Raw genomic sequence first — 57,671 nt, 5'->3', positions numbered from 1 at the left:
TCTTCACTCATCGCCTTAGCCTTTCCGCCCAGTAACGATATAATCGCTGGAGTGGTATTGCTGTGTCCAACTACTAACGCATTAACTCTTTCATGCTTAATTTGCTCAGCTAATTGTGCTAGCCCATTGGCCGGGTAGGTTTCTACCTCAATATCTAAACGTTCCGCTAACGGGGCTACACTTTGTTGAGTGCGTCGATATTGGGTGCTGTAGATTTTTTGTATACCTGCTTCTTCCAAAAATTTTATCAATTGCTTTGCACGCCACTGGCCTTTTGCAGTCAGTTCAGGATCGCGATGTTGCGACTGTTTTTCATAATGTCGTGTCAAGTACACATCATATGCCATAGCGCTAGCCCCTGTGCCCATGAATAAAGCCAAAATTAACACGCTGCGAAAAAATTTAAACATGATTATTCCTTTAAATGTAACCGAAACCCGGCGAAATTATTTCTCATCCTCTGATTCAATAAGACTAATAACTTTCCAGCCTGCTTTGGGTATCTTTTCCTGACCGTTCAAAAAAGTATGGAAATGTTTCGTTTCATCAATGGCGATAAGTGGCGTTAACCTACCCCCATAGGTTTCGATGTAATCGGTAAAAGTAAACTCGTCAGTGATCCGAGTAGTTTTTACTGCAGCACCTCGGGCTACAGCGGATGCAAGATAACTGTATGTTACGCCTTCGTCAAACAAGGTTAATTTTCTGGCGTAATGCTCGCTTACCTGATGGCTGGGTCTGGCCGCTTGCTCATTGTTTGAAAGCCCCCAGACCTGTACTTTACCTATAGTGTATTCGAAATGGTAAGCGATCATTGGATTAAGTTGCTTGTAGGGCGACATGATTAAAACAGTGCCGATGGTGTCCATTTGAAGGTTACGCGATGCATGGTCTGACATTGGATTACCAAAATAGACCGGAATATCCATCATTCTTGCTTCGCGGATCGCATCCCAGTTAGTGTCCGCGATACACACCCCCATATCTTGATTCATCATTTCTTTGGCAAGTAAACGACTGAATTTACTGCCCCCAAAAATTAAGAAACCGGTAGGAGGTGGAGCTTGAACTTTAAGCCATTTGGCAACATAGCCTGCTGATAAACTTTGTAGAATTACCGTTGTGATAATCACCATAAAGACCATTGGAACGATAATACTAGCGCCTTCATAGCCTATTTCTTCCAATTTAAGAGAAAACAACGCGCTTACGGCGGCGGCAACGATCCCGCGTGGCGCGATCCAGCTAAGCAGTGCCTGTTCACGCCAGTTAAGCCCGGTACCTATTGCTGACGCCATTACAGAAAGAGGCCTTGCAATAAACATTACCGCGATTAATACCAACACAATTCCCACGCCAACATCAGCTATTGCCTGTAAGTTGAGTCGCGTCGCTAATAAAATGAATAGGCCTGAGATAAGCAGCGTGCTAAGTGTTTCTTTAAACTCTAAAATGTCTTCCACATCGACATTTTTCATATTCGCCAGCACCATTCCGGCTACAGTTACAGCAAGTAGACCAGATTCATGCGCTACCACATTGGATGCAGCAAATACCCCCAGAATAATTGTCAGTACAGCCGTGTTTTGTAGATAGTGGGGGACCCAGCTTTTACGTAATGATAAGCCCAGAAAATACCCGCCGGCCCAGCCTAAAACTAACCCGATGCCGATAGTTTTTCCAAAAATTAGAAACGTATGAGAAATAGCAGAACCTTGAGCTGCGACGATAAACTCGAAAACCAAAACAGCCAGCAGTGCGCCTATGGGATCAATGATGATTCCTTCCCAGCGCAGTATATTTGATATATTGGATTGCGGCCGCACCGTTCTGATCATAGGGACGATAACGGTGGGCCCAGTAACAGTTACAATAGCGCCAAACAAAAAAGCTAACTGCCAGGACATTCCCAGACTATAGTGTGCAGCGACAGCCGCGACAATCAAGGTGACAACGACGCCAATCGAGCACAGATTTCTCACCATATTGCCGTGTCCCGCAATGTCTTTAAACTTTAACGTTAATGCTCCTTCGAATAAAATTATGGCCACCGACAGTGACACAACCGGAAAGAGTAAGTCGCCAAATAACCTGTCAGCATTTATTACATCAAGTACTGGGCCAACAATAATACCGATGATGAGTAGCGGCAAAATCGCAGGAAGCCTGACTTTATAGGCAAAGTACTGGCAGGCGATGGACAATATGCCCACGAGAACGAGTGAAATCATCGGATCAGACAAGGTGCGTTCCTATTTGTTTCTTGTTAATTGTTGAATAGGGCAAAGTGCTTAGAATACATACTTTTATAGTCTTAACTTGGATGACTGTCAGCTTAAAATGTTGCATTTATTTAAGCGTATTCATATCAACGGGGGCGTTTAAGTATCGAATGGGTGTACAGCCAGCGAGGGCAAAGCATTTTTCACAATGTTGACGATACCTGCTACTTAAATCCTTGTTAATCAACGCAGCTTTTTCTGATTTTCCGGGGCTTTCGTAGGGTTGAGCGATGCCGGAGAAAACAAGTGTTAACTCTGTCTATCGGTCCAAGTAAAATAAAATTATATGGTAACCAAGGTCATTCAGGCGCGCAGAAAGCGGAGTATCATGGCTGCTATTGTTAATAGAAGTACAAAAGGCGCTATTTATTTCGGGGCGGCTACAGCGAGCATATCCTCGGGACATAAACCAGTCTGGTTTCCGGCCGATAAGCAGTTAAGGTGGGAACCTTAATCTCATCTATGGCTTGTTCTATAGGGTAGAGGGTATGTATCGGTTTGATGGTCAGCCGCGATAAAATACTATGCTCAAAACGTTCCCTGTTCTTTGCTGTTCAACCTTTTTTTTCTGCAATATTTATTTAATTTAATAGACGCATCTAATTCATACGGATGACTTTTCATACCCTACTGTGGACATGTGTTGTATATAATTTGATCACTTTTTGCGGGTGTGCTCACGCCAAAGAAGTAAAAAGCAAGATAATTGAGCTGTAGGAGTTTAATGATGAATATTTTTGGTCGCACATGCTGCGTTGCTTCCCTGGCAATGGCGGGTTCATCATGTTTCGCTGCTGACTCTTTGTCTTCAGGTCTAGGTAACGCAATCACTAAGTATCTCAATAGCGGAGATGATTTTGCGGTTACTTTTACCAATAAGAAATTAAAATTTCATGGCACCAAGCTACGTGAATATGAACTCATGATGGCCCAGCAGCTATCATCACACGTAAGCGTTGAAGCATCCCTACATTATGAAAAGGGGCGGCTTGATTACGGGGTATTAAACCAACGCGTTTCATCGAAAGGTTATCAATTGGCGTCCTGGTATCAGATGGGGGCTTACTCTGTTGGGATCAGTAACAAAGTTATTTCAGAACACGAAATTAATATTCCTCTCGTAAACAAGATTGATTTACCTACCAGTAAATCGCTTGCGTTTAACATGCGCACAAAAGGGTTTCGTGAAACACATGAATTATCATTTTCCGCAGAACGAGAAACCTGGACTGCTGAAAACCCTCTTTTGGGTTTGTCCTGGGCTAAAGCGTATGACAACCAAGTGAAAATGAGTTATTCCATTATTTTCTAGATAATTGTCAATAAAGGGTGTTTCCCTATAAAAAAAACAGCCCCGAAGGGCTGTTTTTTTATAGCTTAAAACGATTAACCTGGGCGGATAATTCGTTAGCCAGGTCGTCTAACTTGTCACTTACAACCACTAACGAAGTTGCTGTATTGAGGGTGTCTTCGCTGGTTTCGCTAATATCATGGATATTTACATTAATATCATCAACAACAGCGGTCTGTTGTTGAGTCGCCGTGGCGACCTGAGTATTAATATCGTTGATTTGTTCTATTTCCTTCGCAATTTTCTTCAATATGACGTCTAACTTTTTGGCAGAATCAACGACGTGATCTGATTGGTCGCGACTTGACTTCATTTGGACTACTGCTTCACGGGAATCATCCTGAAACTTATCGATTTTAAGTTGAATTTCATCTGTTGCACTGGCTGCCCGTTGCGCCAGGGTGCGAACTTCATCGGCTACAACTGAAAAACCACGACCGTGCTCACCCGCTCTAGCTGATTCTATAGCAGCGTTTAGCGCCAACAGGTTGGTCTGCTCTGAAATACCTCTAATTGTATCTAAGATACTACCGATGGCAGAAGTATGTTCATCTAAAGACTGAATGACTTCCGCCACACCCTCTATTTGGGCAGAAAGATCATTGATAGCAGTAACGGCATCGCGTGTTAAAAGACGCCCTTGTTCTGAGGTGGCATTCGCTCGCGTGGCGTTTTCAGCCGCTGTAGAAGCCGATTGCGCTACGTCGGTAACGTTCGCACCCATTTGAGTTAGTGCGGTGGCTACCTGGATAGTATGGTCACGTTGAACCTTACTATTATCTTGGGTTTGATGAGATTTATGCGCAACTTCATGCGCCGATTCTCTTAGCTGCGTGCTGGTTCTTGCCACTGTACTGATAGTCGCATGCAAACTTTCAATGAAACTATTGAACCCTCCAACCAGTCTGGCAGTTTCCCTCTGCTTCGGTTCTTGCAATCGAGTGGTTAAATCACCTTCTCCACGTCCTAAAACGTGAAATGCATCGGCTAATTTTTCGATAGGGCGGGAAATACTTGCTGCTAGTAATCGTCCTATAAAAGCGAACACTATTGCGATTACAATTGCCCAAACGAAAACCATTACGTTTGCATTATTCAACTCGCTATATAATTCCGATTCAGGTACTTGCGCTATCACATACCAGTTCGCTGCTGGAATATAGGCACTTGCCATCAAACGACTTTCGCCGTCAATTAAAATATTGGCTAAATTAAAATCGCGCCGTGTTAGTAACGAAGCTTGAGTGACACTATTACTAACGTCAGCAAGCGTGCTGCTGCCCAATAAGCTGATATCCGGGTGAGCAATAATATTACCCTGTCCATCCACCAGATACATAAAACCTGACTTCGCTAATTTAGCTTTATTTATAATTGTCAGTAATTCATCAACTGCTTTTGCCACGCCTGACATCCCGCGACCATTAATTTGTTGGTAGTTGGCAAATAGTCTGTAACCTACTTGTGGTTCTTTATAAAGGCTCAGAGAAGTAGCTTTACCGCTGTCTTTATAGGCAAAAAACCATCCGTCAAATTCATCGTCTTTAAGTTTCCGTAAGAAACCATCTTGATTCCAGTAGTTATAAGTTTGACGGTCTACAAAGGAGGTGGCGGCTAACTCATTTTTATCAGCCAAAATTCTTAAATAATCAACGAGCTGTTGTTCTTCCTCTTTATTAGCACCCTCTTGCGACCATTCAATCATATAAGGGTTTGTTGCGATACTATGTGCCACGGTTAGCATTACACTAACTTCTTTATCTACGAGATTTACTATTTGGCTTACTTTAGCGGGTAATAATTCCTGCTCCACTTCTTTTTTTACCAAATCACGGGCGATCCACTGACTAATTACACTTACTAATAAGCAGGATGAAAGAACCGCAATAAGAAGAGTAAAAAGAAATTTTTGTTTTATGCTGAGTGATTTTAATACTTTGGTCACTGAGTATTCCTTAATATAGCGTCTCGATGGAAGCCTACATTTACTTCTGTAATATTCAAGCATGTTGAGCTAAAAAGTGAAGATTGTAAAATGGGAGTATTGATCCCTTTTGGGGTTAATAAGTACGAACCGAGATGTTCTAAAAAGAATATTTCAGAAATCTCTTTGCCAGCTCAGGTGGTTTAGTAGCCGGGTTATGGATACAACGAAAAAAACGTTACTCACTAATTTTAGACTTATATTGTTGTAGCTAATTTCACACATCAGAAATTTATTTATCGCTTAAAAACGTTTGAGATGCAGTGACGGCTGCCTATTAATTAACTTTTAGATGAACGAAGAAGACGCAGCTGGCGAGATGTGTACAGCTTAGGCTTTTTCCAATTGAACTTAAACAGTTTACTTTATCTTGGCCAATAGTCGGTAAATTATTTCGCTATGCCTTACAAATTAAAAATAACGAAAAGTGGCACTACATATTCCGCCAAATGCTGTCAGTTTAGCTTTTCGAACTTAACTATTTTTTGAAGTATTATATTTTGATATATCAAGGATAAGGCAATAGAAGAAAACAACACGATCTTAAAAAACATTTCGCCATCTTTATTTTGCAGATAAATAATAAACGAAGACACAATTAAAATACTATAAACAAATTTTGTTACTGCAATAATGCGCATGAATTTTCCATATTTTAAGGACGCGTATCATTTCGCGCTCGACGTTTAATAAATGAGTAACTAATTTATATAGTATCCTACCAACATCATCGCTCCGCCAATAGCCAGACCAAAAGCACCTGTAGCGGGTCCACCACTAATGCCAAGACCGATAACAGCCATTCCACCCGCCGTCCAGTCGTTCATCCCTGCATTGATTTCGTCTAATTCGCTAACACTTAGTTCTTGCATTTTAAATCCTTGTAAAAAAATTTTAAAATATATCGATTGTGATTCGATATTGCTATTTTAATCCTAACTTAACAAAAGACACCTGAATTGAAGGCGGGTTTTTCTAGGGGTAATCAGCAAAATGTTACCTAAGTTTAAACACGCAAATGATTCAGTAATTATTCTTATTTTCAGCAACTAAAATAAATAGTACGGGAGATATAAAGTTTAACAGGGAATGGATCGAACACATAAAAAAGGCCGCAGTTGCGGCCTTATAAAACGAAATAATTATTTATCGTCATCTTTAGGCACGGGGAAGCCGCGATCACGCATCAGCGCTTCAACATCAGCATCTCGACCACGGAATTTTTGATAAGCCTCCGCTGGATCCATTGCGTTACGAACTGAGAACAAATATTTGACCAATCTGTCGCCCACTTCTTTATCGTAAAAGCCGCCAGGTGCTTGTGCAAAAGCTTCAGAGGCATCAGCCGTTAATACTTCTGCCCACATATAACCATAATAGGCTGCTGCATAGCCTTCACCTGAGAAAACGTGACCGAAATGAGGGCTGCGGTGACGCATTACGATCTCTTCTGGCATGTTAAGCTTTTTCAACTCTTCACGCTCAAACGTATCAGGGTCAATATTAGCTGGATCAGTAGTGTGGTATTTTAAGTCCATAATAGCTGAAGCTAGATATTCGGTTGTTTTAAAGCCTTCATTAAACGTTGCGGCTTTCTTAATTTTATTTACCAGCTCATCGGGAATTGGCTCGCCCGTTTGATAATGGACCAGGTATTGGTTAATGACTTCGTCAGTGGTTAACCAACGCTCTAGAAGTTGCGACTGAAACTCAGTGTAATCACGTACACCAGAGTGAGATGTGGGGTACTTCACATCAGACGATAAAAAGTGCAGGGCGTGACCAAATTCATGGAAGTAGGTTTCTGCATCGTCCCAAGAGATCAGCGTAGGTTCACCTTCTGGGCCTTTTACAAAATTGGAGTTGTTCGATGATAGCACCGTTTCTTTACCATCAAATGTAGTGTAACTACGATAAGTTGTAGCCCACGCTCCAGAACGCTTGCCTTGACGTGCGAAGGGGTCAAGGTACCAAAGACCGATGTGTTCTTTACTGTCTTTGTCCAATACTTCCCATACTTTTACATCTTCATTCCAAACCGGCACTTCACCTTCAGGAACCGCTTTAAACTCAAAGTTAAACAGACGGCCCGCAACGTAGAACATAGCATCGCGTAGTTTATCTAACTGCAAATATTGTTTTACTTCGTTTGAATCAAGATCATACTTAGCCTGACGGACTTTTTCTGCGTAAAACCGGTAATCCCAAGGTTTGATAGTAATATCAGCACCTTCTTCATCTGCAATTTTTTGCATATCGGCTACTTCTTCTTCAACCCGAGCAATGGCTGCTGGCCAGACTTTCATCATGAGATCCATGGCATTTTCAGGATTTTTAGCCATACGATCTTCTAGACGCCACTCGGCGTAGTTGTCGTAACCTTGTAACTGAACGCGCTCATGGCGAAGTTTCAGGATTTGTTTGATGATGTCGTTGTTGTCTGACTCGTCTGCATTGTCTCCACGGTTATAATAAGTACGCCATACTTTTTCGCGTAACTCACGGTCAGTGGAGTAAGTAAGGAACGGATCCATTGATGAACGGGTGTTAGTAATAGCATATTTGCCTTTCTCACCACGGGATTCTGCCGCCGCTGCTGCAGCTTTTACAAACGAATCAGGTAACCCATCTAACTGATCTTCAGTTATATATGTTACATAACCTTCTTCGTCGGCCAGAATGTTGGTCGAAAACTGCGTGTAAAGTGATGCTAACTCTTTATTGATTTCTGCGTAGCGCTGTTTTTTCTCACCTTCTAAAGCTGCGCCATTATGCGCAAAATTATTGTAAGTTAACCAAGTGATGCGCTGCTCTTCCGTCCCCAGATTTTTATATTCCTCTCCTTCATAAACCGCTTTCACCCGTTCAAATAATTTCTCGTTTTGAGTGATCTCGGTGAAGAAAGAAGATAATACCGGCGACATTTCGGCCTGAATCTCACGAAATTCAGGGCTTGACATATTAGCGCTCCAGATACCGTAATAGGTGAAGACATTACCAAGTTCCTGGCCCGCTCGTTCCATCGCTACAATTGTATTCTCAAATGTAGGTGGTTCAGGGTTATTTGCGATTTCCGCTATTTCTTTACGCTGTAAGTCCATACCCTTTTCCAGGGCAGGCTTTAAATCTTCCAGCTTCATTTGATCGAATGCAGGCACCCCACCATAAGGGCCTTCATACTCATTTAATAGAATGTTGTCGTATGATTTGGATTGGTCAGTCATTGTATTGTCGATCGCTGCTGTTTGCTCATTTTGTTCTGCTTTTTGCTCCGAGCAAGCGCCTAAGGCTAATAAAACCGCTGCTGCGGTGAGAGTGGTTTTGAGTTTTCCCATGGTTTGATTCCATTGTTGTCGTTTTAAACGTTGCCATAGTAGAGGATGCTGTTAATAAGTTAAACGTCTTCTATCGCGTAGTTGTGCTGAATAGCTCACAAAAATAATATTTCGTATAAAACTAGGCAAATACCACTGTTTTATTCTGGTGGATAATTACCCTATCTTGCAGATGATAGCGAACACCGTGCGCTAACGCTGTCACTTCGCAGTCTTTTCCTTTTCGTACCATATCAGCAGGATTATCACTGTGACTAATGCGTTTCACACTTTGTTCAATGATAGGGCCTTCATCTAAGTCGGCGGTAACGTAGTGGCAGGTTGCACCAATGAGTTTGACCCCGCGGTCATAGGCTTGTTGGTAGGGACGCGCCCCCGCGAAAGAGGGTAAAAAGCTATGATGAATGTTAATGATTTTTCCGAAGAGCTTTGTGCACAAATGATTTGGAAGTATCTGCATAAAACGCGCAAGTATGGTTACGTCCACCTGAAGTTCATCTATGAGCCGTTCGATTTGGTCAAAAGCCACGCGTTTGTCTTGATGCTGGAAATCAAGGTGATAAAAGGGCACTTCATACCAGTCTGCAAACTTTTTCATTTGTTGATGGTTTGCAATTACGCAGGCGATCTCAGCGTGTAACTCACCGGTATGCCAACGATGCAGTAAATCGACCAAACAATGACTTTCCTTGCTCGCGAGCAAGGCAATACGTGGTTTATGCAGAGAATCTGACAGTTTCCATCGCATCTGGTACTGTTTTGCCATTTCATCGAAAGCTCGGCTAAAGGTTTGATGGTCAAGATTGACCGAATCCGCGCAAATCTCATGGCGCATAAAAAAACGCTGAGTGGCTACATCTGTATGATGGTTTGCTTCAACAATTGCCGCATTATGTTGTGCTAAAAATTGTGATACCGCTGCGACCAGACCTACCTGATCGGGGCAATCAATAAGTAATCTGTAAGTTTTTTGCATAGCGTTCCCTAAAAGCTTCGAAACTTACCCACTATTTACCTTGATAAGCCACTAAGAGTAAACCGGTAAAATCGACTATAGTATTTCAACTTTGCCACTACACCCTTGCGTTCATGTTTACTATTTAAGATAAGAAGATAGGCGACGATCAACGCATTTGTCCTAATGAGAAGTCAATCGGCCGGTGGAGCCGCGGCTACAGAAGCTAAGCGGGTGGTCACAGAGAATTGAGCGGACGTAAAAATTATACAAAAACAAGTCGGTTTGCCCTCATATACGAAAACTGAGCAACGCTAACTAAGTTACACGTCTTCATACCTTTCATCAACGTAGCGAAAGATTGGCTATTTGATGCGGGATCGTTACTCTCGCGCACTGACATAAGTACGGCAGACTACACATTAATTTTTTTACTAAGAAGAAGTCTGTAACATTCGGCGAATTCAGGCGGTGTATAAGGGAAACTAATAACGGTTCCTTAAATTGTGGTAAGCCTTTTTAGAGAAAACCTTTTCTCAACCGCTCTCTGGTGCTCATATTAGGGGTCAATTTCCAGCTGTGGCGAATAGGATAGCTGACACCATTGGGCGTAGAAACCGATTCAAATAAATGAAAAGCATCGAATTGACAATTAATCTCAGGCGCAAAAAGAGGCGGTGGTAAGGAGGGGGCAGCTTTTCTTACTAACGTGACATGGGGTTGGTAGTTTCGACTTTCTGTCTCAATCCCTGCCTCTCTGGCCCCCTTTCTCACCTGTGTATGTAATGAACTTAACGATTCTGGGACGTGGTCAGGGGCGACAAAAACGATTTTAGGTTTTTGCCAATAGCCACTCTGAGTAAGCTGTAACGTTACCGGATGTGCATGTATCTTATCCAGGTGCGTAATTAAAGACTCTAGTTGTTTTGAAGATATAGCGCCTAAAAATGCTAGTGTAATATGATAGTTTGCAACAGGTACCGCTACTGGAATCGCTGGCGCACTGCGTATTCTTTTCTTGTTTTGTTGGTTAACAGATGGTGTTTGCTGACGGCTGCGAATTTCTGGCAGCGCTTTCTGCTGCCAGCTTTGTAAGGCAAGCTTTTGCTGAGCACTTAATTCTAACCCGATAAAACATCGCATAGTTTTTTCCTGAAACGCATTTGCCACTTAGAATACCTAAGCGATTGCTACCCTTTCAATGTTTTCCGGATAAGTTATCTGCGTTATTACTAATTTATCTAAATGATGGCCTTACACCGTTTTTAGTGATTAAAGAACGGTACCGGGAACGGCTACAAAAAGTGGGTTGTTAAACGCATCAAATTGTACTTTTTAAGAGTTTAATTACGCCCATAATAAATGACCCAAACGCTGCTTCATAATAGAGAATCGATTGTGCTTTGCGCAGGTTCATTATCATTCCTTCTTATATTTGCGTAAGTAAGTTTTGCACTTATAAAGAAGAACAAAGTATTTTTTACAAGGAATTATAAATTATTATGGACGAGTAAAACGGGCTAAATGGGTTAAATCCTTTTCTATACAGGCAGTTGAGTTATCGGTACAAGTGTTGCTTTTTTATGACTTCCGAAGTTAGTTGTATAGACAAATTCATTGTATAAACAGTTATCATGAGGAAACAATTCTATGTCTCACGAGAAATTCAAAAGTTGTATTGAAGCCTGTTATAAATGTGCATCTGCCTGCGATCATTGTGCAACGGCCTGTTTGCAAGAACCTGATCCAGAAAAAATGGCAGAGTGTATTCGTACCGATCTTGACTGCGCAGATATCTGTAGGCTTGCCGCCGCGGCAATGGCGCGAGGAAGCGACTATGCAGAAAAAATTTGTCGCCTCTGCGCGGATATATGTGAATCCTGTGGAGAAACTTGTGCCCAACACGAACACGACCATTGTCAAGAATGCGCCAGAGCTTGCAAAGCTTGCGCTGAAGAGTGTCGGAAAATGGCGGCCTAGACCACATTAAACCTAATTTACATTAAAAATTGAGAAGTGCGACAAAGATGCCAGTTGAACAATTTTCTTTATCGCACTTTCAATAGCGTTGTAACTTCAAGTTAAACTTTGAGCATCCTTAATAAATATTGGACAACCTACAGCAGTAATTGACGCAACAAAAGCCCTCTTCGCTGTTCTCTTGGCAATTATACGCTCTTGTAGATGAAGAGGGTTACTCACAGTTTAATGTCCTAAGCCACGTTGTAAAAGGCCACATAGGTGAGAACAATACCCGAAGTACCGTTGCGATGAAGCGGTAAGGGTTTACAGACTGAAGTGTGTTCACGAATGTTACTGAACTAGCACAGATGTGGTGGTACTCCAATGCTCATACGGTAACTAGGGGGATGCGTAAACGTTATTTTCGTATTCCCGGCCATGGTACTAAAATTGAAAACCTAAACGTAATTTTGTTTCATAAAGTCACTCAAGAAAAAAGGGATTACACATGAAGTACACAAAATTTGTAGCAATGATACTTACTTCTACAATTGCTATGTTCATCATGATGTACCTAAACACTTACGCGTTTTCTCATGTTTGGTTTAGCGAAACAAGAAGCTATATGGCGCTCTATATGGGTGCGGTTATGGCGATAATTATGTTGGCATTTATGCTTGGCATGTATACAAATAAAAAGCTCAACATGGCCATTTTTATTAGCGCTTTCGTGATATTTGCAGGGTGTTTGTATCTCGTGCGTTCTCAATCTACGGTATCTGGCACGTCCTATATGAAGGCAATGATCCCTCATCATTCTATCGCGATATTAACCAGCGAACGCTCTAATATTGAAGATGTGAGGGTACGTGAACTAGCTGATGGGATTATTAAGGCCCAACGCAAAGAAATTAAAGAGATGGAATGGCTCATACAAGATATTGCAGACAATGGAAAAGTGACTACCGCTGAAGAAGCCAAGTTGCGACCCGTGCCGAAATTCGAAGGTAATTTAAAGTAGTATAATATTGACTAGTTAAAACGGGAAAGTGACAAATAGGAAGGGGGAGATGCGACAGATGGACCTATTTCCCGTCCGTTACTATAGATGACCCGCTTTCACATTAGCCTGAAGCTGAAGATAAAGAGAGGGGGAGGTTTACTCCATAAACTTTTTCGTTCGCGTAGTGGGGGTGGCAGTAGCTGGATTGTCTGACCAGAAATGTTTGGGATAACGGCCTTTCATTTCTTTTTGAATTTCTCGGTAGCTACCCTTCCAAAATCGGGCTAAGTCTTGTGTGGTTTGTAACGGTCGCCCCGCAGGAGAAAGTAATGAGAATGTCACCGGCAACTTTCCGTCAGCCAAGCGGATAGAGTTCGTTTCGCCGTACATTTCTTGTATCTTCACCGAAACGGTAGCACTGCCAGCGTCGTTGTATTTAATGGCAACATTGCGCTTAGATGGAATGCACAATGTTTCTGGTAGATAGACATCAAGTGCATGTTGCTGAGGCCAATCCAACGCCTGGTTAAGCAGCGATTTCCACGGCAGTTGTTCCACCGCTTCCCACCTTTTGCACGTGGCGAGTTTGTCCAGCCAAAAATCTGGCGACAGGTCAGTAAAGGGATTAGAGAACGTCGGCCATGCTGTTGGTGAACTGAACGCTTGGGGTTGCGATATATTTAAGGTTTTGGCAATTTTCACGCGATACCACCATTGCCATGCTTTCTCATCAAACGGCCACTGGTGTGAGGGTAACGTTCCCAGATAAGCTAACCAGGCTTGGGCGAATTGAGATTTAGGTACCTCAGGCAATGGACTGCTATCGAGAATGATTTCTCCAAATCGCCTTATCTGGCGCGCCTGCATTTTTTTATTTTCATCGTTGTAATACACCTGCTTTTCCGTAGCAAAGCCGTCAGGATACAATGATTGAACCTGACTTTGTGTGATCGCCTGATATTGTCGAATGATTAACTCGCCACCAACAGACTGCGCATGCAGAACTGCAATCCACTGAGCTGACTCATTAATTTCTGATGGCACACTCGCTCTTTTCCCATTCGCTAGCTTGTATACGCAGTGGGAACTATTAACGGCAAGATGCTGGGGGAACGCAAGGGCGATAGCGATAGCAAATTCATTTTCTGTCAACGTATTATAGGGCGGTAACGCACGCTTACTTATCAGTCGAAAGTACCTAGCAGCCTGTTGTTTTATTCGCTTCAATCCCTGTGGCTCAGCGTGCTGAATTACCTCCGCGACGCTCAAATAATTACTGCGAACCGTATTTTCTTCGTAAAGTGCAGCAATAAATGCCGCGGCAGCAGCATGATGTTCACTGAACTCTATGGATTTTAGTAGCATGTGAGCAATAGCGGGATGGCAAGGGAAAGCAGCTAACTTTCTACCATAGGGTGTAATGTGTTGATTATCGATTGCACCCAATCGCTGCAAAGCATCCGTGGCGGCTGACAGTTGTGAAGAACTTGGCATATCCAGTAATGCCATATCTTTAAGCTGGCTGCCCCAGGCTAATGACTGGAGCAATAATGGTGCTATATCTTCGAGTAGAATTTGCGGTTGGGCGTGTTTCGCCAGTCGGTCATGCTGTTCTTTTGCCCATAACCGATAGCATTTACCTTCGCGTAACCGTCCCGCACGACCTTTCCGCTGAGTGGCAGATGCCTGTGATATCATCTGTTGGCTTAGTTGTGTAAAACCACCATCAAGTTGATATGTAGCGACATTTTCTAACCCGGAATCAACCACAGCTTCAATATTAGCAATAGTCAAACTGGTTTCGGCGATATTGGTCGCCAAAATAACTTTTTGCTTGCCAGTAGGATCCGGCGATAATGCTGCTAGTTGGGCGGACTTTTCAAGCGCTCCAAAGAGTTCGTGGATGGCCACGTGAGGGTTAAGCTTGCTACTTTCTAGCTGTCGTCTGACCTTTCGGATAGCCCCCGCCCCAGGTAAAAAAGCGAGTATATCCCCGCTTACTTCTGTGCAGGCCTGTTCAATTGTAGCGACCATGGTTGAAACAATGTGTTCAGGCTTAACGTGTCCGCAATAGTACTCCTCGACGGGATACATTTTCCCTTCAGAATTCAAATTTACCGCATCCGGTAACAGGGTTTGTAAACCTTGCACATCCAATGTGGCAGACATAACAACCAGCCGAATGTCATCTCTTAAGCCCTGCTGTACTTCGAGTGCTAATGCTAAGCCAAAATCGCTGTGAATACTGCGTTCATGGAATTCATCAAAAATAATAACGCTGACATCAGCGAGTTCCGGATCATTTTGAATGCGGCGTGAAAGTATTCCTTCAGTGATAATTTCAAGTTGAGTTTCTTGGCTGACCTTGCTTTCACCGCGCATTCGGTACCCAATAGTCTGGCCTACTGGTTCACCTAACTGCGCTGCTAAGTAATGCGCCAGACTACGAACTACTACGCGTCGCGGCTGCATCAATAAAATGCGCCCGGGTAGTTTTTGCCGCAGTAAACTAAGTGGTAATACAGTGGATTTACCCGCGCCAGGAGGCGCGGATACTATGACATTATTGGTTTGTATTGCCTCGCATAATGAGGCTGATATTGCATAGGCCGGAAAGGCTTCCTGTTTGTTCACTTAAGCGACTTCAACTGATGTTTGCTTATGATTCGGCTTTTTCACTTATCGTTACACCGGCTTTTTCCATTACTTCCAAGCTAGGGAAACCATCAGCAATAAGCTTATTTTTGCGTTGGAATGCGCGAATCCCTTTACGCGTTGCTGGACCGATAATTCCATCGGGCTTGCCTACATTTATACCCGCCTTATTAAGCGCTGTTTGCAATGCGATAATATCGTCTCTTGAATAAGTGGGTAAAACAGGCAAAGTGGTTACAAGCTTATTGCCACGAACGATGCGATCGGCCAAATGCCCCACGGCGATTGCATAAAACTCAGAGTTGTTCCAACGCATAATGACGCGGAAGTTAGGATAGGCGATAAACGCAGGGCCTTCATGACCTGCGGGTACAACAATGTAAGCTGTAAGGTCACTCTCACCTAGTGGTTTACCATTGGCCTTGGTAACGCCCATCTCCTGCCATTCGGTTAAAGAACGGCGGTTATTATAACCAGCTAAATCATAATCGAATCCCCCAGGAAGTTGTACTTCTCTTCCCCACCGCACGCCCGGTTGCCAACCGAGTTCTGCAAGAAAGTTTGCTGCAGACGTTAATGCATCCTCTTCACTTTCCCACAAATCTACACGGCCATCGCCGTCTCCATCAATCGCATATCGAGCATAGGCCGATGGCATAAACTGAGTATGACCCATAGCGCCGGCCCAAGACCCCACCATCTTTTCCTGATCTAACGATTCACGTTCGAGCAATTTGATTGCCGTTATCAATTCTTTGGTAAAAAAGGTGCTGCGCCGTGGGTCACACGCCAAAGTGGCTAAAGAATCCAGCACCGGCATTTTTCCTTTATAGGTACCGAAGTTTGTCTCTAACCCCCAGAATGCAATGAGATAGTGTGATGGAATGCCGAACTTGCGATTAAGTTTATCCAGCAGGGTTTTGTGCTGGGCATACATCTGTCGACCCTTATCAACCCGCCAGTCGGTCACGCGCTTGCCGAAATAATTGGGAAAAGTTTGCACAAATTCAGGCTGACTACGATCCAGCTCTATTACGCGGGGTTGATAAACCAATTTATCAAAAACGCTATCTGCTACTTCCTGACTAACACCCGATTGCTTAGCCTGATCGCGAAGTTTGACCTTACACGCATCGAACGCAGGGGTAGCCATAGAGGAGAAAGAAAAAGCAATGGTTGTCATGGCGACAACGTTGATTGCCAGTAGCATGCGATTCATAAAGTCCACCTGTTAGAAGCTGATCTTCATGCTAACGCATCATGCTACAAGTTGGCGACAGTTATTTATTAACGAAATATTAAAAATTCAGTAATTTAAAACACCTGAGTATACCTTAAATAGCATTATTCACTCTCACTCTCACATTTAATATTTATATCAATATCCAACTTAGAGCTACAACCGTGATAAACTTCGAAATTACTTTGAAATCAAAAAAGCAACAAATACGGTTATTTCAATGGGTTATGAAAGGTAATTAGTCATTACGCAGCTTTTACAGAGTATTTTTAGAACCTTGCTTGCTTCTTATCTCTAATTTTCATCTCTCCTACACGGTGAAAAACGTAATCAGATGTTTTCTGCGTGGATTTATAAGAGTGTCAATAATGGTAAAATCGCGATTCAGGCTTAGAGGTTGAAGAAGATCCCAACGTTGGGAAGATTTAATCTTAGGCAAGTCTCGAAACGCTGTCATTAGGCGACTGGTTCCAAAAAAGGGGTGATGACGTCAGCAGACAAACGAAAGTGTGTCTGCAATTTGGTCGGAGCTGGATCAAATATCCTAAGATATAGCCTGAACTACCGAAAATCATATCGACGCTTATAAGAAGTGGGAACCGCTAGTGAATCCACAGTGACACACTTATTCAGGTCCCCCACCGCACTCCCGTGGGCGTTGATATTTCAGCACTATCTCCGTGTTATCCCTGTATTTATATAATAAAATACTGTATTACTTATTACAGTATAATAAATAGCGGAACTGAGTAGGCTCATAGCTTATCGCAGTGATGTAAACCGCAAAAAGGAATTTGCTTAAATTAATATGCGCAAAGCACGTCACAGACATTAAGCATAATGACGCTCCTTTCAAAAAGACACGTATGAAATCAGACAATATTAAAGGGACCGAAGCTTGGGTAGAAAAAATCAACAAGCATGAGCTACCCGCCTTTGCTGCTACGGTTAGAAATCTCGAAAAGCTAGCAGATGATGACACCGCCTCTCTTCCTTCACTCGGCAAATCTGTTTTACATGACCAAGGATTAACCACAAAAATCCTTAAGGTGGCTAATAGTGTCACTTATCGTGCAGGCAGAAACAGAGTGACCACCGTCAGTCGTGCAGCGGTCATCCTTGGCTTTGACACTATCAAGCATATTTGTATCACAGCTAAGATGATCGACAGTATGCTGCGCAATAAAGACATTAGCGAAAACGTTTACGAGCGATTGTTAAAGTTGCTTGCAAAGTCGTTTCATAGTGCGATGGTCGCGAGGATGTTGATTGGTGATCGAGCTGAAGAAACCCAAGAAGAGGTGTACATAGCAACACTGCTTCACGAACTCGGTGAAATTGCATTCTGGTCGATTGGTGGTGAAATTACTGAAAAACTGGATGCAGCGCTTCGAGAGAAGTCAGGCAACCCGCAAGACACAGTTAAAGAAATGCTCGGCACGACTTTTGATCAAATAAGCATAGGGCTGGCAAGTACCTGGAATATGGGCGAGCTATTAATTCGCTCTATTGAAGATCCCGGCCGCAGAACACCGGAAATGCGAGCGATTGGTCTGGCAAGTGATTACAGCAAAGGAATCGTCAATAAAGCACCACGCGCGGATATCGCTAAGTGCGTGGATGGAATGTCTGAACTGGCGGATCTTCCGGTCAGAGCGTTAAAAGAACGACTTAAAAAGTGTACCGAACAATCAGTTGAGCTTGCGGTGTCATACGGTGCAAAAGAATTAACCGAATACCTGGACCCAAACGCCGAGCCGGAAAAAGTAGAACAGGAAGAGGTTTTTCATCAACCCGATGAAATGGTTCAGCTTAAACTGCTGCGCGAACTTACCCAATTTGCCAGTGAAGGGGCTGAACTTAATCTGTTAATCAACACGACTATAGAGGGTTTACATCGGGGCGTTGGGATGGACCGTGTGATTGTATTTATGCTCAATCAAAGCAGAAACAAGTTGCTGCCGCGATTCGTTTCGTGTCAGAACGCAGACCGCATTGAAACCGGTTTTGTGCATCCTTTAGGCATTAATAAGACCGTTTTTGATGAGTCATTCAAAGAACACCAACAAACCTGGGTCACCGACCCAGCAGCAAAAGAGTGGCGTTCTCGACTAACACCGGCTATGCAAAATCTCTGTCAAGGCTTAGCTTTTTTTGTGGCACCAATCATGGTGGGGAGAAAATGTATAGGCCTGTTATATGTGGATAGAGCAGAATCGCAACGCTTACTGAAAAGCGAAGACTTTGATGCCTTTAGACACTTTGCAGGTCAAATGTCTTTATGTTTATCTACGCGAATTACGAAGTAACATTATTGGCGCAGTTCTTTCAACCGTTTATAGGTGATAAAAAATCGGAACGCTGCGATATGACGGCCCTACGTGTACGCCATAATCTTTACCCCGTTTTAAAGCATGTAGCGACCCAACTAACGTAAGCAATGCTATCGCTATCACAGCTCTAATGCGAGGGCGATTAACGGATGTCGTTAGGTTTACAATACATTCCTTTAATTGCTTCTTACTACTGTAAGGTAAACTGGTTAACATAGGGTGTGTGGGGGTAGCGGCAAACGTCAACGACGCGCTAGCGTATCGATGCTGGTGTAATCGCCCCTTTTTTTACCAAACGGCTTAGAAAGGTTTTTACCGTTTTCTCATGCCATTGTTTGTTGTTTAATCTGGCAACCAATTCAGCAGACGTGACTGGATAGTTGCCCCAGAATGCTTGCATAACCTCTAGTTATGCATTGCTGATATTCATCTACACACCTTAAATGATTGCACATGTAATTATTAGGATTACGTGTGTAATCATTTTTGTTACATTGAACATCACAAAAACGAGTAAAAATCTCAATTAGTTTGGGGGAAGTTTGATTTCGAATGTTGGGCCACTTTAAGCAAAAAATGGTTTACAGCGTGCTTAAAATCACTATGGTCAATGCTTTCTCCATGCCGCACGTTGTCCAGCAGCGTCATTTTTTTAAATTCAGCAACCATAGCTGCATCGAAAAGCGTTTGCATCAGCTCCGGAGGGGTAATACGGTCCTGTTTGCCGGCAACAAACAGTATGGTTATGGATAGCGAACTAACATGCTCTATATTGCTTACTTCGCGTAACTGCGGAGCGATATTTATATCGACAAATGCTTTTGCATAGACAGGCACATTCGCATCCACCCACTTTTGCATGTCAGGCGCTGTAGAATCTAGTATTAATGCGTCAACTTGGTCCGCTGATGCAACTTCTGTCGCGACAAACCCACCCAGCGAGAATCCATAAAGTATAATACGGGTGGTATAAACATCAGAACGCTGCGAAACATAACTCATAAACCGACGCGCCGACTCACGAAGTGTGGATACTGTCAGTTTACTCTTACTCTCACCCATGCCCGGATATTCCATTACAAAGATATTTCGCTTAGGTGCTAACAGAGGGCGAATTTCTGACATGTCGGGGACAAGGTTGAAGCCATTCCCTGGGAAAATGACAAGCGTTTCGTTAGCATTTTCAGAGATAAAAGACGCCCCATAAATCCCACTATCTGGTACGGTAAACATAGCAATGTTATGAGTATCATTCTGTTGTTGCAAAGCCGTTAAATTGAAGCTACGTATAGCGTCAACATACTCACCTTGCTGTTTTTCATATTCGGCGGATAAACGCCAGAGATGATTAGTTTGTACGACCCATTCTTTCTTTTTAAGCATATTTAATGTGTGAGATAGCTCATCTTGCGTGTATAGGGTACGCTGACCTATCTGGTGTTCGCTACTTTCACCGTATCGTGCCAGATCATAAATGACAGCGTGTTGCCGATCCCGAAGAAAGCTTTTTTCGTCAATCGAAATAGAGACACAACCTATTAAAAATTGCGAAAGAACAACAAAAATAGTTAAGTGAATTTTATAGCTAATGCGCACAGTATCTTTCCTTATTTACCATGTTTTTTATTGATGTTATTCATCGTCTCGGTATTCGATAAGGTCGCCAGGGGTACACTGTAGGGCCTTACAGATAGCGTTCAATGTTGAAAACCGAATCGCTTTGGCTTTACCACTTTTTAGAATGGACAGGTTTTGCATTGAGATTTCAACTTGTTCAGACAGATCTTTTAATTTGAGCTTTCGTTGTGCCAACACTACATCCAGATTCACAATAATAGCCATCAAATCACCAGATCCTGTTCGTTTTTAAGTTTACCCGCTTCTTGCATTATCCATGAAATAACGATAATAACCGTGCCAAGCACCAGCAGGGAAAGTTCTGTACTGCCAAAAAATATTTCCATTGCCAATGGGGGGGCGTCAGCTAACAGGTTGTGTATTATTGAAAACGCAAGGGGAAGAAATACCAATAGCAGCCCATAGCAAAAAAATGTCGCGCCTATACGAAGCAGATAGCGAGAATTTCGATTGGAAAATATTTAGCCGTTTTCATATAACGCAAACAGTTTGAATAAGAAAAAGGCGATGAAAAATTGCGCGGCAAAATCGACTGTGCCCAACACCCAAAAGCTATTGATGCTATGTTGTTTAAGCTGATCTGCATAATAGGACCAGTTTTCGGTCACTGCAAATAGGTTCAACTTCTCTGCAAACAGACTTGTGTCGAATAAGGTTGAATTAAGGTTGATATACCCGAAATAGAAAAATATGACAGTGTGAAGAATTAGCCCCAATAAGATAATCCATTTCGTTACTTTGCTAACTACTTCTATTCGCTCCATGATGTCAAATTCCTTTAATCTCGCTGATGACGACTAATGACATAGTACGTAGGGAGATAATGATTATCAATATAAAATTAATGATTAACATGAATATTTTAGGTGTAAACCTTAGTGCGCTCTAGTATTTCCATTCCTTTCATTATTTTTGTCAGTACAGGACTGGAAATTATTTTACTTAGATAGCAGAATCGTTGCCCTTAAGCAGTGTGTAGGAAAGGTGTGTGGCTAAAAAACGAAAGGACAATTTACCAAAGCCTCGTCGTTTACGAGGATTTTTCTTTAAGTTAATGTTTCTCGGGCTGGTGGTCTTCGCAGCCTACATGGTTTATTTGGACGCACAAATCAAACATACTTTTTCCGGCAATAAATGGGAAGTGCCAGCGCAAATTTATGCACGTCCATTAGTGCTTGAGAAAGGTTTAGAGATTACGCCAAAAGAGGTGCTTGAAGAACTTAAACTGTTAGGCTACAGAAAAGTTGCGTCGCCTGATTCAAGTGGAGAATATCATTACTCCAAAAACACACTGATCCTTCAACGCCGCGCCTTTCATTTTGCCGACACCAGGGAAGGTTTACGACACCTTCGGATAAACTGGCGGGGGGGCCGCATCAGTACCATTACCGATCATTCAGCAGGCCGCGAGGTGGGTAGTGTACGTTTGGAGCCATGGTTAGTTACCCGACTCGTGAGTAGCAGTCAGGAAGATCGTATGCTGGTCACTTTAGACACCGTGCCAGAATTGTTGCCCATAGCGCTTACGCTGGTGGAAGACAAAGACTTTTACGAGCATCACGGGGTAGCACCCTTGTCAATTTTACGTGCGTTAATAGTTAATATTAAAGCAGGACGTACAGTTCAAGGAGGAAGCACGTTAACTCAGCAGTTAGCCAAAAATTTGTTTCTTACCCGTGAACGTTCATTGGTAAGAAAGGTGAAAGAAGCGCTAATGGCGCTGCTGATAGATGCGCGTTATAGTAAAAACGAAATTCTGCAAGCTTATTTAAACGAGGTGTTTTTAGCCCAAAACGGTGAAATGGCCGTTCATGGAGTGGGGCTGGCTAGCTATTTTTATTTTGACCGCCCTGCAAATGAATTGAACCCCGGTGAAATCGCAACGTTAGTCGCGATGGTTAAAGGGCCGTCGTACTATAACCCCCGCCGCTATCCCGAACGCGTTATTGAACGGCGAAATCTGGTTCTACGGATACTCTTTGAAGCAAATAAACTCAACCGTACCGATTACAAACGCTATATCAATTCACCTATCGGGTTGGCTACGGGGGATAGCTTAGCGAAAGGAAAGCATCCAGCGTTTATGGATAAAGTAAAACGCGAACTTACTGAAATTCTTGCCGATCCGAATCTGCGAGATTCAGGCGTTAAAGTGTTCACGACATTGGACATTTACGCGCAGCGCCGGGCGGAAAAGGCGGTAAAGCAAACCCTTCAGAGCTTGCAAAAAGACCGAAAAGCGGCTTTACAGGCTGCAATGTTAGTAACGAATATCAGTAGTGGTGAAATTCGCGCCATTGTTGGGGGCAAAGACACTGCATTTAAAGGGTTCAACCGTGCATTAGATGCACGCAGACAAATAGGTTCATTAATCAAACCAGCGGTATATTTAACCGCTTTAGAAGATCCAACCACATTCAACCTCGCGTCGCCATTGGACGACAAACCGATTACTTTAAAAAGTACCGGCGGTAAAATGTGGTCGCCTAAAAATGAAGACAAAAAGTTTCGCGGCCAGGTGTCGTTAATACACGCTTTAACAAATTCCTTAAATGTCCCTACGGTGAATCTGGGCATGCAGGTGGGGTTGAACAACATTGCCCACACAGTTTCTCAGTTAGGGGTTAAGTCTGCTTTTCGCAAGGTACCCTCTATGACGCTCGGGGCAATGGCACTCAGCCCTATTGAAACTAATCAAATGTATCAAACGTTGTCTAATACAGGTCGTTACATTCCCTTACATACCGTTACCTCGGTGGTCAGTGCAAATAACCGTGTATTGTGGAAAAAGGCTGAATTCTATTCCCAACGTGTGGATGAAGGGGCCACTTATTTATTAAATTACGCCTTATATAAAGTTACCCAAGAGGGCACCGCTAAGCGTGTTGGTCAGAATTTCCCAAATATAAATATGGCGGGTAAAACTGGCACCACCGATGATTTTCGGGACAGTTGGTTTTCCGGCTTTGATCGTAATAATGTAGTCACTGTATGGGTGGGCAATGACGATAATAAGCCAATTAACCTTACTGGATCGGGGGGAGCGCTGCCGGTATTTATTAACTATCAAAAATTACAGCAGCCCAAATCTCTCTCTAGACGTTTTCCGAAGGGGTTAGGTATTGCTCATTTTGACGCTGCCACAGGAGCCGTAACGGTGGCAGGCTGTCCAAATAGTATGAGCGTACCAGCCATCTTGGATGCGCTGCCACCTCCAGCACAAGATTGTACGGGTAATCCGATCAAAAAAAGTAATAAGAAAAGCTGGTGGGACAAATTATTCGGTGATTAAGTGCGTGAGGGAAAAAATCCTCAGGAAAATGAGTCAATATTCAGTGGAAAAAAGCTTTTACTACTTACTACTTACTAGTTACTTCTTACTTATTTATTGTTGCTACCGAATATTGACTCACTAACCTAAGGTAATGGTCTTAGGGGATAGTGATGTATGTTTAAACTCTTTCGCATTAAGATGATATGTTTTTGGTCAAACTAATGTGGATTAGCATTAACACGGCGCACGATGGCTTGCACGCCGTTAAATAAAATGACACTGGCCAAATAAGCCGCTACAGGCGCTAACACTAAACCGAGCATTGCGATTGCGCTAATCATGTTGGCTGTTACGCGTCTGTATTTTTACGTAAATCAGCTTCTTTAAGCTGACGAACTGTCACCTTCGCCACCATGTTATTGTCTTGGGCTTTAGGTGAAAATTGGTGACTGGTATTGAGTACGTCGTTACGCACATCGGTGTTAATTTCCAGGCTCGTCAACGCCACCTCTTGTTGCAGTTCCGCATTAATAACGTGATTGAGTACATCACTGCTTTGGGGTTTAGCCATTGCTACGCCAGACGCAGAAACAACCAAAAGAGCAGATAAGATACGAGTTAAAGATGTCATTGATTTCTCCATTTTCATTGATTAGTTAACTGCTCTCCAACCTGACTACCTGGCAGTTATTGATTAAGTCGCAATATTTATAGCGATAGTTGTGCCAAGCGGAAAATAAATCGTAACAGATTGATAGTTAACGATTTATTATTTTTCCTTTAATCATGAGGTGTCAGGTAATGTGTATTCTGCACTAATAAGTGGCTGGAAAATAAAGGGGAGTGGTCAAATTGACCACTTGGTTGCTTTGAGTAGAATGGTGAAAAGTGAAAAGTGAAAAGTGAAAAGTGGAAAGTGAAAAGTGCAGTTCTGCGTCTATGAGTAAATAAAAACTGGAAGATTTTTTAATTGCGTGAAACTCTCTTAACTAATCCGGTCAACAACATAACTGCGCATCCCGCCGCGAATCCCACAATTGCATCAAATAATAGAGATATCACCAAACTAAAAGCTGGCATCCACTGAATGACAATTTCTGCAACATGGTGAATAAAGCCAATATTATGATTAAGAATGCCTCCACCAACCAGGAACATGGCGAGGGTGCCAACAATAGCGAGAAACTTCATTAATAAAGGGGCTGAAATTAATAGAGTGCGGCCGATAAAACGTTGAAAGCTGTTCCAGCTTCCATTAACTGACTTACGTAACATGTAAAGACCTACATCGTCCATCTTGACAATGCCTGCTACCAGACCATAAACGCCAATAGTAATGGCAATACTAAGCGCACTTAACACACCAACCTGGGTAATAAAATCGGCTTCCTGAACTGTACCCAAAGCGATAACAATAATCTCTGCCGATAAAATAAAGTCAGTACGGATCGCCCCTTTGACCTTTTCTTTTTCCATTGCAACCATATCAATATCACTATCGGCCAACGCTGTCAGACGTTTATCTCTTTCATTGGGATCATGTTTAACAAAGAATCTATGAATAACTTTTTCCGCGCCTTCGTAACACAAATACAACCCGCCAAGTACGAGTAAAATAGTGATGAGCGAAGGCACAAAAGCACTTATCAATAAAGCGGCGGGTACGAGAATAAGCTTATTGAGAAACGAACCTTTGGCGACGGCCCAGACAACGGGTAATTCCCGGTCAGGCTTAACGCCGCTGACCTGATTTGCGTTTAACGCCAGATCATCGCCCAGTACCCCCGCAGTTTTCTTGGCTGCAACTTTAGACATGACGGCTACATCGTCTAGTAAAGCGGCGATATCATCGATTAAAGCAAGTAAATTAGCTGCGGCCACGCGGAGAATCCTTGGTAATTTTTTTTAAGCATAAACAGCTTAGCAGTAATATGAAAGTAATTAGTCGCGTTTACTTTTTGTATTTATCAATGAATTTATCGATGTCACTTTGCCGCTCAGAACACGCCAGCGTCCCTCCGGTTATTCCACTAATGAATCCAATCACTTTATTTGCTCCTTTATCACAGTTAATTTTGTGGGTCTGGATAAGGGAGGTGGGTTCATCGTCTCCTTTACGAGGATCAACTAGCTTTGGAGAGACAAGCATTTGTCTGCGTTCTCGCCTGGCACTTTCAAGCAGCGCTTGGTGTTTTGCTGATTGAATGCTTTTCAGTGCAGAGCTCGGCGACAAATTAAGTCTGGCTTTAGGTTTTATGTCATCTGGCTTTTCTGAAGTAGTTGAAGTCGAGGGGGTGACGACAATGGGGGAGATAATTCGCGATTCAGGTACCTCTTTGGTGCGTGGGTTTGTCAGCAGCTCTGATGGCGGGACTGCTAGTGCTGGATCTGTTTTTTCATTCGGTCCAGAGGTCAGGTTATTTTCAGCCCGAGAAGGAAAAATCAATCTTGCCTTTATAGCCTCAGTCGGGCTGGCAATTTTGGGCACAGGGTTAGAGTGAAAAATCATCCCAATAGCGAACAAAAGCCCGTGTAGCAATAGCGATGCCGCCCAAAACCAGAGAGACTTTCGTTTGTGTTTAGGTTTCCGCTTCCGCTTATCTTCACTAAACCAATCGGGTGTAACCACGTGCGTGTCCATACATAACGCCTGAAAACTACTTCAAAGTAATGACGCCAAAAAGCGAAGTTAGTTCCGTTTCGTCAGTGCCTTATGGTGGTGCTCTCATGCTGGATTGCACCAAACAAGTGCGCGCAGTGTGACTAACTATGCGATATAAATGAATAAGTTGTTGATAAAACGATGTTTTATTTTCTGGTACAGCTTTTGAAAAGTCTTCCAGACTATGAACAAAAAATACTACCAACATCAACATTTTGGAGAGCACACCATGAAACTAGTCACAGCGATCATCAAGCCATTTAAGCTTGATGATGTTCGTGAAGCCATCTCAGAAATCGGTATCGACGGGTTGACCGTGACCGAAGTAAAAGGTTTCGGGCGTCAAAAAGGCCATACAGAGCTGTACCGTGGCGCGGAATATCAAGTCGATTTTTTGCCCAAAGTGAAATTGGAAATAGCGGTTCAAGCTGAACAGGTTGAACGTTTAGTTGAAGCTATCGTCGGCGCAGCTAAAACGGGCAAAATCGGTGACGGCAAAGTGTTTGTATACAATCTTGAGCACGCGGTACGTATTCGTACAGGCGAGTCAGACGGTGACGCAATTTAAGTATCGGCACAGGATCAGTTGGAGAAAAAATAATGGAAACAACATTTGAACTTGGATATGCGCTGGATACTTTTTACTTTTTAGTATGCGGCGCACTGGTGATGTGGATGGCGGCAGGTTTCGCGATGCTGGAAGCGGGCCTGGTGCGAGCAAAAAACACCACAGAAATTTTAACGAAAAACATCGCGCTTTTCGCCATTGCCTGCACCATGTATATGATTTGTGGTTATGGCATTATGTATGGTGGTGGCGACTGGGGGCTATTCTTAAGTGGCATTATGGGCGACGGCGCAACAGGTGTCGCTGAAGACCCTGCCACTTACGCTCCTTCTGCAGACTTTTTCTTTCAGGTCGTATTCGTTGCGACGGCGATGTCAATTGTATCTGGGGCAGTGGCCGAACGTATGAAGCTGTGGGCATTTTTAACCTTCGCGGTAGTGATGACAGGATTAATTTATCCGCTGGAAGGCTCTTGGACGTGGGGAGGTGCTTCAGTATTTGGTTTGTATGAACTAAGTGAGTTAGGCTTTTCAGATTTCGCAGGTTCAGGCATTGTACACCTAGCAGGCGCCTCAGCAGCACTGGCGGGTGTAATGATTCTGGGTCCACGTAAAGGTAAATACACGGCAGACGGAAAAGCGGTTGCTATACCTGGTGCCAACTTACCGCTGGCAACTTTAGGAACATTCATTTTGTGGATGGGGTGGTTTGGCTTCAATGGAGGTTCAGTTCTGGCTACCGCTACCGTAGAAAGTGCCAATTCCGTGGCAGTGGTATTTATGAATACCAATGCGGCTGCCGCGGGCGGCACTATCGCTGCACTTATTGTTGCGCGAGTCATGTTCGGTAAAGCGGATTTAACCATGGCGTTAAACGGCGCTTTGGCGGGCTTGGTGGCCATTACCGCAGAGCCTTCAACACCTACCCCGCTATTGGCTACCCTGTTTGGCGCGGCCGGTGGCGTGTTAGTGGTGTTAAGTATCGTGTTCCTCGATAAACTTAAAATAGATGATCCAGTAGGGGCAATTTCGGTACACGGTACTGTCGGTTTACTGGGGTTATTGTTAGTTCCAGTCACTAACGGCGATGTGAGCTTTAGTGGTCAAATTATCGGGGCGTTAACCATATTCGTGTGGGTATTTGCTGCTAGTTTGGTGACCTGGTTGGCGATTAAAGTAGCACTGGGTGTACGCGTAAGTGAAGAAGAGGAATATGATGGTGTGGATATGAGTGAATGCGGGTTGGAAGCTTACCCAGATTTTACTGGTGGACGTGCTTAGTTATTCAAAGAAAGCGCTTCACTAGAAGCGCTTTTTACTTTTTACTTTTTACTTTTGACTTTTTACTCTATTAGCGCTTCCAGAATCTTAATGCTCTGAGCTCTTTAATAAAGTCATTTCCCTTTGTCGAAGTTAACTCGATACAACCTTTATCCATCTTACTTTTAAGATTAGTTTCTTCAAATAAGGGCATCGTCGATTGCGTATAGCCGATAAACTTTTTATGAGCAAATGCGTCCATTAAAAAATCTTTTGCCTCAGGAATCTCGGCGAGTCTTTTCGCGCCGTCCTGCGAAGCAATAATCGCCACTGCATCGTAAAGAACAGATGGGCCGCCGTCGACCAACTGATCCCCTTTAACGTGATTTCCTTTGTCAGTCTTAACACCATTTACAGTAGGGGCTACCACTTCATACATGGCTCCTTCCTTTTCCAACGCATCTTTTACTGCTTCAAATGTATCTTCTTCCATACCATCTGTAGCGAGAATACCCAGTTTTCGTCCTTTAAAGGTATTAGGCGCATTTTTGAGAATGCTAAGCGCATCGGATACTTTAAGTTGTGTATTGGTCTCCATCGCAGCTTCGGCAGCTTCTGGCATTTCCTGTAAACCGAGATTATCGGCTACAGTTTTCGCTAATGTTTCATCCACGTTGAGTAGGTGAGACACCACTCTCTCGCGAATGGCTAATGTTTCCACCTTAGAAAGCTCAAATGTAAACGCATTTTGGATATGCATTTGTTCGACATCTGTTTGACTTCTATAAAATTGCGCCGCCTGGCTGTAATGGTCTGCAAACGTTTCGGACCGATATCTTAATTTGCTTCCAGATACGGGTTCGGCTGTACTCTCAAACCCCCTGTCAGGACACGCCCTGGGGTTATTTTCATCTCTGTCCCAGGAATTAGGCTCGTAGTTTACTCTGCCTTTAGGATTATGCATGGCCATATGACCATCTTGCTGCAGATGCCGGAAAGGGCACTTAGGCGCATTAATCGGCAGGTGAGTAAAGTTAGGGCTACCTAAACGTTTTAACTGGGTATCCAGGTAAGAAAAGTTTCTACCTTGAAGCAACGGATCTTCAGTAAAGTCAATTCCAGGTACGATATTTTGAGTACAGAAAGCGACCTGTTCGGTTTCGGCAAAGAAATTATCCACAACTTTGTCTAACACCATTTTTCCCACTAATTTGACAGGTACGTCTTCTTCAGGGATAAGCTTTGTTGCATCAAGTACGTCAAAATCAAATTTGTCAGCGAATTCGCGGTCGAATATCTGAACACCCAGCTCCCATTCAGGGTAATCACCCGCTTCAATTGCGTCCCACAAATCCCTGCGGTGAAAATCTGGATCAGCGCCATTAATTTTCAGGGCTTCGTTCCACACTACCGATTGCATTCCCAATTTGGGTTTCCAATGGAACTTAACAAACTTCTCGTCACCTTTATCGTTCACGAATTTAAAGGTGTGCACGCCAAATCCTTCCATGAAACGAAAAGAGCGTGGAATGGCTCTGTCTGACATGGCCCACATAATCATATGCATTGATTCAGGGGTTAAACTGATAAAGTCCCAAAAATTGTCGTGAGCGGTTTGTGCTTGTGGAAAGCCGCGATCGGGTTCTTGCTTAGCTGAATGAATGAGGTCCGGAAACTTAATCGCATCCTGGATGAAAAATACGGGAATATTATTACCAACCAGATCCCAGTTTCCTTCGTTAGTGTAAAATTTAACTGCAAACCCTCTTACATCACGGGCTACGTCTGGGGAACCTTTGTTACCGGCAACAGTGGAGAAGCGGACAAAAACAGGCGTTTTCTGACCTTTTTTCTGAAATAAATCGGCGCTGGTGACATCTGACAAATTGCCATAACTTTCAAAATGACCGTGCGCGCCGTACCCTCGTGCATGAACGACTCGCTCAGGAATACGTTCGTGATCAAAGTGAAAGAGTTTTTCTCGTAAAACATGATCTTCGATAAGGCCCGGTCCGCGTTCTCCCGCTCTCAATGAGTTTTGGTCATCACTGACCGGGCAACCCTGTGCGGTGGTCATAACCTGATCATCAGCTTCAGGCTTTTGGTGTAGTTCTCCTCCAGAGCCTTTATTACCTTTATATTCAAATGATTCTGCCATAGAAATTTCCTTCTTTGTTGGTAGGCTAAAAGCACAAAATCCCACACGTGCTAATCGTTCTACACAAGAAATAGCGGAAAAGTTTAATGGTTAAAGCTAATTACGTGCACCGAAAACACGATTAGATAAAGCAGGGACAACCATTCTTTATCTAAAATCGCTTGCTGGATAAATGAGCATAGATTTCATCCTGACTGGGCATCCGTTTAACACGTAAGCCAGCTTCATGATAATCTGCATTGATTAACCCTTCTTCAGCAAACTGTTTTAAATATTGTTCAAGAGGGTAGCGGCCCCATTTTCGCTTAAATACCGATGCGTTGTTTACAATATCAAACAGATGATTAATGGGGGGATCAAAAGTGGGATGATATTGATGTAATACTTCTTCGGGTATTAAATATAGGCTAAGGCCTTCTGCCTCACAGCGACTTGCGAAGTCCATATCACCCACGCCATATCCATGAAAAGCTTCATCAAAGCCCCCCACATCGTCAAAGTCTGCCTGATTTATAGCAAACGTAAGCGTACTGAAATTTTCAAAGCCAATATCATGGTTAAGCGGTAGCCAGGGTTTTGCAGGATCTTCTGCAGCCTGCGTTGTTAAAGCATGATAATCGCAATGTTCAGGTATGCTGTTTAAGTAACGAACTTGTGGCATAACAACCCGCTTTTTTTCCAGTGATTTAAGGAGGCCATCAAATAACTCGGGTGAACAGATACAATCTACATCCATGTAAATAATTTTGTCAGTAATACAGGCTTGAAATCCTTTATTTCTGGCTTTAGCTATGGGCAAAGGCTCGTTGGCAACAAACTTATGGTGGATAGCAAAGTGCTGGCTGGTCATCAACGACTCACTACATGGTGGTGCCATCCATACCACGATTAATTCTTTTGGACATAGATTAGCATTTTCGATACTGCCGATAAGGTTGGATAACTGTCGTAGGCGGCCTTTAACTATGGTGACAATACTAAATTCAGTTCGCATGTGATGTCCTCCTGAAATGGTGCATATAACCGACACCAATCGGAAAAAATGAAAGAAAAACACGCATAGCCTTAATTATCACGCACACATTCCTCCCGTATCGCTAACGTGTCTATTGCTTGATTCTGCTTAAGAAAAAAAGATGCCACAATTCGTCATAGTGGCTAAACAACAGTACCTCAAGCAATTTTCCCACACCGCTAAGGCAATAAGCGCGGTATATTGAGTACTTTTTGTGCTCAGGAACAATTTTCTACGTAATGAGCAACTACACTGTTCATTAAACTTTTTACATTACCAGTGCTGCCTTTAAAAAAGGCAAGGTTGCACCAATCTGGATGACGCCCAGGCTGGTATACTTGCTGCAACCGCCTCATAATGTAGGGGCTTAAAATAACAAAAGGTTTGCTATGCGTTTAATTTTGATTCTTCTTACTCTACTTAGTGCTGCTACTTCGATGGCGTATGACAGAGTGACAGGCGACATGCATGCGAGTCGTTCTGAAGTTCTTGCTCAACATGGTATGGCGGCAACCAGCCAACCTCTCGCTACGCAGGTGGCAATAGACATATTGCAAAAAGGTGGCTCGGCTGTAGATGCAGCTATCGCGGCAAATGCAATGTTAGGTTTAGTTGAGCCTACGGGAGGTGGCATCGGTGGCGACTTATTTGCCATAGTGTGGGATGCAGAAGAAAAAAAACTGATAGGGTTAAATGCGTCAGGACGATCCCCTAAAAATCTGACAAAAGCACATTTTACCGAACAAGGGCTTACCCAGATCCCGGCGTTTGGGCCATTACCCGTTTCTGTTCCTGGCGCAGTGGATGGCTGGTTTGCCTTGCATAAAAAATACGGCAAGCTCACCATGAGTAAGTTATTGACGCCCGCTATTCGCTATGCAAAAAATGGTTTCCCCGTTTCCGAGCTTATTGCTTATTACTGGAAAGTAAATGCTGGTCGAATAGGTAAATATGAAGGATTTGCTGATATTTACCTTCCCAATGGAAAAGTACCGCGAAAAGGTGATATTTTTAAAAATCCGGCCCTGGCCGCAACCTATGAAAAACTAGCCAGTGGCGGTCGCGATGCCTTTTACAAGGGTGATATTGCTCGCACCATCGCAGCTTACATGAAAGAACAAGGAGGCTTTCTAGATTACGAAGATCTGGCTTCCCATAAATCTGAATGGGTTACGCCAGTTTCGACCAACTATCGCGGTTACGACGTCTGGGAATTACCGCCTAACGGACAGGGTATAGCCGCGCTGCAGATTCTTAATATTCTGGAACAGTATGATATCGAAGGTATGGGCTTTGGTTCCGCTGAATATATTCATACCTTTGTTGAAGCGAAAAAACTGGCCTTTGAAGACCGCGCGAAGTATTACGCTGATCCCGCTTTTAATACAGTCCCCGTAGAGTGGTTAATTTCAAAAGAATATGCAAAGGAACGCCGCCAATTTATACAACATAAACATGCGGCAAAACGTTATGACGCGGGAATCTACCAGGGCGATACAGTTTATCTTACGGTGGCTGACGCGAAAGGCAATATGGTATCGCTTATTCAAAGTAATTACCGTGGCATGGGATCTGGTATGACGCCCACGGGGTTAGGGTTTATCCTCCAAAATAGAGGTGAGTTGTTTACCTTACAGGAAGGGCACTTTAATGAATACGAGCCTGGTAAGCGTCCGTTCCACACTATCATTCCGGCGTTTGTAACACGAAATAATAAGCCCTGGCTAAGTTTCGGGGTAATGGGAGGCGGTGCGCAACCTCAAATGCATGCCCAAGTGCTGGTTAACATTATTGATTTCGGCATGAACCTGCAAGAAGCCGGTGATGCACCACGAATATTACATAGCGGATCGAGTAGTCCCACGGGTGAGCTGATGATCGATGGCGGCGTTGTGAGCTTGGAATCCGGTATTGATGAACAAGTGAAGCGTACCCTCATGCGTTGGGGACACACGTTGCAACCAGTTATAGGGGCGTATGGGGGCTATCAAGCTATTGGCTATGATCCGCGTCGAAAACTCTATATTGGTGCGTCTGAAAGTCGAAAAGATGGACAAGCAGCAGGGTTCTGAGCCACACTAGGCGTATTCGCGCAAACAATAATAGCCTAAAGGCAAGCGGACCAAGCATGACTCAACCTCAAAAGGGCGTGTGCGCTGAACCTAATTTGCATGCTCAATACTTGTTATTAAATGTCGTCGATGACGATAGTCAGGCCGTGCGTGCAAAGCTATCGCGCGTGCTGGATATTTTCGACCACTATGAAAATGAGCATTATGAAGCCATGGTAACCGGAATGGTGGCTGTGGGAACAAATTACTGGCCTGAGCTATATCCGGGTCTTATCCCTACCGAACTTACTCCCTTTCCTGATATGCAATGTGATGATCGTAGTGCGCCGGTCATGCCGTGCGACTTATTTATCCAAATTCGTGCAGATCGATTAGATATTTGTCATGTTATAGGCGTGGAGATAGTAGAACTACTGCGTATTCATGTAGAAATGGTCGAGCAGGTTCGAGGTTTTCGCTATTTAGACGGTCGTGATTTAAATGGCTTTATGTATGGATACGATAATCCGCGTGGTATGAAACGACGGGAGATTGCCATTGTCGATGAAAGGGATCCTGACTTTGAAGGCGGCAGTTACGTTCATATCCAACGCTACCGCCATGATTTACGTCGTTGGTTCAGTTTATCTGAGCGCCAGCAAGAACAAATTATGGGCATGACGAGAGAACACAATCTTACTAGCACTGAACAAAACTCTTCATCCCATTGTGTTCGAGCAAACGCCAAAGACCCCGAATCAGATTTACCAGGGCTATTAAAACAAGGCATGCCTTATGGTGATATGAGTATGCAAGGTTTGTTTTTTGTTAGTTGTTCTGCCAGTGCAAAATATTTTAAAAACATGTTGCATAGTCAAATATTTGGGGTGGAAGAGGGAGAGTATGATAGGTGGCTCGACTACACTAGTGCAGAAACGGGCGCGGCATTCTTCGCACCCTCCGTTAATTTTATCAGGCAGCAAGCCCAGGTATAACTTGCTGCTATTGACTTATAGCTTGCTGAAAATATGTTCAGCAGCACTCACTGTCTCTTCAATTAACGCATCAGTATGTGCATAAGACATAAATCCGGCTTCGTAAGACGCTGGGGCCATATAAATTCCCGCCTCTAACATTCCATGGTAAAACTGCTTAAACTGCTCATTATTACAGTTAATCGCTTGTTGATAATTGGTTACTTTATCCAGATCGGTAAAGAAAATACCAAACATGCTACCAGCATGGTTAGTGGTTAATGGAATGCCATGCTTATTTGCAGCGGCTTGGAAACCCTTTACTAACTTTTCCGTCAGGTTGAAAATGTGAGGATAGAGTGATTCGTTTTCTAACTCTGCTAATGCGGCTAAGCCCGCAGCCATTGCAATAGGGTTGCCGGACAAGGTTCCAGCCTGATAAACCGGACCGGTCGGCGCGATATGCGTCAAGATGTCACGTTTACCACCGAAAGCACCTACGGGCATGCCGCCACCTATCACTTTTCCGAGACACGTGAGATCTGGCACAATTGAATAGTGTGCTTGGGCACCGCCGCGAGACACCCGAAAACCAGTCATCACTTCATCGAAAATCAGTACGCTGCCATATTCATCACACAGTGATCGCAAACCTTCTAAAAAGCCATCAACAGGTGGAATACAATTCATATTACCCGCCACAGGTTCCACAATAATGCAGGCGATATCGTCGGGATACTCCGAAAACATTTGTTTTACACTATCGAGATTATTAAATTCTGCGGTTAACGTGTGTTGAGCTACGTCGGCAGGAACGCCAGGCGAGCTCGGCACCCCTAACGTTAAAGCGCCAGAGCCCGCTTTTACCAACAATGAATCAGCATGACCATGGTAACAACCTTCAAACTTGATTAGTTTGTTACGAGCAGTATAGCCGCGCGCTAGACGAATAGCGGACATAGTCGCTTCAGTGCCGGAGTTCACCATCCGTACCATTTCCATCGAGGGCACCAGGGAGTTAACTTTCCCCGCCATCAATACTTCTGCTTCTGTAGGCGCACCAAAACTCAGGCCGTTTTCCGCTGCCTTGATCACGGCTTCTCGGATGGCACTGTGATTATGACCTAAAACCATTGGTCCCCACGACTGCACGTAATCGATATAACGTTTACCATCCACATCCCAAATATAAGGACCATCCGCTTTTTGGATAAAACGCGGGGTTCCCCCCACCGCTTTAAATGCGCGTACTGGTGAGTTTACCCCACCAGGGATAGTTTTTTGTGCTTGCGTAAATAGTTGTTCTGATCGCTGCATAGTAGTTAGTTGCTCTTGTTGCTGTGCCAAATGACATCGCGTTCATATTTGCTGACCAGGCTTTCGACCCCCAACGTCAGCGCAAACAACGCCATTCTTACTAGTACCCCATTGTCGGTCTGACGGAATATAGCCAGTTTGGGATGAAGATTAAGGTCGTTGTCCAGCTCGTTCGCTTCCATGCGGGAATCCCGAGGAAGTGGATGCATAATGACAGTTTTAGACTGAAAGTGTTTGGTGTATATAGCCTGATTTAAACGAAATTTGCCCCGATACTTGTTCGCTTCATCTTGAGAGGGGAAGCGTTCTTCCTGAATGCGAGTCTGATAACAAATATCCGCATCCATACTCCCCTCAAGCTGCTCCGTTATGGTCAGTTTATGCCCTGAATTTGCTACAGTATCAATAATCGGTTGGGGCATGCCTAGTTCTTTCGGCGATATCAACGTAAAGTGGATATTTTTGTATAAACATAACAACTTACATAAAGAATGGACGGTGCGTCCATAGCGTAAATCGCCGATCATCGCAATGTGCAATCCATCAATGCCTTTACCGTGGTATTCCAATTCACGTTTGATGGTGAACAAATCGAGCAACGCTTGAGTAGGATGTTCATTGGCGCCGTCCCCGCCATTGATAACGGGCACGCGACTGCCTTCTGCAAACTCAGCCACTGAGCCAGTAGCAGGGTGACGCATGGCAATTATATCTGAATAGCCGCTTAGTACACGCGCTGTGTCATACAGTGACTCTCCTTTTGCCAAAGCGGAATTATCCATACCAGTGGTTTCACGTACCTCACCACCTAACAGATTAAATGCAGTGCCAAAGCTTACCCGTGTTCTGGTACTGGGCTCAAAAAACAAATTGCCTAAAATAGCGCCATTGAGTACTTCAGTGCGTTTTTGTCGTTTCGCATAAGGGGCCATGTTATCTGCCACGCGAAAGACTTTTTCAATGGCGTCGCGGTCGAATTGGTTAACGCTAAGAATATGGTTGCCTGTAAAGTCGGCCATGAATTACTCTCAAAAAACGTTGTCGAAGAAAATCGCGGTAAGTGTAGCAAATTACTCAGTCGCTGTAATGTGGCGAACATCGCTTATGAGTAATTAATACGCTTTAAAATCACTCTCTGCTTCATTATAAAATTATCTTTAACCTGAGTGAGTTAGACGAGTTTTGAATATTTTTTCCTACATAATTTCAGGGGGAATCGGCGCGTCGGCGGGTGGACATTAAGCGACGTAAAAGCGCTGTAAGGAATAGCTGAAAGCTAACTCCGCAACGTTTTATGCTTTATCGCGTCACGATACAATAAAAGGATACTCCGTACAGACATATCTACTTTTGCTCTTATTTGTTCCTCTGAGAGTATGTCTTCCAGGCCAAATAGGCTGCGCATGTGAAAGTCGCTCTTTAGTAAATTGAGGTACTGCACCGCTAGTGTAATGGACTCCTCCTCAGTGAGTAAGTATTCACTATCCTTAAGAAAAAGGAGACCTATATCTTCAACCCCTTTTTTAGGGCCTGCCTGATAAAAAAGGCGTGCGACTTCAGGGGCATTTTTCGCTTCACTGATAACGATACGGTACATTGCGATAACTTGTGGGTCACTTAAGAGGCGTAATAATTGCGCTCCTATCAACTCCAAAGTGTGTTTTAATCCGTTCGTTTCCGCAGGGCAACAAGCTAAATCGTCTGGGGTAAGCAAGTAATCTCGACACTTTGATTCAATAGCAACAGTGTATAGTTCATCTTTACTGGCAAAATGCGAATAAACGGTTTGTTTCGAAACACCAGATTCTTTCGCAATGGCATCCATTGATGTCGCTGTAACGCCTTGGTGCAAAAATAGGTTTACCGCGGCGTTCAGAATTTGCTGACGTTTTTCTTCACTTTTAGGGCGGCCAGCGCTTTTCGTTCCAGATTTAGCCAAGGCAGTACCTCAAATATATTTATCAAACTAGACGGTCTAGTATTTATAATATAGCATTAGGCTATCTTGAGTAAATACGCTCATTAATATGAAATATTAATCACACCTTGAGCGATGTCAGAGGACACCTATGTCGGATCATCCAAGCGTAGTCCATTCTACTTCAGAATCAGGCAAACTACAGTTATGGCTTACCGTCGCGCTGAGCACGGCAATACTAATTACTTTGCTTTTTTCCGCCGGGACTACTCGAGCAGATAAACATAAAACCGAAAATGAACGTGCTCAGGCGCATGTGTCTATTGTTCAAATGCAAACGTCCTATCAACGCGAGCAGCGTATTTTTGGTCTAATTGAATCGGCCCGCGCGTCGCGTTTGGGATTTGAACGGGCAGGTAGAATTGCAACTATTAATGTCGAAGAGGGCGATAGTATTAAACAAGGGCAGGTTCTGGCTGTATTAGACACAGCCAGACTCGTCAGCCAGCAGTCTGAACTGAAAGCTAGGCTGCATAGGGCGCAAGCAGATGTCACTCTGGCAAACGCTACTTTACAACGTATGAAGTCCGTTTTGGGCCAAGGCGGAGCATCCCGACAGCAGGTCGATGAAGCCCGTGCGCGTTTTGAGGTAGCGACCGCACAAGTGACAGAAGTCGAGGCTGCGCTTGACTCACTGGCAGTCGAAATAGATAAGTCTAGGTTGTCAGCCCCCTTTGACGGAATGGTGGGGACAAAACTAGTCGACGAAGGAACGGTAGTGCAGGCAGCCTCACCGATATTGACGCTGGGCGCCACTCATGAATTACAAGCCAGGTTAGCCTTACCGCAAGCGCTTGCAGGTACGCTAGAAAATGGCCAGACAATAATTGTAGATGTTGGGGGGGGCAACGTAGAAGGTCAGTTACTTAGTATACAGCCTTCCCGGAATCGGCAAACTCGCACGATTGACGCGCTCGTTGCGGTACCGAATACATCAAATGCGTTATTGATCGGCGATATGGTATCGGTAACTATTAACACGTCGGTAGAAGAACCCGGAGCGTGGGTTCCTTTAGCTGCATTGACTCAGGGAGTGCGCGGCTTGTGGACATTGCTGGTGGTCACGGGCAATGGTAACCCTCAGCTACAAAGCCGTTTGGTTGAAATTATTTACGCCACTACCAAAGAGGCATATGTTCGCGGTGCGATAAAAAATGGAGATAAATTTGTAGCTCAAGGAGGACAACGACTTGTCCCCGGGCAACTGGTAAAAACCGCTCTGCTTGACGCCCCCGGACAAGGAGCGAGTCTGTGAGTGACACGTCCCAGCCTTGGTATAGTCTTTTTTATCAACGTCCTCATTTGTTAGTGTTGAGCCTGGTGATTTTATTGGTTGCTGGGTACTCTGCGTTGACCAATTTACCCCGTTTAGAAGACCCGCGCATTGATACTCGCAATACGTTAGTGATAACCCCTTATCCTGGAGCATCGGCTGAGCAGGTTGAGGCCCTCATCAGTGATGTGCTTGAAGATCATTTGCGTGAGATATATGAAATAAAAGAAATTGAATCGACTTCTCGGGCTGGGATCTCAGTGATAAGCCTAGAGCTTCAGGACTGGGTAAATAATTCGAATAACGAACAGATATTCAGCGAAATACGCGATAGCTTGAGTACGGCTTCTACGCAGTTCCCCCAGGGCGCAGGTAAACCTATTTTTGACGAAAAGCGCGGTGCCACGGCGTTTACTCTACTGTTGTCAGTTGAAGCAGAGCACCAAACCACAACCTCAATGATGACTGCACGCATGGCGAATGAACTGGCAGATAGGCTACGCAATGTTAACGGAACTGAACTTGTGCGTATCTACGGTGCTGCCGAAGAAGAAATAGTGGTGAACGTTGACCCTGCGAAGTTAGCGCCTACTGGTCTCACCCTCGCGCAAATAAGCCACAAAGTTCAACTGGCCGACTCAAAGCTTCCCGCAGGAATAGTTCAAACAGAGCAGAGTAACTATCGACTTAAAGTTGCGCAGCCGCTTGCCGATCTGGATGTCGTCAAAGATATAATTTTACAAAATCGTGATGGCCGTTACTTAAGGTTGTCAGATATAGCGACCATTAGTCGAGGGGTTAAACAGCCTGTCAACGATATGGCATTTCTCAACGGCAAGCAAACTGTGTTCGTGGCAGCAAGAATGCAGACTACTTTACGTTCAGGCGTGTGGACTGAACACGCACTAAAAGCTGTTGAAGAATTCAATCGCGACTTCGCTGGCAGCTTCACAGCCACGGTGGCTTTTGAACAGAACCAATATACTTCTGCGCGCTTGATTGATTTGTCAGCTAATTTGCTATTGGGCTGTATCGTGGTGGTATTGGTGATATTTTTATTCATGGGGTATCGTGCAGCCTGGATTGTTAGTCTGGCACTGCCCCTGACCGCCGCTTTTACGCTATTCGCACTTAGTTTGTTTAATGTGCAAATTCACCAGATGTCTATTTTCGGCATGATCATCGCCATCGGTCTGTTGATTGACAACGCCATAGTGATCACCGACGAAATTCGTATCAATCTGCGCGATAAGTCGTTAACCAGACTACAAGCCATGACTAAAAGCGTGCGTCATCTATTCACTCCTCTTTTAGCGTCGACACTTACCACTATCTTAGGTTTTATGCCGATATTTTTATTAAGTGGCAATATTGGCGATTTTATCAGTTCGATTGCAATAAGTGTGGTGATGGCGTTAATTGGTTCGTTATTTATTTCACTTACCCTGATAGCCGCCTTGGCCGCAAAGTTCTTGCCCAGAGACACAAGCGAGGGTGGCTGGTGGGCCACCGGCTTAGAAACGCCTGTCATGTCCAATACATTTAACCGCTACCTGGGAAGCTGGATAAAAAGACCGGTGCCGGTTATCACACTTATTGTGGTGTTGTGTGGGAGCGGCTTCGCGTTGACGTCCCGTTTGGATAATGTGTTTTTTCCCAGTGCGGATAGAAACCAGTTTGAAATTTACGTATGGACACCAGAAGGCTCTGCTATTGAGCACACTGCTAGCCGTACTCAGGCAATTAATAGCGCGCTTAAAAAGCACTCAGAAATAGAACAAGTAACCTGGTTAGTAGGTGGCTCTGCCCCTTCAGTTTATTACAATCAGGTAATGACACGGGATAACACTCCCTATTTTGCTAATGCAGTGGTCACCACCGGCTCAGCTGACCAAGCAAGCCGGTTGATTGGTCAATTACAACATGAGCTTGCACACCAATTTACCGATTTACAGATAGTGGTTCGCGCGTTTGGTCAGGGGCCACCTATCGCCGCCCCCATCGAAGTGAATATAATTGGACAAGATATTGCCAAATTAGATGAACTGGGCAAAGAAATACGCTTGTTAATGAGCCACGTAGATGGCATTACACAGTCTATTGCCTCGATTGGATATGGTGAACCAGAACTTACCTTGGAAACCTCAGATTCAGTGACGTCTAGTGCCGGTTTGGGATTAAGCAATATGGCTGTGCAGTTACAGCACCAATTAATCGGTATCACTGGCGGAAGTGTACTTGAAGGTACCGAAGAAGTACCTGTCAGGATAAAAATGGAATCATCTGAGGTAAATTCGATCAGTAAATTGATGGGGCTTCCCCTACCCAACACCTTGGATAAGAGTACTTGGGTAACGCTGGCATCACTCAGCGATGTGTCTTTGCTTCCTTCGCTAACTGCTATCACACGTAAACAAGGTGAGCGAATCAACAAAGTTCAGGCTTTCCTGCTACCCGATGTGCCAGCGGTGGATGTGAGTAACCAGTTAAAATCTATGATTGACGCGCGTATTAAGTTGCCGCCCGGCTATCGCATTAAGATGGCGGGTGATGCGGATGAACAACAACAAGCGATGTGGCAGTTGGGAACCTATGCGCCAGTGTTATTAGTGTTAATGCTGACTACTTTAATTTTAAGCTTTAACAGTGTACGTAAGGCCGTATTAATTGGTGCGGTAGCGGTGCTGTCAGTGGGGTTAGGAATGCTGAGTTTATGGCTTTCTGGACTTCCGCTAGGATTCAATCCTTTGTTGGGAAGTGCGGGTTTAATCGGTGTGGCAATCAACGGCTCCATAGTGGTTATTGCTGCCATCAATGGCAATGCAAAAGCCCGCGCGGGGGAAACCCGCGCTATTGTAGAAGAAACTATGGGTTGCAGCCGTCATATTCTATCCACAACTTTTACTACAGTGGGAGGACTCCTACCGCTATTATTATTCAGTAACGGAACCTTCTGGCCGCCATTAGCTGTCGTGCTGGCCGGCGGAGTCGGTTTCTCTGTGATCCTTTCTCTGGTATTTACGCCCACCGTGTTAGGTGTAATCAATCGCCGTGCGCAGAATCGTTTACAACCTGAACTTGCTTGAGCGAACGTCTGTAATAGAGTAGGTTAGAAAGTAAGAACGTGGCTAACGTAAAGAATGGTGTGAAACCTGAACCATCTCGCTGGTGGCAAACGAATTGCAAAGTTTGCCAGCGCATTAGACTCTATATCATTTGGGCAATCATTATGATCGTGGTGTATTTTTATGTCTTCAAATGAACAAAACGTGATTAATATCAGAGCTAACTCTAAACGTAATGGGTTGGTTACTGTTCTTCTTGGCATTTTGGGGTTGGGCTTGTCGGTGATGTGGCTGTCGTTTGCGCCGGAATCACTTTTTCTGGCAGGCATCTTCCTAACCAGCGCAGCAATCGTGACCTTATTGATCGGATGGTTCAAATTGCGTGAGCCCGAATTCAGCTTGGCAATTACACCGGCTGAAGTACGCTATTTCCATCGATTGGGCAAATGGCAACTCAGTTGGGATAATGTGCAGCGTGTAGATTGCCCACGTATTCGACGGGGCATTGAACATCAGGAGCTCGAAGCAGTAGGCTTCAAACTAAAAGATTATTCACCATTTTTACGCGGTATTTCGCCACGTTTGGCTACCCATATTTTAATGGAGCAGCGACCGCTGTTATTGCAACGGGATGAAGATAACTGTCAGACGGGTATGTGTTATGGAAATGATATGTTCGATGACAAACCGGTCGTACTCGAAAATGGTGAACAGTTAACCGGGGTAAAAGCGATGCTTGCTAATCGCATGTCACAATTACGTGATAGGTTAGGTTTTGATGTGTATATCTCAACAGCTGATCTTGATAGGTCTGCTACCGAATTTGCAACCTTATTGAAACAATGCCAGCAATCACAAGCGTCCCGTAATGAGCAGACCAATTAAAATTTATTAGCCAGGTCTATTAAATCCATTTCCTGAAGCCGCTTTCTACCTTCTTGCTGAACGTGTCTGGCTTCTTCTAAAAAGTCAGGCATCAATTCTTCCACTACCAAGTATTGTTTTAATTTAAGGGCGCTCTCCATTTGCTTAGTCAATTCTTGTAACCTGGGGGCCCCAGTATAGCAACAAGCTCCATGCAAACGGTGCACTTCTGTGCCTAGGTCAGCGAATTCATTACGTTCCCACGTGTCGGTAATAATATGCAGGGTGTCGGGCAACATGTTTATAAAGTCTTCCAGTAATTCCTTAGCTACGGCAGGATTATGGTTGGAGCGCTTTAAAGCAAGTGGCCAGTCGATGGAAGGCAGTGATGGTTCTTGTGGGCTGACACTTCGACACCAGCGTTGAACAAGGTCCACTAAATTATCGATTTCGATCGGTTTCGGTAAATAATCGTCCATGCCTGAGGCCAACAGGCGCTCTTGCTCCTCTTTAAACGCATGAGCAGTAACTGCAATAATCGGCGTACCTAAATTTAACGCGGTTTTTCGGATAAGTTGGGTCGCTTGTAAGCCATCCATGCCTGGCATCTGCACGTCCATAAGAATCAAATCGAACTCCTGAGTCTGGCAGCGGTTAACCGCATCCTGTCCGTTCATGGTTGTAGTCAGCTCAACTGGCGAATTGTTCAACCAGGTATGCAAAAGTTTTAGGTTCATATCCATATCATCAACCGCTAAAATACGGACACTGGGAAGGCTGTTAATCTTATTTTGCACCGGGTTGTGGTTCGAATTCGCTTTTTGATAAAGTAAGCTTTCCAGTTTGGTAATGGTGAGAGGCATCCTAATTTGCGTATGAAAGTGCTGGGTCAGGCTGGGGTATTGGTTGAAAGGCTCGGGCCCTGAATACCAAAGAATACGCTTTTGAGCTGAAAATTGAATAACTTCGCTTAAATAGCTATCGCGTTTACTTAATTTTGTAACGGGTACGACGGCGAATAAATAATCTGGGTTGGTCTCGGGAAGACACTTCAAATAGGCCAAAGACTCGACCGACGTAACGTGAGCACCTAAATAACGTAACATCGATGCACTTGCATACCGCGTTTCTGGAACCGGGTCGATTAATACAATCTGTTTCCCCGTCCATTCAGAAGAATGTGTCAAAGCAAATTTTTGGCTTAACTGATTCATTCTTAGAGTAACGGTAAACTTACTGCCTTGCCCCGGGGTACTTTTTAGATGGAGCGTACCACGCATTAATCTAACCAGTTCCCGGCAGATTACTAAACCGAGCCCGGTCCCCTGATAGTTTCGATTTAACGAATCATCTACTTGTGAAAAAGCAGTGAAAAGCTTTTTCTTGTCGTGACGGCTAATGCCTATCCCCGTATCTTCAACACTGATTTCGATTTCATGAATGCCGTGGGGGAGGGGGCGGCCCTTAGCAGACAAAGTGATGCAGCCGCTATTAGTAAACTTAAGAGCATTACTTAATAAGTTATTTAATACTTGTTTAATCCGAAACATGTCGCCAATAAGCTTTTCAGGCAGGGGAGCCAGCTCAAATACAAATTCGATTCGTTTGGCATGGGCTGACTTGGACACCAATGTCACCATTTCCTCCAGCAGTTGATTCGGTGAAAATGGCTGAAGATTAATGGTTAATTTTCCTGCCTCAATTTTTGAGAAATCCAAAACATCATTCACAATAGTCAGTAAGTTATCTGCTGAGGTACTAATTATTCTGGCTTGTTCTTGCTGCTCGCTTGGTAACGAAGAATGATTAAGTTCACGGCTGAACCCTAAGATAGCGTTTAGTGGAGTGCGAATTTCGTGGCTCATATTGGCCAAAAACTGCGATTTAACATTACTCGCTTTAATCGCATCTTTACGGGCAATATCTAAGCGGGCATTTTGCTCTTCTATTAACTCCATGTTGTTGCGTAAATCATCTGTCGCCTGTTCAACTTCAGATTCCAGTTGACTGCGACTCTTTTCCATCAGTGCAATAGAGAATAGCCCTGCCTCTAGAAAAACGCCTACCTGAAAGCAATAGGTGGTAAAGGTATTAGACGGGAGCACGCCGATCAGGCTTAACATGCCAAATAATGCACCGCACCCCAACATGCTCCACGCGAATATAAAGTAACGGGCTGGTTTGAAGTGGTTCATAAAAGCTTCAAAGCCTGCATAAACGTAACTAAGAATGGCGACAATACCGACCCCGTAAACCAGATTGTTTTTCCATATGTGAGGAAGTACATCCAATATACAAACCAGGCCTAACACACATTGTAAAATAATTAGAGATACAACCGCCAGATGAGCCGTCCGCGCATTTTCCTTGGTTTCTAAAAAGAACATGGTAAAAATACCAGAGCTCACCCCGATAATGATAAAAATCAACTCGGTATGAGAAACCACCCATGGTGACAAGCCTTCACTCGCAGTGAGCTGGATATGGCCGCCCCAAATGAATTGCCATAATACAACCGCCGCGATATAACTTACATATGCAAGCAATGCGGGTTCACGTGTACCAAAATATAAAATCAAGTTGTAAACGGCGAGAATGACTAAACCGCCGTAGAACAGCCCCCATAAGATACTATCTACCTGTATTTTAAAACTATGCATGGGTTCTGGCGTCACCACCAAAGGCACAATTAAGCTAGATGAATGACTTTCCACCCGTATATATAGTTCTGTGGGAGTCGCATCAGGAAGAGTTGAACGTAACGTGGGTACGCGAAATCGCTGAGCGCTTTGGAGTTTACCTTGAAAGCTTTGTTGAACGACTTCGCCATTGACGACCACATAAAAATCAACTTTATCAAGCTGACTAAAATTCACCGAAAAAACCCAGCGAGTCTCGTTGCTAACATTTGAAAAGCGACTTACTAGCCATAGGCCGTTGCTATGAAAGCCAAAATTAGGGTTTTTCTCGGTATGCCATTGGAAACTCTGGCGGCGATCAATCGCCTCGCTGATAGTCAGTTGCGAACTTCCTTCGAAATAAAACGCAAAGTTATTAGCAAGGTTAGTTTGAGAATTGGCATCGAATAGCTGAATGGTAGATTGCGATTGGACTGCCAGCGAATAAAATAACGCTAGGATTAATAAAGTGTGCTTTACCATTGCGAGCGGAGACATTGTTATTGTTTTAATAAAATACTATTAGGGCGTGCATGCCCTATTAAACCACTGTGGTAGGCATTTGACAAAACTTAGCTATAAACAACTAAACCACGCTCTAATTATATGCCCATATTGCGTTGCAACTAAGTTTGACTCACAATGGCTGCATTGATGTGAAAGGTAGTCCAGCAGAATAATAACACCATGAATGACGAAATTACTGTAAACGGGGATGGAATTGAGCAACTTCCGCTAAGCCGTTTTACCGAAGATGCTTACCTGAATTACTCCATGTACGTGATTATGGACCGTGCATTGCCGAATATTGGCGATGGCCTTAAACCCGTTCAGCGACGCATCATTTACGCCATGTCCGATCTGGGCTTAAGCGCGACAGCTAAATATAAGAAGTCTGCCCGTACTGTGGGTGACGTGCTGGGTAAATTCCATCCTCATGGCGATTCAGCTTGCTATGAAGCCATGGTGTTAATGGCACAACCCTTTTCTTATCGTTACCCATTAGTGGATGGACAAGGTAACTGGGGGGCTCCCGACGACCCCAAATCGTTTGCAGCGATGCGGTACACCGAAGCACGGCTTTCTCGCTTCAGTGAGGTGTTACTAAACGAACTGGGACAGGGCACTGTCGACTGGATGCCAAACTTTGATGGCACCTTAAAGGAGCCGAAAGTTCTTCCTGCGCGTTTGCCGCATATCTTATTAAACGGTGTCACGGGCATCGCGGTAGGTATGGCAACTGACATTCCACCGCACAATGTACGCGAAGTGGCTAACGCATGTGCTTTGTTGCTGGACAACAGCAAAGCAGAATTACACGAGCTTATGCAGCATGTGGAAGCACCGGATTATCCTACTGAAGCAGAAATCATTACGCCACGAGCGGACATAGCTAAACTATATGAAACAGGCCGCGGTTCAATCAAAATGCGTGCAGTTTTCCAGCAGGAAAGCGGCGACATCATTATTACCGCGCTGCCTCATCAAGTATCAGGTGCCAAAATTCTTGAACAAATAGCGGCACAAATGCAAGCCAAAAAACTGCCGATGGTAAGTGATTTGCGAGATGAATCCGATCACGAAAATCCAACTCGTTTGGTCATTACGCCGCGCTCAAATCGCGTGGATACCGAGCAGCTGATGCAACATTTGTTCGCCACCACCGATCTGGAAAGAAGCTATCGGGTCAATCTAAATATGATTGGTTTGGACGGCCGTCCACAGGTAAAAGACCTTCGTACAATCTTAACTGAATGGCTATCGTTCCGTCGCGACACGGTTACGCGTCGCTTACAATTTCGACTGGATAAAGTCCTGGCTCGTTTACATATTTTAGAAGGCTTAATGATAGCCTTTTTGAATATTGATGAGGTGATAGAAATTATTCGTCATCACGACCAACCCAAAGCCGAATTGATGCGCCGATTCTCTTTATCAGATACTCAAGCAGAAGCGATTTTGGAATTGAAGTTACGCCATCTGGCTAAACTTGAAGAAATGAAAATTCGCTCTGAGCAAGATGAGCTTGAAGACGAACGGAAACAATTGGAAACGATTCTCGGCTCAGATCGCCGCCTAAAAACGCTGATTAAGAAAGAAATTCTTAGCGATGCTGAGAAATATGGTGACGATCGACGCTCACCTATCGTAGAGCGAACCGAAGCCAAAGCGTTATCAGAAAAAGAGCTTATTCCTTCAGAAGCTGTCACCGTAGTGTTATCGGAGAAAGGCTGGGCACGCTGTGCTAAAGGCCATGATGTCGACCCATCTGCCTTAAGTTATAAAGCTGGTGATACTTATTTAGCCAGTGCCACTGGTAGAAGCAATCAACCCGCCGTATTTTTGGACACATCGGGACGGGCTTTTTCCTGTGATGCTCACAGTTTGCCTTCAGCCAGAAGTCAAGGGGAGCCACTAACGGGTCGCTTTAATATTGTTGGCGGCGAACAGGTTCCGCATGTATTAATGGGTAAAGATGACCAACGTTATCTGATCGCCTCTGATGCAGGCTACGGCTTTGTCGGCACCTTTAACGATATGCTAAGTAAGAACAAAGCTGGTAAAGCGTATCTTTCGTTGCCCTCCGCAGCGAAAGTGCTGCCTCCGCAGCCGGTACATGACCCAGCTTCCGACTGGTGTTTGACTATATCCAATGAAGGCCGAATGTTATTGTTCCCGCTGCGCGATTTGCCCAGTTTAGGTAAGGGTAAAGGCAACAAATTAATTAACATACCCGGAGCAAAAGCACAAAGCAGAGAAGAATACGTTAAAATAGCCGCCGTTGTGCCGCAAGGTGCGTCAGTTAAAATCGCCGCGGGTAAACGTAATATGACATTAACCGCTGCCGACCTCGAGCACTATAAAGGTGAAAGAGGGCGCAGAGGCAACAAATTGCCCAGAGGCTTACAACGCGTCGATGACATCGAAGTTGAACAAACGGCAAAACAAGAAACTCAGGTCGAAGAAAAAAATACGGAGACTTTACCCCCAGTAGCACCAGAATAGGCTAACCTGTTAAGACTATTATGTTTTCCACTTAAAGCAAAATGGAGGGGGGCATGCTCGGGATTGTATTTACGTCACTTATCGATATGCTCGAAGAGAAGGTATCACCTGACTTTGCCGATGATGTGCTTGAAGAAGCGGCACTTGAAAACGAAGGTGCGTTTACTTCTGTAGGTTATTACTCCTTTTCTGAAATGCAGAAGCTGGTTAACGTGTTGGTAGAGAAAACCGACACTCCCGCCAATAAGCTTCTCTACGATTTTGGTTATTATCTATTCGGTAAACTCGCTCTAACCCATAGCCAGGTGTTAGCGGGGCGTCACAATATTCTGGATGTGTTGAATTGCCTTGACGATGATATTCATGTGCAGGTGAGCAAACTTTATCCTGATGCAGACTTACCTCAATTTTCAGTGCTTACCAGGACTGAAACCAGTATAGCGTTAAAATACCATTCCACCCGCGAGCTTTACACGTTAGCAGAAGGCTTGATGGATGGTGCTGCGGATCACTTTGAAAACAAAATCCGGCGCGAAGTGGTCAAGCTAGATGAGCCGCACACTTATCTGTTTACTATAACGCTGGAGGCCTAGTGTCAGAACATCAAGAACTGTTGAAAAAGTTAGCCAGACTTGAGAAGAGGGTTAGTCGCGAAAGGTTGGCCAGAACTGAGGCCGAACGCTTATTAAACGACAAAAGTCTTGAGCTATACAATACCTTACAAACGACCCAGCAGTTACAAAAGAAGCTGGAACTGGCCCTGTGGGCCTCACAAGAATCATTTTGGGAATGGCATGCTCAAAATGATCAGTTTGAACTGAAAAGTTTCGGTTTAGAGCGAGGGCAAGAATTTCAGTGGAAAGGTAATACGCTTTCATTATTGCGCTTTGTTCACAAAGACGATTTAAGTAGTTTGGAGTTTCACTGGACGCTCGCTTCGTTAAGCGGTAGCGACAGAATAGAAGTGGCATTTCGTTTTAAGCGTAATGAGACTTATCAGTGGATGCGCCTTCGAGGACGGGTGCTGGAAAGAAACGATGCAGGGACCGCCTTACATATTGTCGGCACTACGCGAGATATCACGCAGGAAAGAAAAGCAGAGCAGTCTTTTCAATTAATGGCATCCGCTTTTTCCAGTTCTCGAGAACCCATGCTGGTGCTTTCATCCAACCTGGCTATCAGCGAATGTAATACCGCGTTTGCGCGATTAATGCGATTACCGAACAAAAAGAAAAGCTTCGGGCAAAGCCTAAATAAGCTATTACCGGAGGCCAGCAAAGAGCTCAAGTTATTATCAGAGCGTCGGCAACTCAGGTTCGAAAGCGCGTTGCATACCTTTGACGGGCGCTTGATCCCCGTCGATATCTCCATTGCGTTGTTTGAAACCCAGTATCAATCATCGCCTTATTTTATCGCCACTATGCGTAATATCAGTGAGCGCAAAATAAACGAAGACCGTTTACGCCAAATGGCCATGCATGACGATTTGACCGGTCTTAAAAACCGCAATGGTTTGCGAGAGGTGCTAACGCAATATTCAGAAGCGAAACAAACATTCACCATGATGTTTATTGACCTGGACGGGTTTAAACAAATTAATGATACCGCGGGCCATGAACAAGGCGATGCGTGTTTAAAACGGGTTGCTTTAGTTTTACATAATCGTTTTGGCGAAATACTATTATTTCCCGCTGGGGAGGGGATGAGTTTGTTGTTGTACTCACTAACGTAACCCTAGACGAAGTTAAAAAAGCGGGCTATGCCCTCATCAAAAATATTGAAGCCGATACAATGATGACGACTGAAGCAGAACTAAACCTTTCTGCCAGTATCGGGCTAGCTAACTACCCAATGCATGGTGACACCATAGATGAAGTGCTGCAAAATGCCGACGCAGCCATGTACCAGGCAAAAACGACAGGTAAAGGGCGGGTATATCTTTATCAACACGGCTTGCTTGAGAGTATGAAAGAGCGGGTTAGTATGGTGGCTGACTTACGGCGTTCAATTAACCATGGTGGATTGGATTTTTACGTTCAAGGTAAGTTCAGTGTTGATGGGATATTACGTGGGGGCGAATTGCTTTGTCGGTGGCGTTCGTCTATTTCAGGTACGGTCGCCCCAGCGGTGTTCATTCCCTTAGCAGAGACACATCAACTTGATAAAAATATAGGTATTCTCGCACTGGAAGCGGCATGCGATTATATATCAATGATGGAGACGCAAGGAATGTTGATCCCTTTGTCTGTAAACGTCAGCGCCAATCAAATATTGGACAAGAATTTTGCACAACTCGCCAAGAAAATTTGCGCCGCAAATAATATCTCCCCCCATTTAATTGAATTGGAATTGACCGAGTCTATTTTTATTCGCGATCATAAAAACGCACTACGCTCTCTTAATGCTTTAAGAACAGCCGGGTTCAGATTGGCCTTGGATGATTTCGGCTCAGGCTTTTCTTCACTGAGTTATTTGCGCAGCTTTAACTTTGAGGTGGTTAAGTTAGATCGCAGTCTTATCACTGACATACATACTGACAATAAGGCACTTTCGCTGTTTCAGGGGATAGTAGCTATGTTGCACTCTCTACAGCTTGATGTGGTGGCGGAAGGGGTAGAACACCCTGAGTATTTACCTTTGTTAAAAGAGGCAAACGTAAGTCAGGTCCAAGGGTTTTATTATGAACAACCCATGCCCTACGATCAGTTTATTCAGAAACATCAAAAACGCTAACGCCTCTCACACCAACGCCGGTAAATTAGTTTGCATTTAGCTTTAAGTGAATCGGAATCGATAATGTCACTATAGTAAAAGTGCGTAATTCCGGCTTGTTAAATAACTTAATTCAACCCATCTCCTATCAATAGGTTCACGTTATACCATGCATAATATACACAAAATATACGTAGCTGTTCTCTGTTTCCGGTTCATTGCGTTTACCGATGACGCTTTTTCAGCAGGCGACAATATAGAACGGCAAATCCTGCATGCAGATGAAACCTTTATACCGCTTTCGATCATTGTGATTTAAAAACAATGGGAAAAATGTTTAGTTTTGAATTGGAGTTTTATCTCGATATTACGGGGCTAAAAGGGTATGAAGAAACCATGCAAGCTACGCGAATAACTGTGAAAGAAAACTCGAGTTAGTGCGCACGCTCGATAGGACAACGCATAAGGTTTATCCGGTAAAGGATTTTGGCGCCATTCAGATTGGCGAGCATACTTTCTGTCATGAAGAAAACGGCAAAGAAGATTGTGGGACATTTGGTTTCACCACGGTATGGAAAAAGACCGATATGCATTGGCAAATGCATAGAGTGACAAGCTACGGCGATTAGTAATTGTGTATTTCATAGTTATATGTGACCCAACGTACGCACATTATGAAGGAGAACCAACTGTTTGTGAAAGTAAACTACGTTTATTGGTTGAAATGTAGTCATATGCCATGCAGCCTGGCAAGAATTTGTAAATAATACGTATATTTTTTTCATATGTAATTAAATTACAGATATGAAGCCCCGCATATATGATTCCAAAATAGGTACACATTTATCTTAACTTATTGTTATAGATATGGTTTCTATCTACTGGATGTTCAATGTTTTTGTTGCAGTAATGTTTGAAATGTTAACAAAAAGTTCATCGTTGACCATTGAATACGTATGCACATGGTTGAGCAGTAAGTGACGATGGCAGTAGAATCCGCTAAGAACGAAAAAAGTGTTACTAATCCGTTAAAACAAATTGATCTAGAGCACTCTGACTGACTTTAGGGGAAACACATGAAAAACTTTAAGATTAACCTTATAAAGGCCGCAATGCTGTCAAGCGGTCTGGTGATTGGGGTCACCCCCAATCTAATGGCACAGGAGAGCGCCGCTGACCAGCCCACAGATGAAACAACCGAAGTTATTGTGGTATCAGGTATTCGTGGTTCCCTGCAAAGAGCACAAGCGATCAAGATGGATAATACGTCGATTGTTGAAGCATTGTCAGCAGAGGATATCGGTAAACTTCCCGATACAAGTATTGCCGAATCTCTAGGTCGCTTACCAGGTTTAGCAGGTGAGAGAAGAAACGGTAGAACCAGCGGGTTATCAGTTCGTGGTTTCAACGAAAACTATGTAGGCACATCATTGAACGGTCGTGAACTACTGGGCATGGGTGATAACCGCGGGGTGGAATATGATTTGTACCCATCGGAAATAGTGTCAGATGTGCTCGTTTATAAAACGCCTGAAGCAGGCCTGATAGTACAAGGTCTTGGCGGAACGGTTGATTTACAAACGATTAGTCCACTGGGTAAAGAAAGAACGATTACCTTTAATGGAACCTACGAGCAAAATGGTCAAGATTCTGGCAACCCCGATTTTGACGATAATGGGCACCGTTTGGCGTTCAGCTTTGTCGATTCTTTTGCCGACGACACGTTGGGCGTTGCGTTAACACTAGCATCAATGGAATCCCCAAGTCAGGAGCAACAATTCCGTGGTTGGGGTTATGATACGGTTGCATCTGGCGTCGATGGCCCAGGCAATATTACAGAAAATACAACCGTTTTAGGCGGACATGATTCGTTCGTTCGTTCCGCAATGATGGAACGTGATTCGGTAGCCCTTGTGGTTGAATGGCAGCCGACAGACAAGCTCAACATCCAATTAGACGCCCTTTATATCGACTTCCAGGAAGATAAAGTGTTTCGTGGAATCGAAGAGGCCATAGTTTCTTGGGCGCCGGACAACTACACCGTTACTGAAGTCGAAGATGACTTGGTTTTAGCCGGAACAACAAAGGGTTTTCATTCTGTTATTCGTAACGACGCTGAAAGTAAAGAAGCGGAACTTACCACTTTTGGTTTGAACCTGGAATATGAAATTAATACTGATTGGACTGCCGAAGTTGATATTTCGACTGGTGAAGTGGATAAGTTGATCACCAATATTGAAAGTTATTCAGGTGTAGGCCGTCCAGGCTCCGGCGATAGACCTACTGCTGCACGTTCTTGGAGAATGACACCGACCGGCGCGATGTATAGTGATCACCCATCAATAGCACCGGTAGATTATACCGACCCTTCTTTAATTAAACTCGCTGGTCCACAAGCTTGGGGTGGAAGTTTAGATCCAGTAGCGCGCTTTAACGGCAATCCTGATTTTGCGCCAAATACAGCACAAGATGGTTTCGTAAATAACCCCTCTTTTACTGAAGAATTAGATGCGGTTCGCTTTGAAGTACATGGCTTTGTCGAGTGGGGCATTTTCTCGAAATTAAATGCAGGGATTGCTTACAATGATCGCACAATGTCTAAAGATAACAACGGCGCTTATCTAACCGCTCCTGTATGGCCAGATGCTGAATTGGTTTCAGATGCGACTGACGTATTGGGATCGGCAGATTTAAGCTTTATTGGCATCAACGGTGTTATCGCGTATGACAGTTTGGGCCTTTACAACAGTGGTTACTATATTTCGACACCAGCTGAAGATTTGGAAACAGGTCGTTTGGGCGATACCTATACGGTAGAAGAAGAGTTAGTCACACTTTTCGCCAAATTAGACATTGATACTGAAGTGGGTGGCATGTTCTTGCGCGGTAATGTTGGCGTGCAGGTGGTGAGTGCCGATCAACAGGCACTTGGTTTCGACTCTTATACCGGACCCGATCGCTATGTGTTAGCCACGCCAGTCTCAGGAGGCGATGATTACACAGATGTACTGCCCACATTGAACTTAAGCTTAGAAGTGGCTGAAAGACAATTCATTAAAACAGGCTTGTCAAAAGTGCTAACGCGTCCTCGTATGGACGATATGCGCCCGAATAATACAGTTAGCTTTGACTTTAACGATTCTGGTGTATTTGGTACCACCCCAGCTACCGGACCTTGGTCTGGTAGCACAGGTAGCCCAAATCTTAAGCCAATCGAAGCGAATCAATTTGATTTGTCATATGAGCATTACTTTGAAGACGAAGGCTATATGGCTGTGGCTTTCTTCTATAAAGACCTTAAGAACTGGCATGAATCAGTCAGTATTGTTCAGGACTTTTCTGAATTCTATATTCCGGGATACCACCAGTCATCAGGTAATCACGATTTAGATGGCGATGGGGTGAATGATGGTCCGGTTCCACCGACCGTTTTCGAAGGCCCGGTTACCTCACGTGCTGATGGTTTAACAGGCTTTGTAAGAGGCTGGGAACTTCAAGGCAGTTTACCATTTGGTATGGTGCATGAATCACTAGATGGATTTGGCCTAGTGGCAAGTGCAACTTTCCTTGACGGTATGTTTGATGGTGAATTTGAGAACCCAGACGACGCGCGGATTCCTGGTTTATCTGAAGAATCTTACAGTTTGACTGCGTATTATGAAAACAGTGGCTTTGAGATTCGTATAGCGGCCACCAAACGCAGCGAATTCTTGTCAGAAACACGAGGGATAAGCTTGTCACTTGTTGGCGCCACCAACCAGGGTGCAGAATTAGTCGATGCGCAAATTGGTTATGACTTCAGCGAGTCGGGAATTGAGTATCTGGAAGGATTACGTATTACCCTTCAGGGTCAGAACCTAACCGACGAAGAAACGATCCAAACTTCAGGGACCGATTCTCGTCAAGTTACGCAATACCAATCTTTTGGTCGTAACTTCCTATTAGGTTTTAACTACTCATTCTAACCTTACGCTAAAAAAAAGCGGTATTCAGTCCTTCTGAATGCCGCTTTTATCTGTTTTATATTTCTTTCTCCAATACTCTTAAGTCTTGTTAATATAACCCTTCTACAACGGCAACTAATAAGCGCAATGAACGAGTTAATTAAAAAAGTAGTCATCCTTGGAGGCGGGACCGCCGGCTGGATGTCGGCCGCATTGTTGAAAAAAATCATCGGCTCGGCCATCGATATCGAGTTAGTTGAATCCGACGCTATTGGTCCGATAGGAGTGGGAGAAGCGACGATACCGCCAATAAAAATCGTCAATTCCGTTTTGGGCATTAATGAGTCGGATTTTCTTAAAAAAACCAAAGGCTCAATTAAGTTGGCAATAAAGTTTGAAAACTGGCGCGTTCAAGGCGAATCTTATTTTCATACTTTTGGGGTGCCAGGTAAAAGTATGGCGTTTTGCCACTTTCACCATCTTGTTCATCGCGCACAAGCTATGGGACATAAGCTTAATATATGGGATTACGATCTGAATTACCTATGCGCGAAGGAAGGCAAGTTTGCGCAAATAAATGCGAAAGATCCTATTCTCGATTTACCCTATGCTTACCATTTTGATGCAAGTCTATATGCCGCCTATTTACGTGATTTAAGTGAAATGATGGGGGTTAAAAGAACGGAAGGGTTGGTTAAGACGGTGCAGCAGCATACGCAAACTGGGTTTATCAAATCCCTTGAACTGGAAGATGGTCAACGTATCGATGGTGACTTATTCATTGATTGTAGCGGTTTCAAAGCACTGCTAATTCAAGAGCAGCTCGGTACTGGATTTGATGACTGGAGCCACTTTTTACCTTGCGATAGCGCCATAGCGGTACCTTCAGAACGACTTGAGCATACTTTACCTTACACCCGTTCAATAGCACATGCATCAGGCTGGCAGTGGCGTATACCTCTTCAGCATCGAAACGGCAATGGCCTAGTGTATAGTAGCAGTTATTGCAGCGATGATGAAGCACATCATACATTAATGGCCAATTTAGACACAAAACCATTAGCGGACCCTAAGGTTATTCGTTTTCGAACAGGCCGTAGACGCAAGCAGTGGGATCGCAATGTGATAGCGGTAGGGTTATCGTCGGGTTTTCTTGAACCATTAGAATCAACAAGTATACATCTTATTCAGTCAGCGATTGTAAGACTCGCGCGAATGTTCCCCCACCATGGAGTGAATCATAGTCAAATCGCAGAGTACAACAAACAATCTAAACTTGAGTTTGAACAAATACGAGACTTTCTGATTCTTCACTATCACGTTAATGAGAGGGTTGATTCACGCTTCTGGCGTGACATGCGCAATCTTCCCGTGCCAGATTCACTAACCCAAAAAATTGAATTGTTTCGGCAAAATGGCCAGCTTTTCAGAGAACAAGATGACTTATTTCTTGAAACTTCCTGGCTACAAGTCATGCTGGGGCAGGGCATTAACCCAAAAGACCACCATCCTATAGCCGGTTCATTTAGTGAAGAAAAATTATTTGGCACATTGGCGAGCATAAAGCGAATAAAGGACGAGCCCATCGCTCAATTACCCTCCCATGATGATTTCTTAAAAAAATTCTGTCGGTTATAAGATGAAAGAATTGAAGCACGTCGTTATTGTTGGCGGCGGCACCGCCGGTTGGATAGCCGCTAATTTGCTAGCGCATCGGCTTAATCAGGCCAATGTCACCGTCAGCCTGATAGAGTCTCCCGATATTAATACAATCGGGGTGGGAGAAGGCTCTACGCCCACTTTAAAGCGTTTTTTTGCTACCCTTGGTATCGCCGATTCGCAATGGATGCCCCAATGTAATGCCACTTATAAATTAAATATACGGTTTCGCGACTGGAGCCCCGGCAACGGTATTGACGAATACTGTCACCCTTTTACGTCTCAGGTAGATACGTTTACTAAACGCGCATTTCTGGTCAATAGCCGCACTCGGCGGTTAGGGTTAGATACCCATACAAAGCCCGAAGATTTCTTAATAAACGGCGTGCTAAGTAATCAAGGTAAAGGGCCAACTACACCCGAGAATTTTCCGTTTATTATAGAATATGGATATCATTTTGATGCGATGTTGCTTG

44 protein-coding genes (2 of these 44 running past the window's edge) are annotated in these 57,671 nt (G+C 44.0%); 20 read left to right on the top strand and 24 right to left on the bottom strand.

Annotation, left to right across the window (positions count from 1 at the left end; genetic code table 11):
• Positions 1-410: the 5' portion of a phosphoglycerate mutase family protein gene (locus OPS28_RS04110; RefSeq protein ID WP_265608182.1), read on the bottom strand. 82 nt of this gene lie to the left of the window's left edge; the window shows 410 of its 492 coding nt (coding positions 1-410); the start codon lies at positions 408-410; the stop codon falls past the left edge of the window.
• A 36-nt stretch (positions 411-446) separates the two neighbouring features.
• Positions 447-2,243, bottom strand: coding sequence for a cation:proton antiporter (locus tag OPS28_RS04105; RefSeq protein WP_265608181.1), 1,797 nt, complete (start codon positions 2,241-2,243; stop codon positions 447-449).
• A 763-nt stretch (positions 2,244-3,006) separates the two neighbouring features.
• Here OPS28_RS04105 and OPS28_RS04100 point away from each other — a divergent pair.
• On the top strand, positions 3,007-3,594 hold the full coding sequence (locus OPS28_RS04100) for a hypothetical protein (protein ID WP_265608180.1): 588 nt from the start codon (positions 3,007-3,009) through the stop codon (positions 3,592-3,594).
• Between the two features lie 58 nt (positions 3,595-3,652).
• Here OPS28_RS04100 and OPS28_RS04095 read toward each other — a convergent pair whose 3' ends face one another.
• From OPS28_RS04095 to thpR, 5 genes are all read right to left on the bottom strand, one after another.
• Entirely contained in the window at positions 3,653-5,578 is a 1,926-nt protein-coding gene (locus OPS28_RS04095) for a methyl-accepting chemotaxis protein (RefSeq protein WP_265608179.1), read from the bottom strand.
• A gap of 740 nt (positions 5,579-6,318) precedes the next feature.
• A complete protein-coding gene (locus OPS28_RS04090) occupies positions 6,319-6,489 on the bottom strand; it encodes a hypothetical protein (protein ID WP_265608178.1) in 171 nt (56 codons plus the stop codon).
• A gap of 270 nt (positions 6,490-6,759) precedes the next feature.
• Positions 6,760-8,952 (bottom strand): M3 family metallopeptidase, encoded by a 2,193-nt coding sequence (locus OPS28_RS04085; RefSeq protein WP_265608177.1) that lies wholly within the window; start codon positions 8,950-8,952, stop codon positions 6,760-6,762.
• Positions 8,953-9,073: 121 nt separating this feature from the next.
• Positions 9,074-9,928 carry a formyltetrahydrofolate deformylase gene (gene purU, locus OPS28_RS04080; RefSeq protein WP_265608176.1) on the bottom strand — a complete coding sequence of 285 codons (855 nt, stop codon included), beginning with the start codon at positions 9,926-9,928 and terminating at the stop codon, positions 9,074-9,076.
• A 498-nt stretch (positions 9,929-10,426) separates the two neighbouring features.
• The gene (gene thpR, locus OPS28_RS04075; RefSeq protein ID WP_265608175.1) at positions 10,427-11,077 is read right to left on the bottom strand and encodes an RNA 2',3'-cyclic phosphodiesterase; all 651 of its coding nucleotides are present in this window, start codon (positions 11,075-11,077) and stop codon (positions 10,427-10,429) included.
• A 480-nt stretch (positions 11,078-11,557) separates the two neighbouring features.
• On the opposite strand from thpR, the gene OPS28_RS04070 reads away from it, so the two are divergent.
• Both OPS28_RS04070 and OPS28_RS04065 read left to right on the top strand, forming a co-directional pair.
• Positions 11,558-11,887 (top strand): four-helix bundle copper-binding protein, encoded by a 330-nt coding sequence (locus OPS28_RS04070; protein ID WP_265608174.1) that lies wholly within the window; start codon positions 11,558-11,560, stop codon positions 11,885-11,887.
• 490 nt (positions 11,888-12,377) lie between these two features.
• Entirely contained in the window at positions 12,378-12,890 is a 513-nt protein-coding gene (locus OPS28_RS04065; RefSeq protein WP_265608173.1) for a DUF305 domain-containing protein, read from the top strand.
• Between the two features lie 138 nt (positions 12,891-13,028).
• Here OPS28_RS04065 and hrpB read toward each other — a convergent pair whose 3' ends face one another.
• Together hrpB and OPS28_RS04055 are read right to left on the bottom strand one after the other, a co-directional pair.
• Positions 13,029-15,506, bottom strand: coding sequence for an ATP-dependent helicase HrpB (gene hrpB / locus OPS28_RS04060; protein WP_265608172.1), 2,478 nt, complete (start codon positions 15,504-15,506; stop codon positions 13,029-13,031).
• A gap of 25 nt (positions 15,507-15,531) precedes the next feature.
• The gene (locus OPS28_RS04055) at positions 15,532-16,746 is read right to left on the bottom strand and encodes a lytic murein transglycosylase (RefSeq protein ID WP_265608171.1); all 1,215 of its coding nucleotides are present in this window, start codon (positions 16,744-16,746) and stop codon (positions 15,532-15,534) included.
• Positions 16,747-17,633: 887 nt separating this feature from the next.
• On the opposite strand from OPS28_RS04055, the gene OPS28_RS04050 reads away from it, so the two are divergent.
• Entirely contained in the window at positions 17,634-19,076 is a 1,443-nt protein-coding gene (locus tag OPS28_RS04050) for an HDOD domain-containing protein (protein ID WP_265608170.1), read from the top strand.
• Positions 19,077-19,353: 277 nt separating this feature from the next.
• On the opposite strand, the gene OPS28_RS04045 is transcribed toward OPS28_RS04050, so the two are convergent.
• The 5 genes from OPS28_RS04045 to OPS28_RS04025 all read right to left on the bottom strand — a co-directional run bounded on the left by OPS28_RS04045 (position 19,354) and on the right by OPS28_RS04025 (position 21,502).
• Positions 19,354-19,500: a BlaI/MecI/CopY family transcriptional regulator gene (locus OPS28_RS04045; protein ID WP_265608169.1), complete on the bottom strand. Its 147-nt coding sequence runs from the start codon at positions 19,498-19,500 to the stop codon at positions 19,354-19,356.
• A 122-nt stretch (positions 19,501-19,622) separates the two neighbouring features.
• Complete coding sequence (locus tag OPS28_RS04040; protein ID WP_265608168.1) at positions 19,623-20,696, bottom strand: alpha/beta hydrolase; 1,074 nt, start codon at positions 20,694-20,696, stop codon at positions 19,623-19,625.
• 36 nt (positions 20,697-20,732) lie between these two features.
• Positions 20,733-20,942, bottom strand: coding sequence for a helix-turn-helix domain-containing protein (locus tag OPS28_RS04035; RefSeq protein WP_265608167.1), 210 nt, complete (start codon positions 20,940-20,942; stop codon positions 20,733-20,735).
• Positions 20,942-21,199, bottom strand: a complete 258-nt coding sequence (locus OPS28_RS04030) for a DUF2975 domain-containing protein (RefSeq protein ID WP_265608376.1) — start codon at positions 21,197-21,199, stop codon at positions 20,942-20,944. The genes OPS28_RS04035 and OPS28_RS04030 overlap by 1 nt, the downstream gene beginning before the upstream one ends.
• Positions 21,200-21,502, bottom strand: coding sequence for a hypothetical protein (locus OPS28_RS04025; protein ID WP_265608166.1), 303 nt, complete (start codon positions 21,500-21,502; stop codon positions 21,200-21,202).
• A gap of 224 nt (positions 21,503-21,726) precedes the next feature.
• On the opposite strand from OPS28_RS04025, the gene mrcB reads away from it, so the two are divergent.
• A complete protein-coding gene (gene mrcB, locus OPS28_RS04020) occupies positions 21,727-24,030 on the top strand; it encodes a penicillin-binding protein 1B (protein WP_265608165.1) in 2,304 nt (767 codons plus the stop codon).
• A gap of 200 nt (positions 24,031-24,230) precedes the next feature.
• On the opposite strand, the gene OPS28_RS04015 is transcribed toward mrcB, so the two are convergent.
• The 4 genes from OPS28_RS04015 to OPS28_RS04000 form a co-directional block, all read right to left on the bottom strand.
• Entirely contained in the window at positions 24,231-24,353 is a 123-nt protein-coding gene (locus OPS28_RS04015) for a hypothetical protein (RefSeq protein WP_265608164.1), read from the bottom strand.
• A gap of 8 nt (positions 24,354-24,361) precedes the next feature.
• The gene (locus OPS28_RS04010; RefSeq protein ID WP_265608163.1) at positions 24,362-24,643 is read right to left on the bottom strand and encodes a hypothetical protein; all 282 of its coding nucleotides are present in this window, start codon (positions 24,641-24,643) and stop codon (positions 24,362-24,364) included.
• A gap of 335 nt (positions 24,644-24,978) precedes the next feature.
• Complete coding sequence (locus OPS28_RS04005) at positions 24,979-25,893, bottom strand: DUF808 domain-containing protein (protein WP_265608162.1); 915 nt, start codon at positions 25,891-25,893, stop codon at positions 24,979-24,981.
• Between the two features lie 70 nt (positions 25,894-25,963).
• Positions 25,964-26,653 carry a hypothetical protein gene (locus OPS28_RS04000; protein WP_265608161.1) on the bottom strand — a complete coding sequence of 230 codons (690 nt, stop codon included), beginning with the start codon at positions 26,651-26,653 and terminating at the stop codon, positions 25,964-25,966.
• Positions 26,654-26,903: 250 nt separating this feature from the next.
• On the opposite strand from OPS28_RS04000, the gene OPS28_RS03995 reads away from it, so the two are divergent.
• Together OPS28_RS03995 and OPS28_RS03990 are read left to right on the top strand one after the other, a co-directional pair.
• The gene (locus tag OPS28_RS03995; RefSeq protein WP_265608160.1) at positions 26,904-27,242 is read left to right on the top strand and encodes a P-II family nitrogen regulator; all 339 of its coding nucleotides are present in this window, start codon (positions 26,904-26,906) and stop codon (positions 27,240-27,242) included.
• A gap of 32 nt (positions 27,243-27,274) precedes the next feature.
• Entirely contained in the window at positions 27,275-28,522 is a 1,248-nt protein-coding gene (locus tag OPS28_RS03990; RefSeq protein WP_265608159.1) for an ammonium transporter, read from the top strand.
• Positions 28,523-28,592: 70 nt separating this feature from the next.
• On the opposite strand, the gene OPS28_RS03985 is transcribed toward OPS28_RS03990, so the two are convergent.
• Entirely contained in the window at positions 28,593-30,659 is a 2,067-nt protein-coding gene (locus OPS28_RS03985) for a catalase (RefSeq protein WP_265608158.1), read from the bottom strand.
• Between the two features lie 151 nt (positions 30,660-30,810).
• Positions 30,811-31,653 (bottom strand): glycosyltransferase family 2 protein, encoded by an 843-nt coding sequence (locus tag OPS28_RS03980; RefSeq protein ID WP_265608157.1) that lies wholly within the window; start codon positions 31,651-31,653, stop codon positions 30,811-30,813.
• Positions 31,654-32,063: 410 nt separating this feature from the next.
• On the opposite strand from OPS28_RS03980, the gene ggt reads away from it, so the two are divergent.
• Entirely contained in the window at positions 32,064-33,746 is a 1,683-nt protein-coding gene (gene ggt, locus OPS28_RS03975; protein ID WP_265608156.1) for a gamma-glutamyltransferase, read from the top strand.
• Between the two features lie 56 nt (positions 33,747-33,802).
• Entirely contained in the window at positions 33,803-34,720 is a 918-nt protein-coding gene (locus OPS28_RS03970) for a Dyp-type peroxidase (protein ID WP_265608155.1), read from the top strand.
• A 15-nt stretch (positions 34,721-34,735) separates the two neighbouring features.
• Here the strand turns inward: OPS28_RS03970 and hemL are convergent, their stop codons facing one another.
• From hemL to OPS28_RS03955, 3 genes are all read right to left on the bottom strand, one after another.
• Positions 34,736-36,016 carry a glutamate-1-semialdehyde 2,1-aminomutase gene (gene hemL / locus OPS28_RS03965; RefSeq protein WP_265608154.1) on the bottom strand — a complete coding sequence of 427 codons (1,281 nt, stop codon included), beginning with the start codon at positions 36,014-36,016 and terminating at the stop codon, positions 34,736-34,738.
• Between the two features lie 5 nt (positions 36,017-36,021).
• Positions 36,022-37,035 carry an aspartate carbamoyltransferase gene (locus tag OPS28_RS03960; protein ID WP_265608153.1) on the bottom strand — a complete coding sequence of 338 codons (1,014 nt, stop codon included), beginning with the start codon at positions 37,033-37,035 and terminating at the stop codon, positions 36,022-36,024.
• A 257-nt stretch (positions 37,036-37,292) separates the two neighbouring features.
• On the bottom strand, positions 37,293-37,955 hold the full coding sequence (locus tag OPS28_RS03955; RefSeq protein ID WP_265608152.1) for a TetR/AcrR family transcriptional regulator: 663 nt from the start codon (positions 37,953-37,955) through the stop codon (positions 37,293-37,295).
• Between the two features lie 130 nt (positions 37,956-38,085).
• On the opposite strand from OPS28_RS03955, the gene OPS28_RS03950 reads away from it, so the two are divergent.
• The 3 genes from OPS28_RS03950 to OPS28_RS03940 all read left to right on the top strand — a co-directional run bounded on the left by OPS28_RS03950 (position 38,086) and on the right by OPS28_RS03940 (position 43,217).
• On the top strand, positions 38,086-39,249 hold the full coding sequence (locus tag OPS28_RS03950) for an efflux RND transporter periplasmic adaptor subunit (RefSeq protein ID WP_265608151.1): 1,164 nt from the start codon (positions 38,086-38,088) through the stop codon (positions 39,247-39,249).
• Positions 39,246-42,353 (top strand): efflux RND transporter permease subunit, encoded by a 3,108-nt coding sequence (locus OPS28_RS03945; protein WP_265608150.1) that lies wholly within the window; start codon positions 39,246-39,248, stop codon positions 42,351-42,353. Before OPS28_RS03950 ends, OPS28_RS03945 begins: the two co-directional genes overlap by 4 nt.
• Before the next feature lie 162 nt (positions 42,354-42,515).
• A complete protein-coding gene (locus OPS28_RS03940; RefSeq protein WP_265608149.1) occupies positions 42,516-43,217 on the top strand; it encodes a DUF2982 domain-containing protein in 702 nt (233 codons plus the stop codon).
• On the opposite strand, the gene OPS28_RS03935 is transcribed toward OPS28_RS03940, so the two are convergent.
• A complete protein-coding gene (locus OPS28_RS03935; RefSeq protein WP_265608148.1) occupies positions 43,214-46,372 on the bottom strand; it encodes a hybrid sensor histidine kinase/response regulator in 3,159 nt (1,052 codons plus the stop codon). The two genes, OPS28_RS03940 and OPS28_RS03935, sit on opposite strands and share 4 nt — an antisense overlap.
• Positions 46,373-46,561: 189 nt before the next feature.
• Between OPS28_RS03935 and parC the strand changes: the two genes are divergently transcribed.
• The 8 genes from parC to OPS28_RS03895 form a co-directional block, all read left to right on the top strand.
• Positions 46,562-48,880 carry a DNA topoisomerase IV subunit A gene (parC, locus tag OPS28_RS03930; protein WP_265608147.1) on the top strand — a complete coding sequence of 773 codons (2,319 nt, stop codon included), beginning with the start codon at positions 46,562-46,564 and terminating at the stop codon, positions 48,878-48,880.
• Between the two features lie 53 nt (positions 48,881-48,933).
• Complete coding sequence (locus tag OPS28_RS03925) at positions 48,934-49,473, top strand: heme NO-binding domain-containing protein (protein WP_265608146.1); 540 nt, start codon at positions 48,934-48,936, stop codon at positions 49,471-49,473.
• A complete protein-coding gene (locus OPS28_RS17050) occupies positions 49,473-50,612 on the top strand; it encodes a diguanylate cyclase domain-containing protein (protein WP_265608145.1) in 1,140 nt (379 codons plus the stop codon). Before OPS28_RS03925 ends, OPS28_RS17050 begins: the two co-directional genes overlap by 1 nt.
• The gene (locus OPS28_RS03915) at positions 50,561-51,613 is read left to right on the top strand and encodes a putative bifunctional diguanylate cyclase/phosphodiesterase (protein ID WP_332017560.1); all 1,053 of its coding nucleotides are present in this window, start codon (positions 50,561-50,563) and stop codon (positions 51,611-51,613) included. Before OPS28_RS17050 ends, OPS28_RS03915 begins: the two co-directional genes overlap by 52 nt.
• A 416-nt stretch (positions 51,614-52,029) precedes the next feature.
• Positions 52,030-52,221, top strand: a complete 192-nt coding sequence (locus OPS28_RS03910; protein ID WP_265608144.1) for a DUF4440 domain-containing protein — start codon at positions 52,030-52,032, stop codon at positions 52,219-52,221.
• 447 nt (positions 52,222-52,668) lie between these two features.
• Positions 52,669-55,557, top strand: a complete 2,889-nt coding sequence (locus OPS28_RS03905) for a TonB-dependent receptor (RefSeq protein WP_265608143.1) — start codon at positions 52,669-52,671, stop codon at positions 55,555-55,557.
• 126 nt (positions 55,558-55,683) lie between these two features.
• Positions 55,684-57,174 (top strand): tryptophan halogenase family protein, encoded by a 1,491-nt coding sequence (locus OPS28_RS03900; protein ID WP_265608142.1) that lies wholly within the window; start codon positions 55,684-55,686, stop codon positions 57,172-57,174.
• A 1-nt stretch (position 57,175) separates the two neighbouring features.
• Positions 57,176-57,671, top strand: the 5' end (the start) of a protein-coding gene (locus tag OPS28_RS03895; RefSeq protein WP_265608141.1) for a tryptophan halogenase family protein. Its footprint extends 998 nt past the window's final position; 496 of the gene's 1,494 nt are visible here — the first part of the coding sequence; it begins with the start codon at positions 57,176-57,178; its stop codon lies beyond the right edge, outside the window.

The sequence above is a fragment of the Alteromonas sp. ASW11-130 genome (genome assembly GCF_026183735.1).
GTDB lineage: Bacteria > Pseudomonadota > Gammaproteobacteria > Enterobacterales > Alteromonadaceae > Alteromonas.
Note: the sequence above shows the minus strand (reverse complement) of the source record. Positions and strands in the feature narration are given on the sequence as shown.

Excerpts from the sequence above, each read along its gene's own strand:
- OPS28_RS04100 (WP_265608180.1), top strand. The coding sequence starts at position 3,007 with ATGATGAATATTTTTGGTCGCACATGCTGCGTTGCTTCCCTGGCAATG.
- OPS28_RS04090 (WP_265608178.1), bottom strand. The coding sequence starts at position 6,489 with ATGCAAGAACTAAGTGTTAGCGAATTAGACGAAATCAATGCAGGGATG.
- OPS28_RS04085 (WP_265608177.1), bottom strand. The coding sequence starts at position 8,952 with ATGGGAAAACTCAAAACCACTCTCACCGCAGCAGCGGTTTTATTAGCC.
- purU (WP_265608176.1), bottom strand. The coding sequence starts at position 9,928 with ATGCAAAAAACTTACAGATTACTTATTGATTGCCCCGATCAGGTAGGT.
- OPS28_RS04070 (WP_265608174.1), top strand. The coding sequence starts at position 11,558 with ATGTCTCACGAGAAATTCAAAAGTTGTATTGAAGCCTGTTATAAATGT.
- OPS28_RS04065 (WP_265608173.1), top strand. The coding sequence starts at position 12,378 with ATGAAGTACACAAAATTTGTAGCAATGATACTTACTTCTACAATTGCT.
- OPS28_RS04055 (WP_265608171.1), bottom strand. The coding sequence starts at position 16,746 with ATGAATCGCATGCTACTGGCAATCAACGTTGTCGCCATGACAACCATT.
- OPS28_RS04050 (WP_265608170.1), top strand. The coding sequence starts at position 17,634 with ATGAAATCAGACAATATTAAAGGGACCGAAGCTTGGGTAGAAAAAATC.
- OPS28_RS04045 (WP_265608169.1), bottom strand. The coding sequence starts at position 19,500 with ATGCAAGCATTCTGGGGCAACTATCCAGTCACGTCTGCTGAATTGGTT.
- OPS28_RS04035 (WP_265608167.1), bottom strand. The coding sequence starts at position 20,942 with ATGGCTATTATTGTGAATCTGGATGTAGTGTTGGCACAACGAAAGCTC.
- OPS28_RS04025 (WP_265608166.1), bottom strand. The coding sequence starts at position 21,502 with ATGGAGCGAATAGAAGTAGTTAGCAAAGTAACGAAATGGATTATCTTA.
- OPS28_RS04015 (WP_265608164.1), bottom strand. The coding sequence starts at position 24,353 with ATGATTAGCGCAATCGCAATGCTCGGTTTAGTGTTAGCGCCTGTAGCG.
- OPS28_RS04010 (WP_265608163.1), bottom strand. The coding sequence starts at position 24,643 with ATGACATCTTTAACTCGTATCTTATCTGCTCTTTTGGTTGTTTCTGCG.
- OPS28_RS04000 (WP_265608161.1), bottom strand. The coding sequence starts at position 26,653 with ATGGACACGCACGTGGTTACACCCGATTGGTTTAGTGAAGATAAGCGG.
- OPS28_RS03995 (WP_265608160.1), top strand. The coding sequence starts at position 26,904 with ATGAAACTAGTCACAGCGATCATCAAGCCATTTAAGCTTGATGATGTT.
- OPS28_RS03990 (WP_265608159.1), top strand. The coding sequence starts at position 27,275 with ATGGAAACAACATTTGAACTTGGATATGCGCTGGATACTTTTTACTTT.
- OPS28_RS03985 (WP_265608158.1), bottom strand. The coding sequence starts at position 30,659 with ATGGCAGAATCATTTGAATATAAAGGTAATAAAGGCTCTGGAGGAGAA.
- OPS28_RS03980 (WP_265608157.1), bottom strand. The coding sequence starts at position 31,653 with ATGCGAACTGAATTTAGTATTGTCACCATAGTTAAAGGCCGCCTACGA.
- ggt (WP_265608156.1), top strand. The coding sequence starts at position 32,064 with ATGCGTTTAATTTTGATTCTTCTTACTCTACTTAGTGCTGCTACTTCG.
- OPS28_RS03970 (WP_265608155.1), top strand. The coding sequence starts at position 33,803 with ATGACTCAACCTCAAAAGGGCGTGTGCGCTGAACCTAATTTGCATGCT.
- hemL (WP_265608154.1), bottom strand. The coding sequence starts at position 36,016 with ATGCAGCGATCAGAACAACTATTTACGCAAGCACAAAAAACTATCCCT.
- OPS28_RS03960 (WP_265608153.1), bottom strand. The coding sequence starts at position 37,035 with ATGGCCGACTTTACAGGCAACCATATTCTTAGCGTTAACCAATTCGAC.
- OPS28_RS03950 (WP_265608151.1), top strand. The coding sequence starts at position 38,086 with ATGTCGGATCATCCAAGCGTAGTCCATTCTACTTCAGAATCAGGCAAA.
- OPS28_RS03940 (WP_265608149.1), top strand. The coding sequence starts at position 42,516 with ATGTCTTCAAATGAACAAAACGTGATTAATATCAGAGCTAACTCTAAA.
- OPS28_RS03935 (WP_265608148.1), bottom strand. The coding sequence starts at position 46,372 with ATGTCTCCGCTCGCAATGGTAAAGCACACTTTATTAATCCTAGCGTTA.
- parC (WP_265608147.1), top strand. The coding sequence starts at position 46,562 with ATGAATGACGAAATTACTGTAAACGGGGATGGAATTGAGCAACTTCCG.
- OPS28_RS03925 (WP_265608146.1), top strand. The coding sequence starts at position 48,934 with ATGCTCGGGATTGTATTTACGTCACTTATCGATATGCTCGAAGAGAAG.
- OPS28_RS03905 (WP_265608143.1), top strand. The coding sequence starts at position 52,669 with ATGAAAAACTTTAAGATTAACCTTATAAAGGCCGCAATGCTGTCAAGC.
- OPS28_RS03900 (WP_265608142.1), top strand. The coding sequence starts at position 55,684 with ATGAACGAGTTAATTAAAAAAGTAGTCATCCTTGGAGGCGGGACCGCC.